Here is a 57,319-nt window from a genome sequence, read left to right as displayed (position 1 = left end):
GCCCGCGGTAGCTGCCGCCGTTGAGGATCGCTTGGGCGAGGTTCGCCATGTCGCTCGCCGTGCTGAACACGCCGGCGTGCCCGGCGACGCCGCCCAGCGACCAGGCGTTCTCGTCGTGCACGCTGCCGCGCACCATCCCGCGCGGCGGGTTCGCCTCGAACTCCGTCGCGGCGATCCGGCCCAGCTTCGCCGCGGGCGGGTTGTAACCGGTGTCGGCCATGCCCAGCGGCGCGGTGATCCGGTCGTGGACGACCTTGTCGAGGGACTGCCCGGTCATCTTCTCGACGATGAAGCCGAGCGTCAGCAGGTTGATGTCCGAGTAGAGGTACGTCGTGCCCGGCTTGTTCTTCAGCGGGCTGTCGAGCACGGCCTGCCGCCGCGACGGGATGTCCGGGTAACCCGCCCACAGCGACGGGATCGGGTCGGCGTCGAACCCGGAGACGTGCGTGAGCAGCATCTTGACCGTGATGGCGGCCTTGTCGCCGGTGGCGAACTCCGGGAAGAACCGGCTGACCGGGGTGTCGATGGTGAGCTGCCCGCGTTCGACCAGCTGGAGCACGGCGATCGAGGTGAACAGCTTCGAGATCGACGCCATGTCGAAGATGGTGTCGTTCCGCATCGGGACCTGCTGGTCGGCGGGCAGTTCGGTGCCCTTGGCGTCGGCGTACCGCAGCGCGCCGCCGACGGCGTACCGGTCGACGACCACGCCGTCGTGCGCGAGCAGGCCGACCGCGCCGGAGAAGTGCGGGTGCCCGGTGGCGTCCGGCTTCGTCCAGCTCGCCAGGAAGTCCTCGGCCGCCCGGATCGGCGCGGGGTCCAGGTTGACGTCCTGCGGCCGGCCGTCGCGCAGCGTCGTCCACGGCGGGGCGAACCCGTGCTGTGGCCGGTCGAAGCGGCCTGCCGCCGGATCGTGGCTGGTGATGGCGCCGGCTCCCGAAGTCAACGTGGTCAGCGCGACCAGCACTCCGGTGGCCGCGACGAGGACCTTCCTAGCACGCATGAGTCTCCCCCTCAGCGGTAGAGCAGGTAGCGGCGACGTTTCCGGTCGAACTCGGCCAGCTCGGCCCGCCAGGCCCCGGTGACCTCGTCGACGCCCGCGCCGGCGTCGACCATGGTCCGGAGCCGGTCGGACCCGGAGAGCTTGTCGATGTAGTTGTCGGGGCGCCAGGCGAAGACGTCCGGGTGCAGCGCCTTCGCCGTGACGAGCATGGCGACCGCGGTCCGGATCGCGTCGAAGGCCCGCGGGTCCTCGACGCTCACCTGCACGCCCCCGCACGTCTGGTTGACGAACTTGCTGAACGTCGGGACGAAGTAGGTCTCGCGGAACCGGGCGCCGGGCAGGGCCAGGTCCTCGAGCTTCTCGCGCCAGCGCCAGTCGAGCCCGGGCGCGCCGATGATCTCGAACGGCCGGGTCGTGCCGCGGCCCTCGGAGAACACCGTGCCTTCGAACATCCCGGTGCCGGGGTAGACGAGTGCCGTGTCCGGCGTCGGCATGTTCGGGCTCGGCAGCACCCAGTTCAGCCCGGTGCGCGCGAAGAGCGTGTCGCGCTGCCAGCCGCGCACCTGGACGACGTCGAGCTTCACGCCTTCGCCCGGCAGGAACTCTCCGGCGAAGAAGCGGGCGAGCTCGCCGACGGTCATGCCGTGCTGCTGGGCGATCGGCTGCCGCCCGATCCCGGAGGCGAACTTCGGGTCGAGCACCGGCCCGGCCGCGCGGCCGCCGAGCGGATTCGGCCGGTCGAGCACGACGAGGGCGGCGTCGACCTTCGCGGCCGCCACCATCGCGGTGTAGAGCGACCAGATGTAGGTGTAGAAGCGCGCGCCGACGTCGGCGATGTCGAACACGACCGTGTCGACGCCTGCCTTGGTGAACAGCGAAGCGAGCTTCGTCGCGTCGACGCCGTACGCGTCGTACACCGGAACGCCGGTGCGAGGGTCGGTGTAGTCGCCCTCGGACCCGCCGGCCTGCGCGCTGCCGCGGAAGCCGTGCTCGGGCCCGAAGGCCGCGACCGGCTTGACGCCGGCCGCGACCATCGAGTCGACGATGTGGTCGCCGTTCAGCAGGACGCCGGTCGGGTTGGACAGGACGCCGAGCTTGCGGCCCCGGAAGGGCCGCCAGCCCTGCGCGGCCAGCTGCTCCGCGCCGGTGACGACGTGCCGTTCGGCCGGCCCGGCCTGTCCCGGCTGTCCGGGCTGCTCCGGTTGTCCGGGCTGGGCGCCGGCGACGGCTGAGCCGCCCGAGAGCGCCGGGACGGTGAGCGCGCTCGCGCCGAGGAAGTGGCGTCGGCTGAGGTTCACCAGGTCAGCCCGTGGCCGAACGGGTACTTCACGGTCTTCAGGTCGGCTCCCGCCGGGATGTCGACCGGCAGCTTCCCGACCGGTTTCGTCTCGCCGAGGATCACCTTGGCCAGCGCCTCCAGGGTGGGCGTGATGTAGCCGTAGGTGGCCAGCCAGGTCTTCACCGTGGTCGGGTAACCGGCGTCGTAGGGGATCTGCGCGGCGACCGCGACGACCGGCTTGCCGGCGGCCTGGAGGGCGTCGAGCAGCTTCGTCTGCCGGGGGAAGGCGCCGATGTTGTTGGTCAGCACGACGACCAGGTCGGCTGTCCCGGCGTTGGCGACGGCCTGGGCGATCTGGGCGTCGGTCGGCGCCTGGCCGGTCGGGTAGGCCGTCGCGGCCGTGCCGTGGGCGGTCAGCTTCTGCGCGAGGGACGCCGTCGTGGTGACGCCCCAGCCGGTGACGAGCGCGGTCGCGGGCTTCTGCGTCAGCGGCAGGACACCGGCGTCGTTCGCGATGGCCGTGATGCCGCGGTCGGCGATGTCCTGCGCGGTCTTGAGGCTCGACGGGACGCCGACGGTCTTCATCACCCGGTTCGGGTCGACGAACGGCGAGAACAGGATGCCGCGCTCGAACTTCAGCTTCAGCACGCGCAGCACGCTCTGGTCGATCCGCCACATCGGGATGTCGCCGGACCTGACGGCGGCGAGGACCGAGTTGATCGCGACGTCGAGGTGCACCGGCATGAGCAGCTGGTCGACGCCGGCCTTCAGCGCGAGGACCGGGATCTCGGCGTCGCTGTGCATCTCCCGCACGCCCTGCATCTCGAGGGAGTCGGTGATGACGACGCCGTTGTAGCCGAGTTCGCCCCGCAGCTTGCCGGTGACGATCGGCTTCGACAGCGTCGCGGGCTCCAGCGACGGGTCGAGGCTCGGGAACTGGATGTGCGCGGTCATGATCGAGTCGATGCCGGCCTTGATGGCGGCCTTGAACGGCGGCACGTCGATGTCGCGCCACGCCTGCTCGGTGCGGTCGATCCGCGGCAGGCCGGTGTGGCTGTCGGTGGCGGCGTCGCCGTGGCCGGGGAAGTGCTTGGCCGTGGCCGCGACGGTCTTCGTCGGCAGGCCGGAGTCCTGGTAGCCCTTGACCTCGGCGGCGACGAACTGGCTCGCGAGGCCGGGCTGCCCGGCGAACGAGCGCACCCCGATGACCGGGTTGGCGGGGTTCGAGTTGACGTCGGAGTCGGGCGCGAAGTCCTGGTTGATGCCGACGGCCCGCAGTTCGTGCCCGAGGATCGTGGCGGCCTTCGTCGCGCGGTTCGCGTCCCGCCCGGCCGAGATGGCCATGGAGTTCGGGAACTCGGTGGCCGGCGCGCCCATCCGGGTCACGGTGCCACCTTCCTGGTCGGCCGCGATCTGCAGCGGGATGTGCGCCCCGCTGCTGACGGCGGCCTTCTGCAGGCCGTTCGACAGCTTGGCGACCTGCACGGGGTCGTCGAAGTTGTCGCGGGTGTCGTTGTTGAAGTAGATGACACCGCCGAGGTGGTACTTCTCGATCACCTGAGCGGGGGTGTCGACGCCGAAGTCGGTCTGGTTCTTCGGGTTGACCTCGTCGGCGGTCTTGCCGTTCACCCAGGTGACGAACAGCTGCCCGACCTTCTGTTCGAGCGTCAGCCCGCGCAGCGCCTGCGTCGCCGCGGCTTCCGCGCTCACCGCGGGCGAACTCGCCGCGGTCGCAACACCCACACCGGTGAGGGCGAGCACCCCCGCGACGGGCAGGGCGAGCGCATGGAACCTCCGATTTCGGGTCGTCACGACCAGCCTCCCAGAAGTAGCGGGCGCCGGTCGGGACGTCAGAAGTCCACTCGGAGGCGCCAGTATCGGGAAGCTACTCACCGAATCCGGCGATGTCCATCGACCGACCGCACGAACGGTCCAGTCGTACCCGGATCGGTAAGAAAGCGCCCCCACGCTGCGGCCGAACGAGTGACGAGCCGAGTTCCGCCCTCAATCACGTGAGTGACGCCCCCAGTCACGCGAGTCCCGCCCCGCCGCACACGTGATGCCCCGCCAGTCACGCATGATGCCCCGCGGATCACGCGAGGTGCGCGTCCCGGCGCAGCGGAATGCCCCCGAATAGACGAGGCGGCGCCCGTAGCCATAGGCCACGGGCGCCGCCTGCAAAGCGCGAACTTCTCGGGCGACCAAGCGTGCAACTCTGGTCGTACCTACATGGACTCGGCGTGTGGCGTCCCACTACGCAGTCCCTAGACGACGAGCCTCCCGCGGCGCGCTGCGCGTGGGTACCCGGAGTCCGCGCACGGAGGTTTGCCGGGGTGGAACAGGCTTCTCTTCTACCTGCTCCCTGGCCGACCGAACGTCCGCACCTACTTTCTACGCCGTGAGCCCGGTCACTTCAAGTGCGCGGACGGGTGCACCGGTACAGAGGCTGGATCGGGTGACACCGGCACCCTGCGCGACGGACAATTCGGGGCTGGGCCAAGCAAAGGGGCAGGCGTAGGGCTGTGTGGGTGGCGGCTGTGCGGCTATCGGGACCGACGGCGACGGCTGAGGCCGTACCAGGTCGCGCCGGCGGCCACCGCGCCCACGCCGAGCGCCACGATTCCGGCCGATCGGGCCGGCAGCCGGGTGCGCAGCGACATCGGCCGCTCGAAGGCCAGGATCGGCCAGCCGCGGTCGAGGGCCTCGCGCCGCAGGAGCTTGTCCGGGTTGACCGCGTGCGGGTGCCCGACGACCTCGAGCAGCGGGATGTCGGTGCTCGAATCCGTGTACGCGAAGCACTCGGCGAGGTCGTAGCCGTGCGTGGCGGCGAGCTGCTTCGCGGCGACGGCCTTGTTCGCGCCGTAGCAGTAGAAGTCGACTTCGCCGGAGTAGCGGCCGTCGACGATCTGCATCCGCGTGGCGACGCTCCGGTTCGCGCCGAGCATCTCCGCGACCGGCGCGACGACCTCCTCGCCGGTCGCCGACAGCACGATCACGTCGTGGCCGTCCGCGCGGTGGCGCGCGATCAGCTCCGCCGCCTCGGCGTACACGAGCGGATCGACGACGTCGTGCAGCGTCTCGCGGACGATCGCGGAAACCTGCGCGACGTCCCAGCCGGCGCACAGCGCGGAAACCTCGGCGCGCAGGCGCTCGGTCTTGTTCTCGTCGGCGCCGGCGAGTGAGAACACCAGTTGCGCGTACGCACTGCGCAATGCGGCGCGACGGTTGATCAATCCTTCTTTCAGCAAAGGCTTGCTGAACGCCAGCGCGCTCGACGAAGCGATGATCGTCTTGTCCAGGTCGAAGAACGCGGCCACCGCGTGCTCCGGGCCCGGCTTCCGGATGCGCGACGGCGCGCTGCTCGGTTCGGCCACCTGCCCAGGATAGGAGCTTGATCGACGTACGTCCCGTTGATCCACCACGCGCGCGTCGCGGCGGCGGAAAATCCATGACAGGCAGGCACTTCGGGCGCGCTGTGCCGTTACCGAACTGTGTGCCTCGCCCGGTGCGCGAACCGGCGCTCGGCGGAGTTACAGTGAGGGAGTCCGGTGTCCAACCGGGCCGGTTCAGTCCGACCCCCCGGGGCTGAACCCACGGCGGCCCCCGTCCCTCCCCCCTGGCGGGGGCCGCCCTCTTACCTTCCGTTTGCCTTCACCGGTTTTCTTTCCGCGGCCGATTCCGGCGCGCCGGATCTTCTTGCCTTCTCCTTACCTTCGGCGATTTCCGTCATCGGCCGGACGCCGGTCGTGAGCGAAGCCGTATGCGGATATCCGGGCGCATTTCCGCCGCAGGTGCGTCACGTGCGGGCGCGATCCTGCCACCGCCCACCGACAGAACCGGCCCGCGAGCGGGTCCCCGGGCGCAAGTTGTCCACAACACCCCGGTTGTCCACAGCCGGCCACCCACCCCGTTGTGCCACCGAAGCCCCACCCGCGACGGTGGAACCCGGGCCACCCACGGCCCGCACCGACGACGGGGGAGGAACGCATGACGGGGGAACGACCACTGGTGGTCGCCGCGGACGAAACCGTGCTCGACGAGATACTGCGCGTGGCGGCGGTCGCGGGCTGCGAACTCGACCGGGCACCGGATCTGACCGCGGCCCGCGGGCACTGGGCCAGGGCGCCACTGGTGGTGCTCGACGAAGAAGCCGCGCGGCTGGCCCCCGTGCTGCCCCGGCGTGGCGGGGTCGTCCTGGTCTGCAAAGGCAGCCCGGGCCAGGCGACGTGGGAGCACGCGTTCCGCTGCGGCGTCGAGCGCGTGATCTCGTTGCCGGACGAGGAGGCCGATCTCGCCGGCACGTTCGCCGACGTCGTCGAGACACCGGCGGAGGAAGCCGGCCTGGTGCTCGGCGTGATCGGTGGCCGGGGCGGCGCGGGGGCATCCGTCTTCGCCGCGGCACTGGCGCTGGCGGCCGACCGCGGCCCGGGCGGCGCCCTGCTGGTGGACTGCGACCCCCTCGGCGGCGGCCTGGATGTGTTGCTGGGCCTGGAAAAGGCCCCGGGACCACGCTGGCCAGACGTCCGGTTGAGCGGCCGCATCTCGGTGTCATCGCTCGCGGCGGTCCTGCCACGCCGAAGGCATAGCGGCGGCAGTCTCCCGGTGCTGGCGTGCGGCAAGGAGGACGAAGGCCCGGCGGTCGAGTCGCTGTCGGCGGTCGTGTCCGCGGGCCGCCGCACGGGCCGCACGGTGGTGTGCGACCTGCCCCGCACCCTCGGCGGCGCGGCCGCGGAAGCGGTTGCGGTGGCCGACCTGGTGGTCCTGGTGGTCCCGACGGAGGTCAGGGCATGCCTGGCGGCAAAGGAGGTCCTGCACCGGCTGTCGGACCTGACGGCCCGCCTCGGCGTGGTCGCGTGTGGACGGTCGCGGGTAGGAGCAGCAGCAGCCCGCACGGCGGCTCTCCTCGGCCCACCCCTGCTGGCGACGATGCGCCCGGAGCGCGGCCTGGCAGCGGAGGTGGAGCGCGGCGAGTTCCCGGCCAAGCCATCGGGCCCCCTGACAACGGCGGCGGCCAAGGTCCTGACGGCAGCTCGCCGCGAAGCCCGGACGGCGTCCCGATGACGGCCCCCGCCGACCTCCGCCGGCCGAGCCGCCCGGTCAGCGTGGGCGAGCTCCTGCTCCCAGCGGTCCTGCACCTGACAACCCGAGGCCCCCAGAGCGCGAGAACCTTCTCGACGTTGCTGGCATCCTCGCCCGCCTCCGGCAGTCCGGCTGCGGCGCAACCCACCGCCGGACCCGTGTCGCCGCCCGAGCCGGCCCCGCCCCGGATCTCTTCCCCGTCGAGCGGCAACCCACGGCACCCGCGTGCGGGCACCCGTGTCACGGCCGGCCCGACCCCGAATCCGATCCAGGCGGTGAGCTCATGACGACCGAATTCGTGGACCGCGTCCGCAACCGCCTCGCCGGCGACCGCGGTCAGTCCGAGCCGGCCCACGCCGACGATGCCGCCCCGGCGAGCCCGGCGGAGGCACCGACCCAGCTCCCTTTCTCCGCGAGCGGCAACCCATGGCACCCGCGTGCGGGCACCCGTGTCACGGCCGGCGCGACCCCGAATCCGATCCAGGCGGTGAGCTCATGACGACCGAATTCGTGGACCGCGTCCGCAACCGCCTCGCCGGCGACCGTCGCCAGGCCGACCCGATCGCCGTCGCCACCGCGGTCCGCGCCGAAGGAGGCGGCGTCCTCGGCCACGACGCCGCGCTCGACGCGGCCCGCCAAGCCCGCGACGAGTTCGTCGGCCCCGGCCCGCTGGCCCCGCTCCTCGACGACCCGGCGACCACCGACGTGCTCGTCACCGGCCCGGACGAGGTCTGGACGGACGGCCCGGCCGGCCTCAAGCGCACCGGCATCCACTTCGACGGCGAGGAATCCGTCCGCCGGCTGGCCCAGCGCCTCGCCCTCGTGGCGGGCCGGCGCCTCGACGACGCCCAGCCGTACGTGGACGGCTGGCTGCCCGGCTCCGGCCCCCACGGCCGCATCCGCCTGCACGCCGTCCTCCCACCGATCGCGTCCGGCGGCACGTGCTTGTCCCTCCGCATCCTGCGCCCGGCGACGCACGACCTCACCACCCTCGGCGAACTGGGCGCGTTCGACGCCGACGGCGCGAAACTCCTACGCACGGTCGTTTCGCGGCGGATGGCGTTCCTCGTCACCGGCGGCACGGGCGCGGGCAAGACCACTCTCCTGGCGGCCCTGCTGGGCGCGGTCGACCCGGGCGAGCGGATCGTCTGCGTCGAGGACGCCGGCGAGCTCCGCCCCGCGCACCCGCAGTTCGTCAGCCTGGTCGCCCGTCCGGCCAATGTGGAGGGTGCGGGCGCGGTCGGCCTGCCCGAGCTCGTGCGCCAGGCGCTGCGCATGCGCCCGGACCGGCTGGTGGTCGGCGAGGTCCGCGGCGCCGAGGTCGGCGCCCTGCTCACGGCGCTCAACACCGGCCACGACGGCGGCGCGTGCACGGTCCACGCCAATTCCCCGGCCGAGGTACCGGCCCGCATCGAGGCACTGGCCGCGCTCGGCGGCCTCGGCCGCGACGCGGTGCACAGCCAGCTGGTCGCCGCGATCCGCGTGGTGCTGCACATGCGGCGCGAACCAGGCGGCCGCCGGCGCCTCGCCGAAGTCGGCGTGCTGCGCACCGAACGCGGCCGCGCCCGAGTCGTACCGGTGTGGCGCGCGGGCCGCTGGACGGTCGATCGCCACCTCTTCGCCACAGCATCCCTTTGCTGATCAACGGTTTCCCCGAAACGAAAGGAGGCAGCGATGATCACCCCGTGGGTGCCGCTGTGCGCGGGAGCGGCCCTGGCCTGCTGGCCGGCAGCGCCGACCCGCCTCCAGGCCGCGATCGAGCAACCGGCGACCATCCGGATGCCCGGCGTGTGGCGCACCATCCGCTGGCTGCTCCCGGCCGCCCTCGCCGGACTGCTCGCCGGCCCCGGCGGCGCGATCGCGGCCGGCGTGCTGACGCTGGCGTGGAGCCAGGAGTGGCGAGCCCACCGCCGAGCCACGGCGGACCTGGCGATGGCGGCACACACGGCAACGGCGTTGCGGACGATGGTGGCCGAGCTCCGATCCGGAGCCCACCCGATAACGGCAGCGGAAGCAGCGGCCGACGCGGTTCCCCCGATCGCGGCCGACCTCCAAGCACTGGCAACGGCGGCCCGCCTCGACACCGAGCTGAGCACCCCAGCCTTCCCGCAGCTGGCAGCGGCGTGGAAGCTGGGCAACCGCCACGGCCTCCCCATGGCCGACGTCCTGGACGCAACCCGCCGCGACGCCGAAGCAGCCCTGACCTTCGCGCGCCGCGCCCGGGCAAAGCTGGCAGGCCCGCAAGCAAGCGCGGCAGTCCTCACCGCCCTCCCGCTCCTGTGCGTGCTGCTGGGCCAAGCCATGGGCGCGGCCCCGCTCCCGGTACTGGCAGGCACCACACCCGGCCAGCTCCTGCTGGTCGCGGGAAGCACCCTGCTCTGGGCAGGCACGGCCTGGTGCCGGGCCCTCACCGGACGGGCACGGATCCGATGAACGCGACCGCCCTCCTCCTGCTCGCCGGAGCTCTGCTCAGCTGGCCGGACAGCGCCATCGCGCGGCGCTTCGCCTGGCTGACCGGCATGCAGGAACCCGACCCCACTCGCAAGCGGCACAGCGCCATCCCATACATCGCGGCCGCGCTGGGTGGCGCCTCAGCCGCAGTCCTGATCGGTGGAATCACCGGCGCAGTGTCGGGCGCGGCCCTGACCGCGACCGGCTGGTGGGCGATCCGCCGGACCCGCCGCCCGCGACCACCGGTCCTGGACATCGCCGCCAGGCTGCGGCTGGCAGGAACGCTCGACCTCCTCGCCGCCTGCCTGCGCGCGGGGCTGCCGGTGCCGTCGGCGCTCGACGCCGTGGCCGGCACCGCGCCCGCCCCAGCGGATGCGGCGCTGAACTCGACCGCCGGGCTGCTCGCCCTCGGCTCCCGGCAGGACGAGGCATGGGCGCCGGTGCGAGCGATCCAGGGCCTCGGTGAGCTGGCGGCCGCGGCGATCCGGACGTCCCGCTCGGGCGCGGCCTTCGCCGCGGCTGCCGGCGACCTCGCCGGACGTGTCCGTGACGAGCTGGCCACGGAGGCGGAGGAGCGCGCCGAGCGGGCCGGTGTGGCGCTGGCCCTGCCGGTCGGCCTGTGTTTCCTGCCCGCCTTCTTCTGCCTGGGCGTGCTGCCGGTCGTCCTCGGCCTGGCCGGACGGCTCGGCCCGCTCTTCTGACCCCAAGACTGAAGGGAACCCCCATGCGTACGTTCCGCCGCCGACCCCGGTCGGACGACGGCTCCACGACGGTCGAGTACGCCATCGTCACCGTGGCTGTCGCGGCCTTCGCTGCCGTCCTCTACACCCTGCTCACCGGAGACTCGGTCGTCTCGTGGCTGACGAGCCTGGTCATGAAGGCGTTGTCGGTGCCGTCATGAGCCGCCGGGACGAAGGCTCGGTGACCGTCGAGGCAGCACTCGGCCTGGCCGGCCTGACGGTGGTGACCGTGCTGCTGATCGCGGGCCTCACGGCGCTGACAGGCCAGCTGCGCTGCACCGACGCGGCCCGCGAAGCCGCGCGCCTGCTGGCCAGAGGCCAACCCCACGAGGCCGCGGCGGCGGTCCACCAGATCGCCCCACCGGGCGCGGACCTGACGTTCGAGCACGTCGGCGACACCATCGCGGTGAAGGTGACGGCCCGCCCCGCGGGCGGCCTCCTCCCGGCGGTGCACCTGAACGGCACGGCCTACGCGGTGGCCGAGCCAGGCACGGAGACGGCGAATGCCCCGGGCTGACCGGCGGCCACCGGCACACGGACCCGACAGCGGAGTGGCCACGATCTGGACAGCGCTGTCAGTAACGGCACTGGCCGGAGTAGCGGTCCTGGCGTGCTGGCTGGCCGCGGCCGTCATCGCCCGCCACCGAGCCGAGTCGGCCGCCGACCTGGCAGCCCTCGCGGCGGCCTCCCACGCGGCGGAAGGCCCGACCGGAGCATGCGAACGCGCAAGGTGGGTGACGACCCAGATGGGAGTGACGCTCCTGACCTGCCGATGGCAGCAGCTGGACGCCCTGGTCGAGGTCGAGGCACCCAGTCCCGGGCTCGTCGGCCTGCCCCGCTTGTCCGCTCGTGCCCGCGCCGGCCCCGCAGGCTGACCGAGCTGTGGCCGCCCGGCCGCCGTCGCCGTTCGAGGTTCGTCGTGACCGGGGCGGCGCCCGGCGGCACCGGCGAGCGGACGCCGACCGGTCGGTATGCGGCGATGACCGGCTGATCCGCCGGGCCGGGCGATGAGCGGCCGATTGTCACGGGCAGCGGTCGTTGGTGCACGGCGAGCGGTCGAATCGGCTGCTCACCTGGGCCGAAGGGCGGCCTCCCGGCCGCTGACCGCGGCCGCGAAGGGCCGTCGGTCCTGGGCTTTTGCACGACGAACGGTCCGTGTGTGGTCGCCGTTTACCGTTCAGGCGCGCCCGGGGCTTCGGTCGGGCGGTATGGATCACTGGGCGTTCATCGCCCCGTAACCACCGGTTGTCGCGCGGGGGTTCCGGGCAATGTGCAACTTGCCGTTAAGTGAGATGTGCGACACCACGACCGGGTTCAGCGGGGTCGCGGCGAACCGGAACTTGAAGGCAGGAAAGACAATGTTGGACGCGAATTGGCCGGACAGCTGGCGCGGCGCCTTCCGCATCGAACTGCGGGCGGAGGCGATCGGCCTCGCTTGGCGCGGCTGGCCGGTGCTCCCGGGCGTCAACCCCGCTCCGCTCACCGACGGCGACGACCTCACCTGGCGCCGTCCCGTTCCGGCCAGCGCCGCCTGGCGTGAGCAGCTGGGCACCCACGCCCACGAGGTCGCCACCTGGTTCTCCGACCGCACGCACAGCCTGCTCGTCGCCACCGGCACCGTGCTCGACGCCATCGAGGTCGACGACGAACTCGGCAAGCGCGCCTGCCGGCTCCTCCGCGCCCTCGGCCACCCCGCGCCGATCATCGCGCTGCCGAACGGCCGCTGGCTGTTCCTCACCACCGTCGCCGACAGCATCCCGGCCGAGCTGGCCGAGCGTGCCGCCATCCAGTGGCACGGCAAGGACAGCTACATCCCGCTGCCGCCTTCGCCGTTCCAGCACGGTGTCGTGCACTGGCGCGTCAAGCCCGAGGTGTGCGGCTGGCAGCTGCCGGACGCCGCCGAGGTGCACGACGTCCTCGTGCGGGCCCTGGCCGGCGAGCGCGCCCCGCAGCTGGTCCAGACCAGCGCGGCCTGACCCACCCGAACCACCGCCGACGGCCGGTCCCAGCCCGGCCAGGGCGGAGCAGGACACAACTCCATGAACCACCAGGTGGCCGTCCTAGGCGCCGTGTTGACGCAACGCCCCGAGCACGGTGTCCAGAACAGCCACTGCCCCCGCCTTGTCCAGCGGATCGTTGCCGTTCCCGCACTTCGGCGACTGAACGCAGGACGGGCACCCCGTCGGGCACTCGCAGGAGACGATCGCCTCCCGCGTTGCGGCCAGCCACGGGACAATCGCGGCATAACCGCGTTCGGCAAATCCCGCACCCCCGGGATGCCCGTCATGCACGAACACCGTCGCCTCCCCGGTGTCTTCGTGCCACGCGGTACTCACCCCGCCGATGTCCCACCGGTCGCACGTAGCGAACAGCGGTAGCAGGCCGATCGCCGCGTGCTCGGCGGCATGCAGGGCACCGGGGACCCGTGCCGGAACCAATCCGGCACCCCCCGGTGTCCTGCCACCCTCGTGAGCGGGCCCCCGACCGCTCGCCAGGGACTCCTCCCCGGTCCCCACCGGCCCCGCAGCTTCGGTCCCCACCCGATGGCCCCCGGTCCCCGCCTCGCCATCACCCGAAACGCCGGAGCCGCCCGCAGCAGCGGAGCGGCTCGCGGCAGCAGCACGGGCCGAGCTCCCGGCCGCCGCCGAGGAGCTGGCCGCAGCCGAGGAACTGGCGACCGCAGTGAAGTGGCTCGCGGCTGCAGCCTCGGTCGAGTCGCCAGCCGTCGTTGCGGATTCGCCCGCGGCGCCGGCGTCCGCCGCGGAACCGAACGTGCCGTCGGAACCGAACGTGCCACCCGCAGCGTCAGCGCCGCCCGCAGCCGCAGAGCTGCTAGCAGCGGCGGAGCTGTCCGCACCTCCGGACTCGCTCGAACCACCAACATCCCGCGAACCGCCCCGTCGACCCCTCCCGGCATCGGCAGCCGGGCCGAGCAGCTCAGCGGACACCGTGTACCAGACCGCTCGCGTGTGCAGGCTCTGCTCCGGCAGGTCGAGCGGCGTGTGGTCCAGCACCTCTCCGGACGGCCGCCGCCGTAAATAGCCCACCACCTGCGACGTCACCGCCACCTCGCCGAGGCAGACGCTCACCCCGCCGTAGTTCTGCTTCTCCTGGGTGCTCAGCACCGAGATGTCCACGACCTCGCGCGGCGTCGTCGTCCAGTCCGGGTTCTCCGCGTGCACCAGGGCCAGCCCCGTTTCCAGGTCCAGCTCGTCGACGACGTACGACGACCCCTGGTGCAGGTACACCGCGCCCGGGTGCACCGCGAAGCAGGCCGAACCCGGGTCGACCGTGCCGAGCATCCTCCCCGAGTCCGACTCGACCACCGCGATCTGCTCGCCGCCCGTGCCGCGGATGCCGACTTCGGCGTGCGGCCGGTCCGGGGAAGTCCAGTACCAGCCGCTCGACCGGCGTCGCAGCAGCTTCTGCTCCGCCAGCTCGGCCAGCACCTCCTGGGCCGCCGCGCCGCCGAACACCTCCAGCTCGGGCACCGTCAGCGGCAGCTCGGCCACCGCGCACGCCAGCTGCGGCGCGAGCACGTACGGGTTCGTGGGATCCAGCACCGCCGTCTCGACGGGCCGGGAGAGCAGCGCCGCCGGGTGGTGCACCAGGTACGTGTCCAGCGGGTCGTCCCGGGCGACGAACACCACCAGCGCCGAGTCACCCGACCGGCCCGCCCGCCCGGCCTGCTGCCAGAACGACGCGAGCGTGCCCGGGTAGCCGGCCAGCACCACCGCGTCCAGGCCCGCGATGTCGACGCCGAGCTCCAGCGCGTTCGTCGTCGCGACCCCCAGCAGCCGCCCCGACAACAACGCCGCTTCGAGCGCGCGACGCTCCTCCGGCAGATAGCCGGACCGGTACGCCGCAACGGTTTCCGCCAGTGCTGGGTCCACTTCGGACAGTATGCGACGCGCGCCCAGCGCGGCCAGCTCCGCGCCTCGCCGCGACCGGATGAAGGCCAGTGACCGCGCGCCTTCCAGAACCAGGTCGGCGAGGATCCGCGACGCCTCCGCGCCGGCCGGCCGGCGGACCGGCGCGCCGTTCTCCCCGGTCAGCTCCTCCAGCAGCGGCGGCTCCCACAACGCCACCGTCCGGGCTCCGCGCGGCGACGCGTCCTCCGTCACCGCCACGCACGAGACGCCCGTCAGCCGCGAAGCGAACGAAGCCGGCGAAGCCGTCGTCGCCGAAGCGAGCACGAACACCGGCGAAGCGCCGTAGTGCTCCGCCACCCGCCGCAGCCGGCGAAGCAGCAACGCGACGTGCGAGCCGAAGACGCCGCGATAGCTGTGGCACTCGTCCACCACGACGTACTTCAGCCGCCGGAAGAACGTCGCCCACCGGCCGTGCGCCGAGAGGATCCCGCGGTGCAGCATGTCCGGGTTCGTGAACACCCAGTTGGCGTGCGCGCGCACCCAGTCGCGCTCCGCCATCGGCGTGTCACCGTCGAACGACGCCGCTCGCACTCCCGGCGCGTCCAAAGAGGACACGGACCGCAGCTGGTCCGCGCCCAGCGCCTTGGTCGGCGACAGGTACAGCGCGTTCGCCTTCTCGCCCGCGGCCAGCCGGGAGAGCACCGGCAGCTGGTACGCCAGCGACTTGCCCGACGCCGTCCCGGTCGAGATCACGACGTGCCGGCCCTCGTACGCGTGCGAAGCTGCCTCGGCCTGGTGAGCCCACGGAGCCGAAACGCCGCAGTCACGCAGCGCAGCGACAACCGCCGGATCCGCCCACGACGGCCACTCTGCGTAGCGCGCGGCGCGACCCGGCAAGTCCGCGACGTGCGTGACCGGATGCTCGCGCGACGGGATGCCGGCGGTCACCCGCCTCAGCAGCCGCTGCCCCCGTGATTCGTCCACCCGCCGAGCTTGGCACAGGGGTCCGACAGTTCCGCCCGTCCCCAGCTGCGCCAACGGATCGGCACCAGAGTGATCGTTCAAGTGAGGAGGCTCACAAGGTAACGGAATGTACCGTCCCCGGGACGGCGTGAAGGCGCTGGTTGCGGTACCAATACACTCCCGCAATCCACACCCCTCTGTGGTGAGCGTCATGTGAGACGTGCATTGCTGCCCGGCTAGCGTGTCGCTCGGTACAGGGTCCATGCCAGCGCCGGCCGTGTCGAACCCTCGGCTCGTCGACGTTGGCGATCGGCGACGTCTCCTGGAGGACGAATGTCACGGCAGTTCCTCGCGGAGGGCGGGTCCATCACGCTCTCCGGAGGTGGCTACACGATTGTCGGTGTAGTCGCCGTGGTCGCGCTTGCCGCACTCGTCATCGGCTACGTCCTGCTCAAGGAGGTGCTGGCCGCAGGCCAGGGCACCGCCAAGATGCAGGACATCGCCAAGGCGGTGCAGGAAGGCGCGGCTGCATACCTCAAGCGGCAACGGAACACCCTCGCCATTTTCGGCGTGATCGTGTTTCTCTTGCTCTTCGCACTTCCCGCCGACGACTGGAACGAGAAGATCGGCCGTTCGATCTTCTTCCTGGTCGGTGCGGCGTTCTCGTTCGCGATCGGTTACCTCGGCATGTGGCTGGCCACGCAGGCGAACCTGCGCGTGGCCGCCGCGTCGCGCGAGGAAGGCGGCCGCGAGATCGCGATGCGCGTGGCGTTCCGCACCGGTGGTGTGGTCGGCATGATCACCGTCGGTCTCGGCCTCTTCGGTGCCGCGGTCGTCGTGCTGGTCTACACCGGCCAGGCGCCCAAGGTGCTGGAGGGCTTCGGGTTCGGTGCCGCGCTGATCGCGATGTTCATGCGTGTCGGCGGCGGTATCTTCACCAAGGCCGCCGACGTCGGCGCGGACCTGGTCGGCAAGGTCGAGCAGGGCATCCCGGAGGACGACCCCCGCAACGCCGCGACCATCGCGGACAACGTGGGTGACAACGTCGGTGACTGTGCCGGCATGGCCGCCGACCTCTTCGAGTCCTACGCCGTCATGCTCGTCGCCGCCCTGATCCTCGGCAGCACCGCCTTCGGCGTGCACGGCCTGATCTTCCCGCTGATCGTGCCGGCCATCGGCGTGATCACCGCGGTGATCGGTGTCTACATCACGAAGGCGCGCGCGGGCGAAGGCGGCCTCGTCACGATCAACCGCTCGTTCTACATCTCCGCGGTCATCTCCGCCGTCCTGTCGGCGATCGCGGCGTTCGTGTACCTGCCGAGCAGCTTCTCCGACTTCGGCGCGGGCTACGAGAACGCGGGCAACCCGGCGGTCATCGCGACCATCGCGGTGATCATCGGCATCGTGCTCGCCGCGGTCATCCTGAAGCTGACCGGCTACTACACCGGCACCGAGTACAAGCCGGTCAAGGACGTCGCGCAGACGTCGGAGACCGGCGGCGCGACCGTCATCCTCTCCGGCATCTCGGTCGGCTTCGAGTCCGCGGTGTACACCGCGCTGGTGATCGGTGCGGCCGTGTTCGGCGCGTACCTGCTCGGCGGCGGTGTCGCGCTGTTCGCCGTGGCGCTGGCCGGTACCGGTCTGCTGACCACCGTCGGCGTCATCGTCGCGATGGACACCTTCGGCCCGGTCTCGGACAACGCGCAGGGCATCGCCGAGATGTCGGGCGACGTCGACGAGAAGGCCGCGCAGATCCTCACCGAGCTGGACGCGGTCGGCAACACGACCAAGGCCATCACCAAGGGCATCGCGATCGCCACGGCGGTCCTCGCCGCGACGGCGCTGTTCGGCTCCTACTCCGACGCGATCACGAAGACGCTGTCGGGCATGGGCACCGGTGTGGTCACCGGCATGGATGCGGCCAAGTCGTTCGTCAACCAGGTCGTCAGCCCGAACACGCTCGTCGGCGTGATCATCGGTGCGGCCGTGGTGTTCATGTTCTCGGGTCTCGCCGTCAACGCGGTTTCCCGCGCGGCCGGCGCGGTCGTCTACGAGGTCCGTCGCCAGTTCCGCGACATCCCGGGCATCATGGAAGGCACCACCCGCCCCGAGTACGGCAAGGTCGTCGACATCGTCACGCGCGACTCGCTGCGTGAGCTGACGACGCCGGGTCTGCTGGCGGTCTTCGCCCCGATCGCGGTCGGTTTCGGCTTGGGCACCGGCGCGCTCGCCGGCTACCTGGCCGGCGCGATCGCCTGCGGCACCCTGATGGCGATCTTCCTCGCCAACTCCGGTGGCGCGTGGGACAACGCGAAGAAGCTGGTCGAAGACGGCAACCACGGCGGCAAGGGTTCGGCCGCGCACGAGGCCACCATCATCGGTGACACCGTGGGTGACCCGTTCAAGGACACCGCCGGCCCGGCGATCAACCCGCTGATCAAGGTCATGAACCTGGTCTCCGTGCTGATCGCGCCGGCCGTCGTGCAGTTCTCGATCGGCCCGGACGAGAACACCGCGGTGCGCATCATCATCTCGCTGGTGGCGGTCGCCATCATCGTGGCGGCGATCGTGGTCTCGAAGCGGCGGGGGACGGTCCTTTCCGACACCCCGGCCGAGATCCAGGCCTGAGTTCCAGGGTGCCCCCGGGCCCGGCGCGCGGCGACGCGTGCCGGGCCCGGGGTTTGCCATCCCAGAAAGGCCCGGCGACTTGCGAAGCACTACCGAGTCGGTACCGTCGGGCCTGCCGGGGCGTCGTCGGGCGGGAGGTACGCGAGTGCGGCAGCGGTCGACCGTTTTCGCCGCTCTCACCACGATGATCGCCATCGGTCTCACCGGGTGCGGGCAGCCGGCCACGGAGCCGCCGCCGGACCCGGATCCACCGGTCACGACCGTCGTTCCCCACGCCGATCCCGCGGCGGACTGGGCGGCCGGTTACTGCGACGCCGTGACGCACCTGGTCCGCACCCTCGCGGAGCTGCCTGCCGTCGATCCGAGCACGCCGCAGAAGGCGTCCCGGACATCCAGCGATCTGCTTTCCTCCGTCGTCGGCGGGCTCGACCAGAGCCTGGCCGGGCTGAACGCGCTCGGCGCGCCGCCGGTGCCGTCGGCGGACGCCGGCCGCAAGGACGTCATCCGGCAGTTCGCCGAGATCCGCGCCCAGGCCGAGAACGCGCGTCAGCGCATCGAGACGGGCCGCGGCGACGCACCGGCGACGAAGGCGGCTCTGGGCGAGGCCAAGGCCGCGCTCGACCGCATCGACGCGCTCGACTACCTCAAGGGCCTCAAGGACGTCCCGGCTCTCGCGGCGGCGGGACAGCGCGCCCCGGCGTGCCGGCGGCTGGATCAACCGGCCGGCTGAAGATCCCCGCGAGACCTGCCGTCGATCGAACTTGTGTTCTAGTATAGCGCGGTGGATCGGACGATCTCGCTCTTCTCCGCCGAGGCCAGCGGGCCGGGCCTGGGCGACCTGGCCGGCCTGTTGTGCTGCCACGGCCAGATCACCGGCTTCGGGCGCACCGCCGCCCGGCTGTCGGTGGTCGTCGAAGAGCCGTGGCGGGCGCACGTCCTGGTGCGCGAGTTCCGCCGCCGCGGCGCGGACGCCCAGGTGTCGAAGGCCGACTGCGGCCGTCCACAGGTGCGCACGTCGTTCCGGGTCGACCTGCTGCCGCTGGCGCTGCGGTGGCTGCGTGAGGGCTGCGCGGGCCCGGCCGAGGACGACTCGGGCAAGGCGGTGCCGCCGGGGTTCCGGCTGAGCGGCGCAATGCTGCGGATGTGGGCGCTGGCCAGCGGCCGCCCCGGCACGCAGGGTTATCTGCTGGGCGTCGATCCGCTCGCCCCCGGCATGCACGAGCGGCTGGTCGAGGCGCTGACGCCGTTGGGCGTGGTGGCGAAGCTGACCGGCCCGAAGGCGGACGCGCCGGCGGTCAAGGTCACCGGGAAACGCCGGCTGGAGGCACTGCTGGAGCTGATCGGGGAGCCACCACCGGGCGCCGAAGCGGCGTGGCCGGGCGCGGCGGCGCCGCAACCGGTCCCGCACCCGGAGGCCGTGACGAGCACGGCCTGACCGGGTGCGAGCGCCGCGTCAGGGCCGGGGCAGCGTGCAGCCGGCCTGGGTGAGCGCGATTTCGTTGGCCGCGGTGAGGCAGGCCGGGATGCCGTAGGTCTCCTGGCCGTAGTTCGTCTTGTAGTGCACCGTGACGTTGCCGGCCTGGTCGACCTCGCACGGGTTGTTCTCCGTGCAGCGTTCGCCGTCTTCGTTGCCGGTGTTGTTCACGCCGACGACCTTGCCGCCGGAGACGATCGGCGAGCCGGAGGTGCCGCCGATGGTCTGGCAGGCGGAGGTGTAGCGGATCGAGTCCTTCCAGGTCCAGCTGCCCTCTTTCAGCCGGTAGACGAACCCGTCGATGTTGCAGGAGTAGATGCGCTTCCAGTAGCCGGAGACGACGTCGATCGCCGCGCCCGCCGCCGGGTGCGCGTTCGACAGCTCGAGCGGCGAGATCCCGTAGCTGGCCTTGATCTGCGCGTAGGTGGTGGTGAGCTGGTAGAGCGACACGTCGGTGTCGGTCATCGTGCCGTAGACGATCTTCTTGGCGCGCAGGGTGGCCTTGTTGCTGCCGCTGGCGGTGAGCAGCGTGAACGTCCGGCTGGAGGCGCGGTTGGTGATCACCTCGCCCGGCCCCGGGAAACCGGTTTCGAGGCAGTGCCCGTTGGACATCACGAGCGCGGGCGCGGTGTCGGGCGTCGCGGCCGGCTTGACCACCGACCCGGAGCAGTTGGACAGGGCCACGGTGCCGGCGAAGTTCGCCGCGGCCGCGTTCGCCGGAGTGCCACCCAGCAATACTGTGGCGGTCGCAGCGGTGAACAGGGCGCCGAGCAGGCGTCGGGTCATGGCAGGTCCTTTCGGCTGGACGGGGAAACCAGTGAAGCGGTCACATCCCTGCGCCCACCACCGTCGAACGGAGGGTATCCGGACGGTCACGCGCTAGGCTGCGCGGGACGTGGCCGAAATCACGTGGCAGGTACGTTGGGGAAACATCGCCGAGGTCAACGGCGATGCGCTGGGCACAGGACCGGCGGCGTGTTGGGCCACCTCCGCGCCGTCCGGGCCGGAACAGCGTGCACACTGGCAGGTCGAGACACGGGCCCTGGCAGGGACGTGGTGCAGTCCCGCGGCGGCGGGGCGAGATGAGCGGAGAGCAGGACAGCGTGGCAGGAGCACGGACCAAGAAGAACGGAGCCTCGGCGGACAACGGCGCCGGGCACCGGCGGCTGGTCATCGTCGAGTCGCCGACGAAGGCCCGCAAGATCGCGCCCTACCTCGGCGGCGGTTACGTCGTCGAGTCCTCCGTCGGGCACATCCGCGACCTGCCGCGCGGTGCCGCCGACGTGCCCGCCCAGTACAAGGGCGAGGCGTGGGCGCGGCTCGGCGTCGACGTCGACAACGGCTTCAAGGCCCTCTACGTGGTCACCCCGGACAAGAAGTCCAAGGTCACCGAGCTGAAGAGCCTGTTGAAGGACGTCGACGAGCTCTACCTCGCCACGGACCCCGACCGCGAGGGCGAGGCCATCGCGTGGCACCTCCTCGAGACGCTGAAGCCGAAGGTCCCGGTCCGCCGGATGGTCTTCCACGAGGTCACCGAGCAGGCCATCCGCGCGGCCGCCGACTCGACGCGTGAGCTGGACGCCGACCTCGTCGACGCGCAGGAGACCCGCCGCATCCTCGACCGCCTCTACGGCTACGAGGTCTCGCCGGTGCTGTGGAAGAAGGTCATGCCGAAGCTCTCGGCGGGCCGCGTGCAGTCGGTGGCGACCCGGATCGTGGTCGAGCGGGAGCGCGAGCGGATGCGCTTCACCTCGGCGTCGTACTGGGACATCTCGGCGACCATGGACGCCGGCGAGGAAGCTTCGCCGCGGAACTTTCCTGCGCGGCTCGTCGCCGTCGACGGCGCCCGCCTGGCCACCGGCCGCGACTTCGGTTCGGACGGGCAGCTCAAGTCCTCGAACAACGAGATCCGCGTACTGGCCGAGGCCGACGCGCGGCGCTTGGCCGACGCGCTGAAGCAGCGTGACTTCAAGGTCGCGAGCGTCGAAGAGAAGCCGTACACGCGCAAGCCGTACGCGCCCTTCATGACCTCGACGCTGCAGCAGGAGGCGGGCCGCAAGATGCGCTTCACCTCGGAGCGCACCATGCGGATCGCGCAGAAGCTGTACGAAAACGGCTACATCACTTATATGCGTACCGACTCCACGACGCTGTCGGAGTCGGCGATCTCGGCCGCGCGCAGCCAGGCCACGCAGCTGTACGGCAAGGAGTACGTTTCGCCGTCGCCGCGCCAGTACACGCGCAAGGTCAAGAACGCGCAGGAGGCCCACGAGGCGATCCGGCCGTCGGGCGAGGTCTTCCGCACGCCGGGCCAGGTCGCGGGCGAGCTGGACACCGACGAGTTCCGGCTCTACGAGATGATCTGGCAGCGCACGATCGCGTCGCAGATGGCGGACGCCAAGGGCACGACGATGTCCGTGCGGATCGTCGGCAACGCGACTTCGGGCGAGGAGTGCACCTTCGCCGCTTCGGGCCGCACGATCACCTTCGCGGGCTTCCTGAAGGCGTACGTCGAAGCGGTCGACACCGAGACCGGTGGCGAGGCCGACGACAAGCAGAGCCGCCTGCCGGTACTGGAGAAGGACCAGGCGCTGACCGCGGCCGAGCTGAGCCCGGACGGCCACACCACGTCGCCGCCGGCCCGGTACTCCGAGCCGAGCCTGGTCAGCAAGCTGGAAGAGCTGGGCATCGGCCGCCCGTCGACGTACGCGTCGATCATCAAGACCATCCAGGACCGCGGGTACGTCTGGAAGAAGGGCTCCGCGCTCGTTCCGTCGTGGGTCGCGTTCGCCGTGATCGGCCTGATGGAACGGCACTTCGAGCGGCTCGTCGACTACGACTTCACCGCCGGCATGGAGGACGAGCTCGACCGCATCGCGGCCGGTGACGAGCAGCGCGCGCAGTGGCTGTCGAAGTTCTACTTCGGCGGCGACATGGGCGTCGACGGCTCGATCGGCCGCCTGGGCGGGCTGAAGAAGCTGGTCGAGGGCAGCGTCGAGGACATCGACGCGCGCGAGATCAACTCGATCCCGCTGTTCAGCGACGAGAACGGGCACACCGTCGTGGTCCGCGTCGGCCGCTACGGGCCGTACCTGGAGCGCGAGGTCGACGGGAATTCGCAACGCGCGAACCTGCCGGAGGACCTGCCGCCGGACGAGCTCACGCAGGAGATCGCGGAGAAGCTGTTCGCGACCCCGCAGGAGGGCCGCACACTGGGCACCGACCCGGTCAGCGGGCACGAGATCGTCGCGAAGGAAGGCCGCTTCGGGCCGTACGTGACCGAAGTGCTGCCCGAGATCGAGATCCCCGAGGACGCCACCGCCGCGCAGAAGAAGGCCGCGAAGGCGAAGGCGCCGAAGCCGCGTACGGGCTCGCTGTTCAAGTCGATGGACATCGAGACGATCACGCTGGATGACGCGTTGAAGCTGCTCTCGCTGCCGCGCGTGGTCGGCAAGGACCCGGAGTCCGGCGACGAGATCACCGCGCAGAACGGGCGCTACGGGCCGTACCTGAAGAAGGGCACGGACTCGCGTTCGCTCTCGACCGAGGACCAGCTCTTCTCGATCACCCTCGAAGAAGCCCTGAAGATTTACTCGGAGCCGAAGCAGCGAGGCCGGTCCGCGACGGCGAAGCCGCCGCTCAAGGAGCTCGGCGAGGACCCGGTGTCGAAGAAGCCGATGGTGGTCAAGGACGGCCGGTTCGGCCCGTACGTGACCGACGGCGAGTACAACGCGACGCTGCGGAAGGGCGACGAGATCGAGTCGCTGACCGCGGAACGGGCGTCCGAGCTGCTGGCGGAGAAGCGGGCCAAGGGCCCGGCGCCGAAGCGGAAGGCGCCGGCGCGCAAGCCGGCTTCCACGACGGCGAAGACGGTCAAGGCGGGCACGACCAAGAAGGCGGCCGCCGCGAAGACGACCACGGCCAAGCGCTCCGGCTCGACGGCGACGAAGGCCAAGTAGGTCCACGTTTCGAAGGCCTCCCCGCCGGCTGGTGGGGAAGCCTTCGTCGTGACACCTTCGAGTGACACCTCGAACGGATGTTCGGGAAATTGTCGGTGGTCCCGGGTTCCATGAACGCGTGACCAAAACACCACGCACCGTGCACACGGTGACCACCAAGATCCTGAAGCCGGTCCGGGCGGCGGCCGCCGGCAGTTCCACCGCCCTGGACCTGATGGAGTCGCTGCCCGGCTTCGCCGGCAGCGGCGGCGTCTGCGGCGTGGCCGTCGCCATGTCCGGCGAGTCGTGGACTTCGGCGTTCTTCGACGACCGGATCACCTTCGGCATCGCCGGGGAAGGCATGCGCCTGTTCGGGGCTTCGCCGGGCTCGGTCGCGGAGCTGCTGCGCCCGGCGCTGGCTCGCCTGGAGCCGCTCTCGCCGGCGCCCGGCGAAGGCCTGTACCTCGACGCCGACGAGCGCGGGGTGCTCGAGCCGGAGCAGGAGTGTCTGGTCCTCGACCTGATGGACGACCTGCGGCGGCCCCGGCTCGGCACGGTCCAGGTCGACGTCGCCCGTGACGGCGAGCCGCGGCGGTGGGAGCTGCTGGCGTTCGTCGACGACGATCGCGGCCGTCACCTGGCGGCCCTGAGCAGACCCCGGGGCGGCCACCGCCGGTTCTGGTGGCTGCCCGGGACCGTGGAGCGGCTCGCGGAGTTCGTCGAGGGGCGGGTGCCGGACCATGGCTGAGCCGCTCGCCGACCGCTCACCGAACGATCTCACCCGCTCGAACATATGTGCGAGAAATTGTCGGTGCCAGGGTGTTCAATCTAGGGGTGAGCAACACAGTCGCCGTCTTCGACGTCATCGACGAGGTCATCGCCCCGCTGTCGGCCGAGGTGCCGGAGCGGCCCTCGGTGATGGAGTTCTACGACCCGGAGTTCGAGATCCCGCCGGTGCTGGCGGACACCGGACCCCTGCCGGGCCGGCGCTTCTCGCCGCCCGCGCGGAGCCTCGCGGACGAGGTGGAGCAGTACACGCGGTTCGTCGCCGGGATGGCCGCGATCGGCCTCGCGCCGGGTGGCGAGGTCACCGCGGAAGCCGTCGGGCTGTACCGGGCGCTGCGCGGCGGCTTCATCCGCGGCGTCGTCACCGGGGTCTTCCCGGCCAGGGCCAAGCCGTGGGAGGTGCGGTTCTTCGGCGACGAGGACTACACCACGGTCCTGCACAAGCTGGGCAACCGCGCGCGGCTGCGGTCGGGCTTCCTCAGCGAGCTGCCGGGCTGGGTGTTCGACGGCCTGCCCGACCGGCCGCCGGGCCCGGGCGAGCACCTGCGCATCGAAACGGACGAGCGCGGGCTGATCCCGCGCCGGTGCGAGCGGGCGGTGGAGCTGATCCGGGAGTGCGCGGCCCGGCCGCGGCTGGGCACGGTGCTGGTCGACCTCGCGGTGCGCAACGCGATCCTGGCCGAGTACCCGCACGGCGCGTTCGGGCTGGTGGACAACGACCTGGGCCGGTACCAGTTCAGCGCCGCGGTGGCCCGGAACGGGCGCTGGACGGTGACGTGGGGTCCGGCGTCGCGGACAACGGCCGAGCAGTGGATCGTCGAGGCGGTGCAGAGCCATGCGTGAGGAGGTGGCGGTGCGGACGACCGCCGGGGAGGGCGTGGACCGGGTGGTCGCGGCGGCGCCGAGAGACCTGACGGTGCGCGAGGCGATCCTCGAGGCCGCCGAGCTCAACAACGGCGTCCCGGAGCAGCGGCAGCCGGCAGCGGATCCGGGCGAGAGGCGGCGGCATGGCTGAACGCGGCATGGCTGAACGCACGGCGGCGCGAGAGCTGCTCGAGCTGGCGGCCGGCCCGGTGCTGGCGGCGATGCCGGACCGCGAGCCGGTCGACCGGCTGTACAACCCGGACGTCAGCGACGACGACATCCTGGTGCACGGCCCGGTGTCGGACGATCCGGCGGACCTGGTGGCGGAGGTCGAGCGCCACGTGGCGTGGGCCGCGTGGATCGACGGCACACCGTTCGGCGAGGCAGGCGAGCTCAACGAGCTCGGCTTCGAGGTGGTGTCGCTGATGCTGCGCGGTTCGGTCCGGGCGGCGCTGTGCGGGGTGTTCGACGAAGGACCGGAGATGGCGGACATCCGGTGCTACGCCGACGGCGAGCGAGCGTTCATGATGGGCTCCCTCCCCGGCCGCACGGCGATCCACCTCGCCGACTTCGACGAGCTGCCGGAGATGCTGGTGGCGGAGCTGCCGGAGGTCCCGTTCGGCGAGTCTCCGCGCGCGATCTGGGTCTCGGTGGACGACGACGGCCTGGTCCACGACGGCCAGGACGACGACGTGGGCGCGATGCGCGAGCTCCTGGCCCGCCCGAGATCGGGCACGGCGGTCCTGGACATGCTGGCCTTCGGCGGCCTGTGCGCGGAGTTCCCGGACCACGGATTCGTCCTGGTGGACACGGACCTGGGCCGCTTCGCCCTGGCGGCCCTGGACCGCGGCGACGGCCGCCGCCAGCTGGTCCTCAGCCCGTTCAGCCGCGGCATGCTCCGCGACTGGTGCCGCAAGATGATCGACCTCGGACAGGAGGAGATGCCCTGAGCAGAAGGCGGCGGGGGTGAGCGGAGGGGGCGGGAGGGAGGGGAGGGGGGAGGGGGAGGGCCCGGCGGGGATGTGCGCGGCTGGCCCGGCTCGGTTAAGCCCGGCGCGACCGGCTCCCGCCGCTGCCCACAGTGGCGGCCGGCGCACCGGCGCCGACCCGGGCAACCCAAGCTCGCGCCGCCGCCGCCCAAGCGGCCACCGGCTCCGCCGCAACTCCCCCGGGGACCCCGGCCGAACCCCACCCGCATCCCTCCAGCCAGCCCCATGCGCAAGCCGAGCGCGACCCGTCAACTGGCCACCCGCGGCCAGCGCCTGGCCACCCACCATCCACCGCCACTGTGATCGGTCTCACTACGATCCGTCACCATTGGCGGTCGACCGGGCCACCGGCGGACTGGACACTGCAGGGGGTTCGGGCGTGCGCTTGCGCTGCGTGACGGACCCTCCACTGGAGACAGAGCCATTGGGCGGATGCGTTATCCGCCAGCGTCGCTACCCTGGAAAGGCGAGGACATTCAGTAGTGAGGTGGTCACCATGAGCGCGAACGGTGAGGCTCCCTTCTTCAATGCCCCCGAGCTCACTCAGCGCGACGGCACTCTGTCCGAAGCACCTGCCGAGATGTTCGCGGATCCGGTCTCCGGGCTGGTCACGGCGGCTCCCGAGCCGCGCGCCGCGGTGGCGAATGGCCACGAGGCCGCCGCCGTTCCGGTGGCGGGGCCGGTGCAGCCCGACGAAGAAGCCGTGCGGCGGATGGTCGAGGAAACGCTTCGCGAAGACAGGGACGCCGGTGTGAAAACCCCGGCGGCGATCCCGCCGGCGGGCACCCTCGGTGAACCCGGCGCGCCGCCGATGGGGTTGCTGCCCCGGCAGCGCAACCGGCAGCGCAGCACCTGGCCGTCCCGGCCGCCGCAGATCATGCGGCCCGTGCGGCAGGATCCGCTGGCCGAGGACGATGTCGATGACGTCGATGTCGTGCCCGTCAAGCGGCGGAGGCTGCCGCGGGTGCCGTCGGTCACGATGCCGGCCTTCAACCGGCCGTCGTCGAGTGCGGCAGGTGTCATGCTCGCCGTCGCGTTGCTGATCGTGTTCGGTTTCGTCGCCATCGAGATGGTGTCCAGCCTGGTCAGCAGTGTGACGGGGCTGTTCGACTAGCGTCCCTCCGCTGGTCACCACCTGCCCCGCACCACGGGGGCGTGCCGCGCGCCAGGGCCCGATCGGGCTACCCTGACTTCACGGTCGGGCTCTCGCGCGAGGGCGTCCGGGACCGCGGTGACTAGTGGGGTGGGGCGTATCAGCGAGGGCGTGCGATCGGTACCCGGGGCCGGCCCGGGTGCGTCGTCGGGCGCCGAGGCGTCCACGATCAACCGGGTCCGGCGGGTACTGGCGATCAAACCTTTCCGGCGGCTCTGGGGCGTCACGTACCTGTGCAGCGTGGCCGACTGGCTGAACATCCTGGCCCTCACCGGCCTGGCCACGAAGCTGACGGACAACTACTTCGCGCAGAACTTCGCCTTCGTCGGCGTCGTGCTGACCGGCCTGGCGCCGGGGCTGCTGTTCGCGCCCGTGGGCGGGCTGCTCGCGGACCGGTTCGACCGCCGCAAGGTCATGGTCGTCTCCGACCTGCTGCGCTGTGGTTTCCTGCTGTCCATCGCCTTCGTCAGCGCGCCGTGGTGGTTGCTCGTCGGCAACTTCCTCGTCGGCAGCGCGGCGAGCATGTGGATCCCGTCGAAAGAGGCGGCGGTCCCGAACCTGCTCCGCCGGCCCGACCAGGTCGAGACGGCCAACCAGCTCGGCATGGTGATGACCTACGGCCTCGCCGTCGTCACCGCGGCCGGCGCGAACGCGATCCTCACCGGCATCAACACGAACTTCCTCCACGTCCCCGGCGAAGACACCAGCCTCCGCATCGCGAAGCTGGTCGTCGTCATCACCGCCCTGCTCTACCTGGCCAGCGCGATCCTCATCGCCACCCGGATTCCCGAGCTTTCACTGCGCAACGTCCACGCGCTGCCGGAGCAGAAGGTCAAGCAGGCCGACGAGGAAAAGCTCGGCATCGGCACGATGATCGCCGACGGCTTCCGGTTCATCCGCACCACGCCGCTCGTGCGCGGGCTGCTGGTCGGGGCGTTCGGCGCGTTCGCCGCCGGCGGCGCCGTGATCGGCTCGGCCAAGCCGTACTCCTCCAGCCTCGGGGCCGGTGACTCGGCGTTCAGCCTCCTCGTGCTGGCCGTCTTCGTCGGCCTCGCCGCCGGGATGGCGTTCGCGCCCAAGCTCTCCCGGCGGCTCCCGCACGACCGGCTGTTCGGCGTCTCCATCATCGCGGCCGGGCTCTCGCTCGCGTTGGTGGCGCTCTCGCCTCACCTGTCGGTCTCGCTCGTCACCGTCGTCCTGGTCGGATTCTGGGCGGGGACGGCGTTCCTCACCGGTGTCACGATCATCGGCTCGCGGGTCGAGGACGCCATCCGCGGCCGGATCAACGCGATCTACCAGCTGATGATGAAGCTCGTGCTGTTCGGCACCACGGTCACCGTCCCGGTGCTGGTCGGTGTCCTGGGGACGCGCACCTTCAACGTCTGGGGGGGCAAGGTCTCGGTCGACGGCACCCGGCCGATCATGTTCGCCGGTGCCGTGATCGCGCTGGTCGCCGGGCTCTTCGCCTACCGGCAGATGGACGACAAGCGCACCGAGCCGATCCTCTCCGACCTGCGCAACGCGCTGCGCCGCACGCCGCGGCGCGTCAACGGCTTCCTCATCGCCGTCGAGGGCACCACCGCGATCAACACCGCGATCCAGGCCGTCAACCTCGCCGACTGGCTGCGCGGCGGCACCCGGCCGGTCGTCGTCGCCGCCGACCCGGCGCTCGACGACCACCGGCTCGCCGCGCTCGTCTCCGGCGCCTCGCTCACCGGGGCGCGGGCCCAGGCGCTGGCCGCCGCCGCGGTGCGGGCCGACATCGTGGAGCGGCACGTCCAGCCGGCGCTCGACGCCGGTTCGGTGGTCGTCATGGAGCGGTTCGTCGACTCGCCGCTGGCGCACCTGTCCGCCGTCGCCGGGCTCGACAGCGACGAGCTCGAAGGCCTCGCCGACTGGGCGACCGGCCGGCTGCGCCCGGACCTGACCGTCCTGCTGGACGCCGCCCCGAGCGGCGCGCCGCGCGACAAGTCGTCCGCGATGAACGACCAGTGGCGCGTCCAGCACCTGCTCACCGAGATGGCCGCGGCCGACCCGGATCGCTACGTCGTGATCGACGCCGACGGCACCGACGTCGAGGTCGCTGAGCGCATCCGCACCGCGCTGCGCGCCGTGTTCGTCGGCCGCCTGGCCGCGCTGGCGCCGACGACGGAGAAGCCGGTCACGCTGCCGATGGAGACCCTGCCCGTCGAGACCCCGGAAGAGCCTCGCGTGGAGGCGAAGTGACGACGATCGAACGCATCGGCGTCTGGAACCAGCTGGTCGGCCAAGAGCCCGCAGTCGAGACGCTGAGCGCGGCCGCGTCGGCCGCCGCCAAGATCGTCGCGGGCGAGCCCGCGCCGCCGGGCGCGATGACGCACGCCTGGCTGCTCACCGGCCCGCCCGGCTCGGGCCGCTCGGTGGCCGCCCGGACCTTCGCCGCGGCCCTGCAGTGCAGCACCGGCACGGGCTGCGACGCCTGCCCCGGCTGCCACACGACGATGGCGGGCACGCACGCCGACGTCCGGCTGGTGGTCCCGGAAGGACTGTCCATTTCGGTCGCCGAGATGCGCGCGCTGGTGCAGGCCGCCGCGCGCCGCCCGACGACCGGCAACTGGCAGGTCGTGATCATCGAGGACGCCGACCGGCTCACCGAAGGCGCGTCGAACGCCCTGCTGAAGGCCGTCGAAGAGCCGCCGGACCGCACGGTGTTCCTGCTCTGCGCGCCCTCGGACCACCCCGAGGACGTCTCGGTGACGATCCGCTCGCGCTGCCGCCTGGTGTCGCTGCGGACGCCGCCCCCGGAGGCGATTGCCGACGTGCTCATGCGCCGCGACGGCGTCGACGCCGAACGCGCGCAGTGGGCCGCTTCGGTGTGCGGCGGCCACGTCGGCCGCGCACGCCGCCTCGCCACCGACGAGGCCGCGCGGCAGCGCCGGGCCACCGTGCTGCGGATCCCGCTCGGCCTCCGCCGGATGGGCGACGTCTTCACGTGCGCTGACCAGCTGATCAGCGCGGCCGAGGCGGACGCGGGCGAGGCCAGCAAGGCCCGCGACGAGGACGAGCGCAACGAGCTGCGGACCGCGATGGGCGGCGACGGCATCGGCAAGGGCGTGGCGGGCGCCAAGCGCGCCGCCGAAGCCGCGGTCAAGCAGCTTGAGAAGAAGCAGAAGTCCCGCGCGACACGCACCCAGCGCGACACGCTCGACCTGGCCCTGGTCGACCTCGCGGCCTTCTACCGCGACGTCCTGGTGACGACGACGCGCTCCGGCGCGACGCTCAACCACCCGGACCACGCCGACCAGATCCACGAGGCGGCCTCGTCGTGGACGCCGGAGTCGACGCTCCGCCGGCTTGAAGCGGTGCTGGAATGCCGCGAAGCGATCGAGCTGAACGTGAAGCCCCGCATCGCCGTCGAGGCGATGGTCATGACGCTTCGCCAAGGCTGAACCGCCGAACGCAAAGGAACCCGCCAGGCGCACCTGACGGGTTCCTTCACACCCCTCGGGTCACTCGCGCGGACGCGGCGAGGGCTTGAACGGCTTCTCCTCGGCAATGACGGCCAGCGGGCGCCGCCGCGTGCCCGGCATCGCGGCCACCATGACCACGCCGAGCAGCAGCATCGCCGTGCCCGTCCAGAACAGCGGCACAGTGTCGTACGCGCCACCGGTGTAGGCGAGGTTCTTTACCGGCCCCTTCGGCGCTTCACCGCCCGCGGGCGGCGGCGTCGACGTCGTCCCGCAGACCACGCCGCCGGTGGGCGCGTACGCCCGGGCGATCTGCTCACCGAGCGACAGCTGGGCCAGCGACGACGGCAGGTTCTTCGCCTGGTCGTCCGGCAGCAGGCTCTTGAGCTTGGTCGTCGGCAGCAGCTGCAGGTCGAACATCCGCGCCGACGCGCCCAGCTGGAACCCCTTGAACGGCGTGGTCATGTTCGCCGACTTCTGGTCCAGCCCGGCGATGCTCAGCCGCAGCACGCCGAGGTCGAGCACGGTGCCCGCGGTGGTGCCGACCTGCTGGACCTGCCCCGCCGCCGTGGCGAGCAGCCCGCCGACCACGGGGATGTCCTTGACGGCGCCGAACTGGTCGCTCAGCGGCTTCAGCGGCAACCCGATCGGGATGTCCTTCGTCGGGTGCGCCGCGTCGAGGGTGTACAGCACCTTGCCGCCGGCCTCGATGGTCAGCACCGGCGCGGTGTACTCGACCTTCGACGTCTTCGCGTCGCCAGTGGAGGTCACCTTCAGCGTCGGCTGGCTGGCCACCTTGACGCTCAGCGCCAGCGGCGTGCCCTTGAGGATCTCGATGTCCGCGGCTTGCAGCGTCGACGTCGACTGCACGGCCTTGGTCTTCGAGCCCGGGATGTCGACCAGCGTGACCTGCGACCGCGACGACAGCGTGTTCGGCAGGCTCAGCAGCGACCCGGTGCCGTCCGCGGCGGTCTGCCCGCCGCCCTGCAGCAGGCCACCGAGGCTCTGCAGGCCCTTGGTCAGGTCGAACCCGCTGGCCAGCGAGTTGGGGTCGAGCTTCGGCTTCAGCGCGTCCAGCCCGAGGTTCGGCATCGACGGCACGACGTTCAGCAGCGACAGGCTGGCCACCGACGTGCTGGCGTCGGCGATCGTGTCGACGCACGGCCCGAGCGTCTGGCTCCACCGAGCGTGGGCGCTCCCGTTGAGCAGACCCACGTTGAGCAGCGGGTTCGACGGCGCGTTCAGGCCACCGCTGATCGGCTGCGGGTTGTCGGGCAGGGCGGTCTGCACGACGCTGCCGGGCGTCTGCGGCGCGTTCCCGCCCACGGACAGCCCGAACGGCGACGCCTGCGCGATGGCCTTCTCATAGCTCAGGTAGGCATCCGAGTTCGCCGACGCGCTCGACAGGCCCATCCCGGCCTCGAGCGCCGACTGCTTCGGCAGCGTCTGCCCGAACCCCGGCAGAATGGTGCTGGTCGGCACGGCGTTGGGCAGCAACCGGACGATCCCGAGCGCGGTCCCGGCATCCCCGACGGCCTGCCCGAGCGGCTGCGGCCCGATCGGCGCAGAGATGGGCGCCTGCCCCGGATTCGCCGGCTGCGGAATCGGCGTCGTCGGATAGGTCGGATCCGCGTGCGCGGGCGCCGAGCTGAACAGGAGCAACGCCGCAGCCGCCGGCAGCGCAACCGAACGGGGCAGTCTTCGCCGCATGTGCCAGAGCCTCCAGATAGGTCGACCGGGGAGTGAGACCGACGTCATAGGGCCCTAACGACGGTCCCCCCGAAAAGTGACGCGCACGGCCTCCGCTACACTTGCTCCTGTCGCCAGCGCGAGCCGGAGACATGCCGCCTTAGCTCAGTCGGCCAGAGCGATTCACTCGTAATGAATAGGTCAGGGGTTCGATTCCCCTAGGCGGCTCAACAAGGTTGTCGGCCCCTGCCCCTCTAGGGCAGGGGCCTTTTTCTTGTCTCGCGTATCTTCGGGCCTCCGCCCCACACCCCGTCCGGGGCTCTGCCCCGGCCCCCGTCGTGGTCGCCTTGGGTGCGGATTTGTTCCGCGGAACCACTCGTCCGGGTCAGGTCCAGACGCCATCGGACAGCGAAGGGCCCCCAGGCTGATGCCGGGGGCCCTTCGCTGGTGTGGGACTTACTTCGGGGCCGTCACCTTGACCACCGTGGCCTTGGCGTCGCCGCGGGGGGTTCGGTAGGTGATTTCGTCGCCTGCCTTCGCTCCTACCAGGGCCAGGCCCAGGGGGCTGTCCGACGTGATCGCGTCCGCGTCCTCGCCTGGGACCGTCACCACCTGGAACGTCTCTTCGTCGCCGTCGGCGAAGCGGAGGGAGACCATTGTTCCGTCCGGGAGCTGGCTGTTGCCGTAGCCGCCGTGCTCCATCTTGGCCGCCAGGTCGGCGATCTGGCGGTCCAGGCGGGCCGCGGCCTCTGCGCGGTCGATCACGTCCGCCTGGTCCGCCGCGTCGCCGGTGCGTTCCTGCTCGCCGGGCTGCGGCGCGAGGGCTTCCCGCTGCGCGCGCAAGTTCGCGATTTCCTTCTCCAGCTGGCTGCGGGCAGCCGGGCTGAGCCCCTTGTCCCCTGAGATCACCATGCCGGGCATTGTCCGCTGCGCGGAGCGGGGTGGCCAATCCGGTTTTTCACCCGAACGCCACGCACAGGACGTCTGCCCTAGGATTTCGGGGCTGCCGTCCAGGAAGAAGGTAACGAGAATCACCGTGAGCGCAGTCCCCGGCCGCAGCGAGCGGCTCTCGCCGAACCAGCTGGCCAAGCAGGAGCAGATCGTCGAAGCCGCCCGCGTCGTGCTCGCCCGCGACGGCCTCGCGGGGTGCACCGTCCGTGCCATCGCCGACGCCGGCCCGCTCACCAAGAGCGCGATCCACTACTATTTCGCCGACATCGACGTCCTCATCGACCGGGCCATGGCCGCGCACATCACCGCCTTCGCCGCCGGCCTGCGCGAGGTCGCCGCGAAGCACGACGAACCCCGCGAGCGGCTCTTCGCCGTCCTCGAGGAGTACCTGAGCGTCTTCGCCGCGAACCCGAACGCCGCCTTCCTCTGGTTCGAGTACTGGATCGCCGCCGGCCGCGCGCAGCACCCGCAGGCCATCGACGTCATGCTCACGTCGCTCACCGAGCTGCTCGCCGAGCTCCTCGCCCCGCTCGACGTCGACGACCCGCGGGCGCGCGCCCGGGCGCTGCTGTCCTACCTGCTGGGCACGGTCGTCCAGCAGCGGGTGCGCCCTCGGCCGTTCGCCACGCTGCGTGCCGACATCGAGGCGCTCTGTTTCGCGAACTACGGGTAGCAACCGCCAATAGATCCGTACTGCTCCTGATTGCGCCGTACGTCCGGCTCCGGCCAAGGTCGAGGGACCCCCGAGAGCAGGAGATGTGATGCGCACACGAACGTGCATGGCAGCGGCCGCGGCCGTCCTCTTGGTGCTCACCACCGGCGGCTGGGCCGGTGCCGCCCAGCCCGGCGGACCGCAGGTCTACGAGATCACCGGCGCCGCCACCGCTCAGCAGCGCACCGAGGTCGCGCGGACCGGCGCGGACATCCTCGACGCCGAAGGCGCGACGACCACGGTCATCGCCAACCCCGGCGAAGCGGCCCAGCTGCGCGAGCTCGGCTTCGGCGTCAAGTCCCTCGGCCAGGTGAACCGGCCGCAGGGCACGGCGACCGTCGAGGACTTCCCGGCCGGCTACACCGGCTACCACACCTACGCCGAGACGCAGACCGAGCTGCAGAAGACCGTCGCGAACTACCCGACGCTGGCGAAGCTCGGCAGCGCCGGCACGTCCTACGAGGGCCGCGCCCTGTCGCTCATCAAGATCAGCGACAACGTCGGCACCGACGAGAACGAACCCGAGGTCCTCTTCACCTGCAACCAGCACGCGCGCGAGCACCTCACCACCGAGATGTGCCTCCACATCGTCCAGCGGCTGACCAGCGGGTACGCCACGGACAGCGCGATCAAGCGGCTCGTCGACAGCACCGAGATCTGGGTGATCCCCAGCGTCAACCCGGACGGCTCCGAGTACGACATCTCCGGCGGCACGTTCCACAGCTGGCGCAAGAACCGCCAGGGCCCCGGCACCGACACCAACCGCAACTGGGGCTACAAGTGGGGCTGCTGCGGCGGCTCCTCAGGCTCGACGTCCAGCGAGACCTACCGCGGCACGGCGGCGTTCTCCGCGCCCGAGACCCGGGCCGTCTCGAACTGGGTGAACTCACGGGTGGTCGGCGGCGTCCAGCAGATCAAGACGCACATCGACTTCCACACCTACTCCGAGCTGGTGCTCTGGCCCTTCGGCTACACCTACGCCGACACCGCGCCCGGCATGACCGCGGCCGAGGCGCAGAAGTTCCAGACGCTCGGCAAGCAGATGGCCGCCACGAACGGCTACACGCCGGAGCAGTCCAGCGACCTCTACATCACCGACGGCAGCGTCAACGACTGGATGTGGGCGACGCACAAGATCTGGAGCTTCACCTTCGAGATGTACCCGAAGGGCAGCAGCCCGGGCTTCTACCCGCGCGACACCCAGATCGTGCCGCAGACGACCCGCAACGACCAGGCCGTCGACATCCTGATCAACGCCGCGATCACCGGTTGACCCCCAGCGACCGGCCGCGGCCTGCGAACGGCCCCCTTTCCCGCTCGGCCGGGGAAGGGGGTCCGCGCGGTCTAGGGTGCGGGCATGCCTCTGTTCTCGTTCGAAGGGCTCAGCCCGCAGGTCCACCCGGACGCCTGGATCGCGCCCACCGCCACCCTCATCGGCGACGTCGTCGTCGAGAAGGACGCCTCGGTCTGGTTCGGCGCGGTGATCCGGGCCGACTTCGGCCGGATCGTCATCCGTGAGGGCGCCAACATCCAGGACAACTCGGTGATCCACGTCAACGACGGCGTCTGCGAAGTGGGCAAGAACGTCACCGTGGGCCACCAGTGCCTGGTGCACGACTGCACGATCGGGGAGCAGGCGCTGATCGGCAACGGCTCGACGGTGCTCGACAAGGCGAAGATCGGCGCACGCGCGCTGGTCGCGGCCGGCGCGACCGTCACGCCCGCGACGGAGGTGCCCGACGAGGTCATCGCGATGGGCAGCCCGGCGAAGAAGTTCGTCCCGCTGACCGACTCGGCGCGGATGTGGGTCGAGCACAACGCGGCGATCTACCAGGAACTGGCGCGCCGGCACCGCGCGGGCACCAAACCGGTTTGACCCTCCAGTAACTGGAGACTCTAGCTTCGGGGCATGGCTCCGAAGAAACTCACCCACCAGGTCACGCTCGAGCTCGCCGCGGGCAACGCCCCGGTCGTCGACCTCGGCAAGATGCTGGGCCAGACCGGGATCAACCTCGTCGAGGTCAAGAAGGCCTACGACGCGGCGACGGCGGGGCAGCGCGGCGACATCGTCCCGGTCGTCGTCTCGGTGTTCGAGGACCGCTCGTTCGCGCTCCGGCTCAAGACGCCCCCGACGTCGTTCCTCATCAAGAAGGCATTGGGGGACAAGGGTTCTTCGCGGCCGGGGCACGAGGTCGCGGGCAAGCTCACGCGGGAGCAGCTGCGCGCGATCGCCGAGCGCAAGCTGCCGGACCTCAACACCGCCGACGTCGAGGCGGCGATGCGCACGATCGCGGGCACGGCCCGTTCGATGGGTGTCGTGGTCGTGGACTGAGGTGCGCAAACACGCGATCGTGCCGCCGTTCCGCGCGCTGGATCCCGAGCTCGGTGTGGCGGAACGGTTGCTGCGGCAGGGAAATCCGCAGCTGACCGGGATCGTCTCGCAGCTTCCCGACGAACACGCGGCCGCGCGCCGCCTCAACGCCGTGCTCGCGGCGGCGGGGGCGCGGCCGCGCCTGGTCGGCACGGGCACGGCGTGGCGGATCGTCTACGTGACGCCGTATGCGGACTCCGGCGAGCTGGCCGCGGGTGCCGCGGGCCTGGCGGAACTGGTGACGGTCGGCGGCTGGCGGCGGGTCAAGCGCTGCGCGACCTGCGCACGGCCGTTCTGCGACCGCACCGCGGGCTGCACCCGCAAGTGGTGCGCTGAACATCGCGTACATCGCCCTTCGAGCGTCGTGGACTAGGCTTTCCCCCGCAGCAGCGACTGGCGCCATCGAGGTGGAGCACCACCGGGAAGCGACGACGAGGCCGGCACCGCGCGCCTGGGTGAAGGCCACTCCAGAGCCGGAGTACGCCATGACACACCAGCCGAAACTGAACGCGCTCGCCGGCGCCGACCCCGCCATCGCCGGGCTCGTCGAGGACGAAGCCAAGCGCCAGCACGACAAGATCCGCCTGATCGCGTCGGAGAACTACGTCTCGCAGGCCGTGCTCGAAGCGACCGGCAGCGTCCTCACCAACAAGTACTCCGAGGGGTACCCGGGCAAGCGCTACTACGAGGGCCAGCAGTTCATCGACCAGGTCGAGCAGCTGGCCATCGACCGCGCGAAGGCGGTGTTCGGCGCCGACCACGCGAATGTCCAGCCGTACTCCGGGTCGCCGGCGAACCTGGCCGCGTACCTGGCGCTCGCCCAGCCGGGTGACACCGTGCTCGGCATGGCGCTGCCGGACGGCGGCCACCTCACGCACGGCTGGGGCGTGTCCGCCACCGGCAAGTGGTTCACCCCGATCCGGTACGGCGTCGCCAAGGAGACCGGCCGCATCGACCTCGACCAGGTGCGCGACCTGGCCCGCCAGCACCGGCCGAAGCTGATCTTCGCCGGCGGCACGGCGATCCCGCGCACGATCGACTTCCCGGCGTTCGCCGAGATCGCACGCGAGGTCGGCGCGGTGCTCGTCGCCGACATCGCGCACATCGCGGGGCTGGTCGCGGGCGGCGCCCACCCGTCGCCGGTCGGGCACGCGCAGGTCATCACGACGACGACGCACAAGACCCTGCGCGGTCCGCGCGGCGCGATGATCCTGTCCGACGCCGAGCACGCGAAGGCGGTCGACAAGGCGGTGTTCCCGGGGCTGCAGGGTGGTCCGCACGACCACACGACCGCGGCGATCGCCGTCGCGCTGAACGAGGCGCAGCAGCCGTCGTTCAGCGACTACGCGCACACGATCGTCGCGAACGCCCGCGCGCTGGCCGACGCGCTGCTGGCCTGCGGTTACGACCTGGTGTCCGGCGGCACCGACAACCACCTGCTGCTGATCGACCTGACGAACAAGGGTGTCGCGGGCAAGCCCGCCGCGCAGGCCCTCGATCGCGCGGGCATCGAGCTGAACTACAACACGGTGCCGTTCGACCCGCGCAAGCCGTTCGACCCGTCCGGCATCCGGCTCGGCACGCCCGCCATCACGACCCGCGGTCTCCGGCCGGAGCACCAGGTCCAGGTGGCGGAGTGGATCGACCGCACGATCACCGCGGTGGCCGCCGGCGAGGAAGCCGTGCTGGACACGATCGCCGCCGAGATCCGCGAGTTCCTGACCCCGTTCCCCATCCCGGGCTACTCCGCCTGACCCCGTCCTCGAAGGCGGCACTTTCACGTGAAAGTGCCGCCTTTGGCGTGCCTGGGGGCGGGAGACCGGGGTCACAGGAAATTTGATTGCACGATACAAGCGTCTCGGGGAATACTTGGCTCAGGCAAGTAGTTGAGCGGTACAAGCAACTACGCGAAGGCGTTCCGAGGGAGACCACCATGAGCGACACCACCACGGCGGAGGGAGCAGCCGCTACGAAAGGCAAGCTGACCCACCGCCAGATCCTGACCGTCCTGTCCGGGCTGATGCTCGGCATGTTCCTCGCCGCGCTCGACCAGACCATCGTGTCGAGCTCGATGCGCACCATCGCCGACGAGCTCCACGGCCTGTCGCTGCAGGCCTGGGCGACCACGGCGTACCTGATCACCGCGACCCTGTCGACGCCGCTGTACGGCAAGCTGTCCGACCTCTACGGCCGCAAGCCCATGTACCTGACGGCGATCTCGCTGTTCCTGGTCGGCTCGCTGGCCAGCGGCATGGCGACGTCGATGTACGAGCTCGCCGCGTTCCGCGCCTTCCAGGGCCTCGGCGCCGGTGGCCTGATGTCGCTGGCACTAGCGATCATCACCGACATCACCGCGCCGCGTGAGCGCAGCAAGTACCAGGGCTACTTCATGGCCGTCTTCGGCATCTCGAGCGTCGCCGGGCCGGTCGTCGGCGGCTTCTTCGCCGGCATCGACACCTTCGCGGGCATCACCGGCTGGCGCTGGGTCTTCCTCGTCAACGTCCCGATCGCGCTGGCCGCGCTGGTCGTCGTCACCAAGGTGCTGAACCTCCCGCACACCCGCGTGGACCAGAAGGTCGACTACTGGGGTGCCGTCGCGCTGGCCACCGGGCTGGTGCCGCTGCTGATCGTCGCCGAGCAGGGCCGCGAGTGGGGCTGGGGTTCCGCCGCCTCGATCGCCATGTACGTCGTCGGCGGGCTGGGCGTGGCCGCGTTCGTCTGGATCGAACGCCGGATGGGCGACGCCGCCCTGCTGCCGCTGCGGCTGTTCAAGCGGCCGGTGTTCCGGATGGCCACGCTGGTCACCGTCGTGCAGGGTGCCGGGATGTTCGGCGCGATGATGTCGCTGCCGCTGTACCTGCAGATCGTCAAGGGTGCGACGCCGACCCAGGCCGGCCTGCAGATGCTCCCGCTGACCCTGGGCATCATGGTCGCCAGCCTGACCAGCGGCCGGATCATCGCGGCCACCGGCCGGTACAAGATGTTCGCGGTGGCCGGGATCGGCCTGATGGCGGCGGCGCTGTTCGCGCTGTCGACGATCACCGTCGACACCTCGCTCGCGCTGGTCATGGTGATCGCCTTCGTGATCGGCCTCGGCCTCGGCGCTTCGATGCAGACGCTGGTGCTGGCCGCGACCAACGACGTCCGCCCGCAGGACATCGGCGTCGCCACCTCGGCGGCGACGTTCTTCCGGCAGATCGGCGGCACGGCGGGCACCGCGGTGTTCCTGTCCATCCTGTTCGGCACGGTCGGCGACCGGATCGCGAACGCCATCCGCTCGGCGATGACCACGCCGGCCTACACGGCGGCGCTGGCGCAGCACCCGGAGTTCGCGAAGCAGATGCAGGGCGGTCTCGACGTCAACGACACGTCGTTCCTGTCGACGCTCGACCCGACGCTGGCCCGGCCGATCCTGCAGGGCTTCGCCGAGTCGATGAGCACGGTGTTCCTGGTCGGCGGGATCGTGCTGACCGTCGGCTTCGCGCTGGTGTGGTTCCTCAAGGAGAAGCCGCTGTCGGACAAGTCGGCGATGGAGCAGCGCGCGGAAGCCGAGGCGGACGCCGCTCCGGCCCTCGCCCTGGCGCACTGACCGCATGAAAAGGCCCCCTCGGAAAGCTCCGAGGGGGCCTTTTTCCTGGGCTCAGTGGCCGCCGTTGGCTTCTTCCTTGGCCAGGCGGTCGGTCTCGCGCTCGTACGAGCGGGCGATCTCGTTCTCGGCCTCGGCGCGGCCGACCCAGGAGGAGCCTTCGACGCTCTTGCCGGGCTCGAGGTCCTTGTAGACCTCGAAGAAGTGCTGGATCTCCAGCTTGTGGAACTCGTTCAGGTGGTGGATGTCGCGCAGGTGCTCCAGGCGCGGGTCGTTCGTCGGGACCGCGAGGACCTTGTCGTCCGGGCCCTTCTCGTCGGTCATCCGGAACATGCCGATCGCGCGGCAGCGGATCAGGCAGCCCGGGAACGTCGGCTCCTGCACGAGGACGAGCACGTCGAGCGGGTCGCCGTCCTGGCCGAGGGTGTCGTCGATGAAGCCGTAGTCGGCCGGGTACTGCGTGGCCGTGAACAGGGTCCGGTCCAGTTTGATGCGGCCGGTCTTGTGGTCGACCTCGTACTTGTTGCGCTCCCCTTTGGGGATTTCGATCGTGACGTCGAACTCCACGCCTGTCCTCGCTGCTTCTTCAGATCCCAGGGCGTGCCCACGCGTCGCGGGCGGCAACCTTCATGACTGTCTTGACGTCTCCTAGTGTGGACTACGCCGCGGGGCGGGGCCGCATCGATGTCGGCCACGCGGCATGTGAGCTTGGCCCCTTCCGGGGCAGGTGAGAAGGAGTGGTGGGTGCCGGAAAACGACCAGCCGATGTGGCCTTCGTCGGACGAAGACCGCTCGTCGTCCGGCGCGCGGGAGACCACTCCGATGTCGCTGCCCGACCCGCCGGAGAGCAGCGGGGACCGCGCCGAGGTGCCCAAGGTCACAGGCAGCGAGGCGCCGAAGGGCTCGTGGTTCGCGCCGAACGTGCCGCCCGAGCCGATCCCGGGACTGAACGTGCCCGCCGAGGAGCCCCCGCCCCCGCCGGCCCCGACCCCGGCCAAGCAGGACCTGGCCGACCGGCTCGGCAGCCGCGAGCCGAAGCAGCCGGCGAAGCCCGCCGAAGAGGGCACCGAGTACATCCGGGTCGAGCAGCCGAAGCCGGCCGCGGAGAGCACCCAGTTCATCGAGGTGAAGCAGCCGACGCCGATCGTGCCGGTCGAGCGCGACGTCTGGCCCCGCGAGCAGCAGGACCGCCCGGAGGAACCGCAGCAGCAGTGGCGCGAAGAGCTGCAGCACTGGCGTGAGGAGCAGCAGCGCCGTGAGGAGCAGCTGAACCGCCGCGAAGAACCCCAGCAGCAGCGTGCCGAGGCCCAGCAGCAGCGGGGGGAAGCGCAGCAGCAGCAGCGCCCCGAGGCCCAGCAGCAGCGTGCCGACGCGCCCTGGAGCCAGCAGATCGAGCTGCGCGAGGACCGGGCAGGCGACCGGCCGGCCGAGCCGGGCGACCGCCGTCCCGCGCTGCCTCCGGAGCCGCCGCGCGGGGTCGTGCCCTCGGCGTCCGCCGGCACGCTGGCCCGGCCGCAGCGGATCGAACCGGACGGGCAGCGGTTCGACGCCGAGGCGACCGTCGGGATCGAGCGGCCCACCCAGTTCCCCGGCGTCTTCCAGCAGCAGCCCCAGCTCCGCAACGACCCGCCGCGGACCGAGCCGCCCGCCGAACCCCCGCCCCCGCCCGCGGCCGAGGCGCCGTCCGGCGAGGAGCCGCCGAAGAAGCGGCGCAAGGGCAAGCTGATCGCGCTGGTCGTGGTCGTCCTCCTGGTGCTGGCCGGCGGCGGGGTCGCCGCCGCGATGCCGAAGGTGGCGAACCGGCTGGCCCTGCCGTGGGCGCCGAACGCGCCCAAGGGCGACTCGCCGTCGCCGTCCGCGGCGACGCGCCAGCTGGAGGGCCCGGTCACCTCGGGCACGGCGCCGAGCGCCAACGGCATCAAGTCCGCGCTCGCCTCGGCGGCCGGGAACGGCGCGCTCGGGCAGCTCACCGGCAGCGTGGTCGACCCGGTCACGGGGACCACGCTCTGGGACCACAGCTCGTCGACGCCGGTGACGCCGGCGTCGACGACGAAGGTGCTCACCTCCGCGGCCGCACTGCTGTCGCTGGACCACGACCTGCGCCTGTCGACCAAGATCGTGCAGGGCACGGACCCGGGCACGGTGATCCTGGTCGGCGGCGGCGACACGACGCTCACCAACCTGCCCCTGGGCACCGACTCGCCGCTGTACCCCGGTGGCGCGCACGTCGACGACCTCGTCGCGCAGGTCAAGAAGGCGGTGCCGGGCGTCAAGAAGGTGCAGGTCGACCTGACGCTGTTCAAGGGGGCGACGACCGCGCCGGGCTGGGAAGCCGGTGACGCGCCGTCGACGTACGCGACGCAGATGTCGCCCGTGATGGCCGACGGCGGCCGCATCAACCCCAAGGACAACAACTCGCAGCGCACGGCGAACGCGGGCAGCGCGCTCGCCCAGTCGATCGCCTCGAAGCTGGGTGCCTCGGCGGGCGGCCAGGCCACCGCGCCCAAGGACGGGAAGGTGGTCGCCGAGGTCAAGTCGGCCCCGCTGACCGAGCTGGTGTCCGACCTGATGGAGCTGTCCGACGACGTCCTCGCCGAGGCGGTCGCCCGGCAGGTCGCGCTCGCGAACGGCGAGGAAGCGAGCTACGCCGGCGGCGCCAAGGCGACCATCAAGGTGCTGAAGGACCACGGTTTCGACGTCACCGGCGTCGTGCTCTCCGACGGCAGCGGCATCTCGTCGCAGAACCGCATCCCGGCGCGGCTGCTGACCCAGCTGCTGGCGGCCGCGGCGGCGCCGGAGGGCAAGAACCCGGGTACCGCGAAGCTGCGCCCGGTGCTGGCGGGCCTGCCGGTGGCCGGCGGTTCGGGCACGCTCGCGGACAAGCGGTTCGACACGGCCGCGTCGCAGGCCGGCCGCGGCTGGGTGCGGGCCAAGACGGGCACGCTCACCGGCGTGAACACCCTGGCCGGGCTGGTCCTCGACCAGGACGGCCGGGTGCTGGTGTTCGCGTTCATGTCCAACGGCTCCGACACCGAACCCGGCCGCGACGCGATCGACGCCCTCGCCACGAGCCTCCGCAAGTGCGGCTGCTCGTAGCGGAGCCGAACCGTACGAAGATCGTGGCCGGAAACCCCCGCCGGGCAGGTAGCGTCGGAAGGGTGAGTCAGGAAACACAGACCCGGCCCATGGTCGACTGGGCGATCGCCGCGCAGACCGGCGCGCTGCTCGTGCGCGGTGGTCCGCAGGTTCCGCGCGAAGAGGCCGAAGAGGCCGTCACGGACCTGCGTGAGCTGACCGTTGAAGCCGAGGGGCACGTGCGCGGCCTGACGAACCTGGGGCTGGACCTGCCGCTGCTGCCCGGCGAGGTCGTCGACCGCCCCGGCTGGGTCCGGTCGGCCGCGGCCGGGCTGGACGCGCTGACCGGGCGGGCGCTGCCGCAGCAGGGCGGGCCGCTCGGGCCGATCCTGGCCGGCGGCGCCGGCGTGCAGACCGGGCTGGTGCTGGCCTTCCTCGCCAGCCGCGTGCTCGGCCAGTACGACCCCTTCGGCGGCCCGGACGGCGAAGGCCGGCTGCTGCTGGTAGCGCCGAACGTCGTCGCCGCCGAGCGGGCGATGGGCGTGTCCGGCCACGACTTCCGGCTCTGGGTCTGCCTGCACGAGTGCACCCACCGGCTCCAGTTCACCGCGGTGCGGTGGCTGCGCGACTACTTCGCCGACGAGGTCGAGCGGCTCGTCTCCGGCCTCGCGGGCGGCGGCACGGACAGCCTGTCCGACCTGGTCGGCCGGCTGCCCGACGCGATCAAGCAGGGCCCGAAGCTGAACCTCGTCGAGCTGCTCCAGTCGCCGAAGGAGCGCGCGGTCTTCGACCGGTTGCTGGCGCTGTCGACGCTGCTGGAGGGGCACGCCGACTACGTGATGGACGCCGTCGGGCCGCAGGTCGTGCCGAGCGTCGACACGATCCGCGCGCGGTTCACCGCCCGGCGCAAGGGCGGTGGCGTCTTCGACCGGCTGCTGCGCGCGCTGCTCGGCGTCGACGCGAAGATCCGTCAGTACGAAGAAGGCGCGAAGTTCACGAAGTACGTCGTGGACGCCGTCGGCATGGACGGCTTCAACGCCGTCTGGCGGTCGCCGAACACCCTGCCGTCGCGCGCCGAGATCGCCGATCCCGCGGCGTGGGTCCGGCGTCTGCACGGATGACCGGGCCGGCAGTCGCGGCGGTCCGCCGGGCCGTGCGCGGCTTCCTGGCGGCGGTCGAAGCCCCGCCCGAGCTGTGCGTCGCGGTCTCCGGTGGCGCGGACTCGCTCGCGCTGGCCGAGGCCGCCGCGTACGTCGGGCACCACCGCGGGCACCGCGTCCGGGCGCTCGTCGTCGACCACGGCCTGCAGGAGGGCTCGGCGAAGATCGCGCTCGACGCGGCCGCCGCCGCGAAGTCGCTCGGCGTCGACGAAGCCGAGGTGCGCCGGGCCGACGTGACCGGCCCGGGCGGCCCGGAAGCCGCCGCGCGCAAGGCCCGCTACCGGACGCTGGCCGGGCACGAGCTCGTCCTGCTCGGCCACACCCTGGACGACCAGGCCGAAACGGTCCTGCTCGGGCTCGGCCGCGGCTCCGGCCCGCGCAGCATGGCCGGGATGCGCCCGCACGACCCGCCGTGGGGACGGCCGCTGCTCGGCATCCCGCGGGCCACCACCCGGGCCGCGTGCGCCGAGCTCGGCGTCGAGCCGTGGGACGACCCGCACAACGCCGAACCGCGGTTCACGCGCGTCCGGCTGCGCACCGAAGTCCTGCCGCTCCTGGAAGACGTCCTCAACGGCGGAGTGGCCGCCGCGCTCGCCCGCACGGCGGCGCAGCTGCGCGAAGACAATGAGGCGCTGGACACAGTGGCGGACATGATCTTCACCCGCGCGGGCGGTGCCGAAGGGCTGGATGCCGGCGTCCTCGAGGGCGAGCCGCCGGCACTGCGGCGGCGGGTTCTTCGCAGGTGGCTGCTGCAATCGGGTGTGCGCGAGCTCACCGACGCGCACCTCCGGGCGGTCGACGACCTCGTCGCCCGGTGGCGTGGACAGGGCGGTGTCTGGTTGCCCGGCAACTTGGAGGCGAGCCGGTGCCATGGCAGGCTCTGCCTCACCTCCCAACCCACCACACGAGGGGAATGACCCGTGTACGAGGGCGAAATCGCCTCCGTGCTCGTCACCGAGCAGCAGATCAAGGACAAGATCGCGGAGCTGGCGGAGCAGATCGCCGCCGACTACCCGGCCAACGGGCAGGGCGAACTCCTGCTGGTGGGCGTCCTGAAGGGCGCGGTCATGTTCATGACCGACTTCGCCCGCGCGCTGCCGCTGCCGACGCAGCTGGAATTCATGGCCGTCTCCTCGTACGGCTCGGCGACCTCGTCGTCCGGTGTCGTGCGCATCCTCAAGGACCTCGACCGCGACATCGCGGGCCGGGACGTGCTGATCGTCGAAGACATCGTCGACTCCGGCCTGACGCTGTCGTGGCTGCTGAAGAACCTCGCCAGCCGCAACCCCGCGTCGCTCGAGGTCGTTTCGCTGCTGCGCAAGCCGGAAGCGGTGAAGGTGGACGTGCCGGTGAAGTACATCGGCTTCGACATCCCCAACGAGTTCGTCGTCGGCTACGGCCTCGACTACGCCGAGCGGTACCGGGACCTGCCCTACATCGGCACCCTGGACCCGAAGGTCTACACGACGTAGTCAGCCGGGGGAGTTCACCGACCGTTCACCGCAACCACCGGATTTTCGGAACCCCGGCGGCACCGATTGCGTCATAGGCTCTGATCACGTGCGTTAACCTATGCGAAGACCAGTCGTGCCCGCGGTGAACCGGGTCGGGGGAACGGGAGAGAGTGCAGATGGGGAACAGCAGCACTGCCGACGCGAACGCCTTCAAGGCCGCGGCCGCGGCGGGCCAGGTCGGGATCGACCCCGACGCCGCGCAGACCGTGCTGAACAAGATCCGCACCGGCAAGGACGCCGTCGAGGCCCTCCTCGCGGGCGCGGGCGCGCTCGCCCAGCCGCCGAAGCTCGGTGACAACCCGGTCGGCCACGCGATGGCCGCGAAGTTCGTGCAGCGCGCGGACGGCGGGGGCGACTCCTACGCCGCCGCGCTGCAGAACCTGCTCGACCAGTACTCCGCCGCCGAGGAGGGCATCGTCACGGCGATGTCCCGGTACCACGAGATCGACCAGGCCGCGGCCGACCCGTTCCGTAACGCCTGAGTCCAGAGGGGAACTCGTAGTCATGGCTCCGAACCACACCGACCAGCCGGCGGCGACCACTCCGGGCTCCGCTGCTCAGGGTTCGCTGGTCCCGCTCGGCGACAACTCGGCCTCGCAGAACATCGTCGACAACGCCCGCGGCAGCGCCGGCGGCTTCGACATGGGCAGCGACCGCGCGATCGCCAACCCGCCGAACTGGAACGCGCAGGAAAGCCAGCAGCTCTACGCCGGCGCGGTCAACAACAACGACCCCGGCACGGCCGAGGCGACCGGGCACGCCTGGGCGCACCACGGCAGTGAGCTGAAGCAGGCGTCCGACCACCTGTACAACGCGATCGCCGAGCTGGGCAACGCCTGGGTCGGCAAGGGCGCCGCGGGTGCGCAGGGCGCGCTGGTGTCCATCGCGAACTCCGGTTCGCAGGCCTCCGACGCCGCGCACACGATGTCGGACCGGCTCGCCCGCCAGGCCGCGGCGGCCGCCGAGGTCAAGAAGATGCCTGCCCCGAAGGACTTCGACCCCAAGCAGGCCATGGCGGCTGCGCTGGCGGGCGGCCCGGCGGCGCTGATCGCCGACCAGAAGGCGCAGTCCGACGCGGCCAACGACGTCAAGGCGCAGCAGGTCGCGTTCTTCAACGCCTACACGCAGGCGATGAAGGAGGTCGACAACTCGACCCCGAGCTTCGGCCCGGAGTCGCTCGGCATGCAGCCGACGGCGTCGCACAACTCCATCTCGTTCAACGCGGTGAACAGCGTCGGCAGCACCGGCCAGGTCGACGCCCTGCCCGGCGCGGGCGACGCGATCTTCGCCTCCGGCGGCGCGGGCTTCGGTGGTCACGGCGGCGCGTTCGGCGCGCAGCACGCCGCGGTCGCCGGCCCGAACGGCGTCGGCGCGCACGGCGGCGTCCCGGGTGCCGCGGGCTTCGGCCAGGACGCGGCGGCGCTCGGCAGCGACGCGGCAGGCGGCTCGGTCACCGGGGCCGGAGCGGCCACCGGCGCGGGCACTGTCGGCTCGGGCAGCGCCCAGCCCGGCGGCAGCAACCCGCTCGCCAAGATCGGCATGGGCCTCGGCATCGGCGGCGCGGCCGGCGGCCTCGGCGCGCTGGCGACGCGGGCGCTGGGCTCCGGCAGCAAGTCCGGCGCGAAGGCCGAGAACGACACGAAGCTGGCGTCGGCCGAGGGCCAGAGCGCCGCTTCGGCGCAGGGGCCGCAGCAGGGCGTCGTCTCGCCGGCGGGCACCATCGGCGGCCAGACCCCGCCGCCGATGAACCCGGGCATGGGCGGCATGGCTCCGCACGGTGCCCAGGGCCAGCAGGACGAGGAGCACACGCACGCGTCCTTCCTCATCGAGGCGGACCCGGACGAGGCCTTCGGCGCGAACCAGGCGACCCCGCCGCCGGTCATCGGCGCGTGGTCCGAGGCCGACGAAGACCGCTGATCCGTTCGGGCCGGGCACGCCTGCGGTGTGCCCGGCCCGGTTCCTGCTGGGGGTGGCTCGATGCCGAACGCTGAGCTGCTCACCCCGGTCGAGGTGGACTTCCTGTGGGAGTCCGCGGGGCTGGGCGAGCTGCCGTACCCGTTCAAGATCCGTTCGCACGGCGCGACCGTCGACGAGCGGGCGCTGCTGCGCCGCCGCACGCTGGAGGGGCTCACCGCGCGCGGCCTCGCCGACGGCCGCGGCCGGCCGGAGCCGCACATCGAGGACTGGTTCGGCGTGCTGGCGACCCCGGAACTGAGCCTGGACGCCGTCCAGCTGATCGCCCCGGACGCCGAGCCGCTGCTGTCGGCCGCCGGCGTGCTGGGCGGCCAGGGCCTGCTGGCCGTGCAGGACACGCGCGGCCTGCACCTGCAGCCGTGCCCGGCCGACGGGCTCGCGAGCGCGATCGTCTCGCTGCTGCCCGGTGCCCCGCGCGGGAGCGAGAAGTCGCTCACCGTGCCGCTGGAGCAGCTGGTCGGCGCGCACGGCGTCGACTTCATGCAGCGCCGCGGCAACGGCGACGAGCGCGCTTCGGCCGACGAAGACCGCAAGGCGCTGGCCCGGCTGCACGCCCAGCCGCGGCTGCGCGGCGGCCAGATCGGCGCCAACGCCCGCACCCGGCTGGGCGGGCGCACCCGGTCCCCAGTCCTGAGCTGGTTCGACACCGAGACCGGCCGCTACTTCACCCAGGCCACCCGCGGCCGCGACGGCCGGGACTGGATCACGATCGCCCCTGCCGACGCCGCGACGCTGCGCCACCGCCTCGGCGAGATGCTGGCGGGCGTCGCGACGACCAGCACGGTCTGACACCCGGCTTCTCCGGACGTGCCCAGCTCGCCACCGGACCGGCCCGGTTTTGTCGGGGGTGCGGGCTACGCTGAGCAAGAGTCCGATCCGGGAGAGTAATGATGCAAGAGTTCTTCTCGCCACTGGCGTTCGACTTCCTCTGGGAGTCGGCGCGCGTCGGGGAGCTGCCGTACCCGCTGATCGTTCGGTCGCACGGCGCGACCGAAGACGAGCGCGTCTCGCTGCGTCACCGCACCGATGTCGAGCTGAAGGCGCGGGGCATCCGCGACCCGCGCGGCAGGCTCGCGCCGCCAATCGAGGACGCCCTGCACCTGCTGGCCTTCGCTCCGCTGACCATCGACGCGCTGCACATCCCGCAGTTCGAGGCCCCGACCGTCGGCCTGCTCGCGGCGGCCGACGACACTCAGGGCGTGCTCGCGATCCAGGACGCCGACGGCATCTGGCTGCGGGACGTCCCGCCGGACGGCCTGGTCTCGGCCGTCATCGGGATCCTGCCCGCCGGGCCGCGCGGCAGCGAGGCGTCGGTCACACTTCCGCTGGACGAGGCCCTGCGCACCGCGCCGATCCGGGTGCCGGCGTCCCTGCCGTCCGGGCCGGACGAGGAAGACGGCAAACGGCGCGGCCGGGCCCGGCGAGCGCCGCTGAGCGAACGCCTCGCCGTCGATCCGCGCGAGGCCTACGGCCGGATCGCCGGGCAGCCCCGGCAGCGGGGCGGTCAGCTGGCCGCGAACAGCCGTTCGCAGGTCGGGGCCCGGCAGCGGTCCCGCGTGCTGGGCTGGTTCGACACCGCGACCGGGCGTTACCTGAGCCTTTCCCGCGCGGGCACGGACGGGCGCGAGTGGGTCACCGTGGCGCCGGCGGACCCGAAGACGCTGCGCAGCAGGCTGGGCGAGATGGTGAGCAGTGTGTCCGACGGCACGCGCTAGCGTGGCCCGGGAACCCAGGGGCGGTATCGCCCGTTGACCTGCGAGAGGCTCACAGGGGATGAACGCGGCAGCGGGCGGTACCCTGATGGGCAGGTGTCCAGGCACCACGGGTTGTCAAGATCGTGATGGCGGGTATCACAGGAGCCGCCCAACCAGGGAGGGTCGAGGCCACCAGGGCCGAGTCGTATGAACCGGAAGAGCGTGCTCAGGAACCCACTGCTGTGGATCGTCGCGGGGTTGCTGGCGTTGTTCGCGTACAACACGATCTTCGACAGTGATCGTGGGTACACCCAGGCACCCATCTCGGTGGCGAACTCCCAGATCACCTCGAACAACGTCAAGGAAGCCAGCCTCGAGGACAAGGAACAGCAGCTCAAGCTGCTGCTGACCAAGCCCATCGACGTCGACGGCCAGCAGGTCACCCAGATCATTTCGCAGTACCCCTCGGACGCCACCCGCCCGATCTACGACTCGTTGATCGCGGCGAAGAACGGCGGCCAGCCGATCAAGTTCACCACCAAGGTGACCCAGCAGGGCGTGCTGACGCAGATCCTCATCTTCGCCATCCCGCTCGCCCTCGTGCTGGGCCTGCTGATGTGGATGATGAACAACGCGCAGGGCGGCGGCAACCGCGTCCTCAACTTCGGCAAGTCCAAGGCCAAGCAGCTGAACAAGGACATGCCCAAGACGACCTTCGGGGACGTCGCGGGTGCCGACGAGGCCGTCGAAGAGCTGTACGAGATCAAGGACTTCCTGCAGAACCCGGCGCGATATCAAGCGCTCGGCGCGAAGATCCCGAAGGGCGTGCTGCTCTACGGGCCGCCCGGTACCGGTAAGACGCTGCTCGCGCGGGCCGTGGCCGGCGAGGCGGGTGTGCCGTTCTACACGATCTCCGGCTCGGACTTCGTCGAGATGTTCGTCGGTGTCGGTGCGTCGCGTGTCCGTGACCTGTTCGAACAGGCCAAGCAGAACGCGCCGTGCATCATCTTCGTCGACGAGATCGACGCGGTCGGCCGCCAGCGCGGCGCCGGCCTCGGCGGCGGGCACGACGAGCGCGAGCAGACCCTGAACCAGCTGCTCGTCGAGATGGACGGCTTCGACGCCCGCGGCGGCATCATCCTGATCGCGGCCACCAACCGGCCCGACATCCTCGACCCGGCGCTGCTGCGTCCGGGCCGGTTCGACCGGCAGATCCCGGTGTCCGCGCCCGACCTGCGCGGCCGCAAGGCGATCCTCGAGGTGCACGCCAAGGGCAAGCCGATCGCCCAGGGCACGGACCTGACCAGCCTGGCCAAGCGCACGGTCGGCATGTCCGGCGCGGACCTGGCGAACGTCCTCAACGAGGCCGCGCTGCTCACCGCCCGCCAGAACGGGCACGTGATCACCGACGTGGCGCTGGAGGAGTCGGTCGACCGCGTCGTCGGCGGCCCAGCGCGCAAGAGCCGGATCATCTCCGAGAAGGAGAAGAAGATCACGGCCTACCACGAGGGCGGGCACGCGCTCGCCGCGTGGGCGATGCCGGACATCGAACCGGTCTACAAGCTGACGATCCTGCCGCGCGGCCGCACGGGCGGGCACGCGCTGCTCGTCCCCGAGGACGACAAGGACCTGATGACCCGCTCCGAGATGATCGGGCGGTTGGTCTTCGCGATGGGCGGCCGCACGGCGGAGGAGCTCGTCTTCCACGAGCCCACCACCGGCGCGTCGTCGGACATCGAGCAGGCGACGAAGATCGCCCGCGCGATGGTCACCGAGTACGGCATGAGCGCCCGGCTCGGCGCGGTCAAGTACGGCCAGGAGCAGGGCGACCCGTTCCTCGGCCGCTCGGCGGGCCGGCAGGCGGACTACTCGCTGGAAGTGGCGCACGAGATCGACGAGGAGGTGCGCAAGCTCATCGAGACGGCGCACACCGAGGCGTGGCACGTGCTCAACACCTACCGCGACGTGCTCGACGAGCTGGTCATCGAGCTTCTGGAGAAGGAGACGCTGACCCGCAAGGACCTGGAGCGGATCTTCGCGACGGTCGAGAAGCGCCCGCACATCACCGTGTTCAACGAGTTCGGTGAGCGGACGCCGTCGGACAAGCCGCCGATCAAGACCCCCGGCGAGCTGGCGATGGAGCGCGGCGAGCCGTGGCCCCCGCCGGAGAAGGAGAAGCCGGTCCTGAAGCCGGAGCCGACCCCGGTCGGCACCGCCCAGGGCGCGGGCGACCTGCCCGGTGGCCCCCCGTACCCCTCTCCGGTGGACCCGAACGCGAACCCGTACGCCCCGCCGGGCGCCTACCCGAACGGCGGCCGTCCCTACGGCGGCCCGAACGGCGGCCCCAACGGAACGGCGCACTGGCCGCAGACCTACGGCAGCGGCCAGCAGCAGCCGGGCAGCTATCCCGGCGGCCCGGCCGGCCAGAGCGGCCCGCCGAACTACGGTGCCCCTCCGGGCTGGACGCCCGCGACCTCGCCGGGCGGTCAGCCGGGCCAGTCGTGGCGGCCCGGTGGTGAAGAACGCCCTCGTGAGCACGGCTGGTTCGCCGATCAGGCGGGCAACCAGCAGAACGAGGGAGAACGACGTGACGTGGATGGACCCGAAAAGTCCCAGTGACGCCATCCGCCCGGTCTTCGACCAGGACCGGGCGGAGAAGGCGATCCGCGAGCTCCTCTTGGCCTGCGGCGAAGACCCGGAGCGGGACGGTCTCAAGGAGACCCCCGCCCGGGTGGCCCGCGCGTACCGCGAGATGTTCGCAGGGCTCTACACCGAGCCGGACGCGGTGCTGGACCGCACCTTCGACGAGTCCCACGAAGAGCTGGTGCTGGTCACGGACATCCCGATGTTCAGCCAGTGTGAACACCATCTGGTGCCCTTCCACGGCGTCGCGCACGTCGGGTACATCCCGAACGCCGCCGGGAAGGTCACCGGGCTCTCGAAGCTCGCCCGGCTCGTCGACCTCTACGCCAAGCGCCCCCAGGTCCAGGAGCGTCTGACCTCCCAGGTCGCCGACGCCATCGTGCGCAAGCTCGAACCCCGCGGCGTGATCGTCGTCATCGAGGCCGAGCACCTCTGCATGGCCATGCGCGGGATCCGCAAGCCCGGCGCGCGCACGACAACCTCCGCGGTGCGGGGGCAGCTGAAGAACTCGCCGTCGTCGCGGGCGGAGGCGCTCGACCTGATCAGGGCGCGCCGGTGAGCGTGGGGCTTCCCGCTCCCGGCCGGTGCGTCGTGATGGGCGTGCTGAACGTGACGCCGGATTCCTTTTCGGACGGTGGGCGGTACCTCGGGGTCGACCAGGCGCTGGAGCACGCCCGTGCGATGTGGGCGCGTGGGGCCGACCTGATCGACGTCGGTGGTGAGTCGACGCGGCCGGGGGCGGCCCGGGTGGACGCCGAAACCGAACTGCGGCGCATCCTGCCCGTCATCCGGACGCTCGCCGGCGAAGGTATCCAGCTTTCGGTCGACACCACCCGGGCCACCGTCGCCGCCGCGGCGCTCGATGCCGGGGCGCGGGTGATCAACGACGTCTCCGGTGGGCTGGCCGATCCCGCCATGGCGCGCGTCGCGGCCGAGGCCGGGGTGCCGTGGGTGCTGATGCACTGGCGCGGGCACAGCAAGGACATGCAGGCGCTGGCGAAGTACGAAGATGTCGTGGCGGACGTCCGCGCCGAGCTGCTGTCCAGAGTGGACGAAGCGCTGGCGGCCGGGGTCGCCGAGAGCGCGATCGTGCTGGATCCCGGGCTCGGTTTCGCGAAGAACGCCGAGCACGACTGGGCGTTGCTGCGTGGGCTCGATTCGCTGCTGTCGCTGGGGTTCCCGGTGCTCGTCGGGGCCTCTCGAAAACGGTTCCTCGGCCGTCTGCTGTCCGAAAAGGACGGGACGCCACGGCCGCCGGACGGCCGGGAGGACGCCACGGCCGCGATCTCCGCGCTCGCCGCGGCGGCCGGGGCCTGGGGCGTGCGGGTGCACGAGGTCGGGGCTTCGCTCGACGCGGTCGCGGTGGCTGCCGCTTGGTGGAAGGGTTCGCCGGATGTCTGACCGGATCACGCTGACCGGCCTGCGCGTGTTCGGGCGCCACGGGGTGTTCGAGCATGAGAAGCGCGACGGCCAGGAGTTCGTCGTCGACATCACGGTGTGGCTCGACCTCGGGCCGGCCGCGGAGTCGGACGACCTGACGAAGACGCTGCACTACGGCGAGCTGGCCCAGCTGGCGGCGGGGATCGTCGCGGGCGAGCCGTACGACCTCATCGAGAGCGTCGCGGGCAAGATCGCCGACGAGGTCATGCGCGACGAGCGCTTGAGCGGGGTCGAAGTGACGGTGCACAAGCCGTCGGCACCGATCGCGCTGACGTTCGACGACGTCGCCGTCACGGTCCGGCGCGACCGGTGAGCCGTGCCGTCCTTTCGCTCGGGTCCAACCTGGGCGACCGGCTGGGCTTCCTGAAGCTGGCGCTGGACGCGGTGCGGCCGGCGCTGGTCGCGGTGTCGAGCGTCTACGAGACGAAGGCATGGGGCGTCGAGGACCAGCCGGACTTCCTCAACGCGGTCTGCATCGTCGACGACCCGGCACGCGACCACTGGGCGTGGCTGCGCACGGGCCAGGCGGCGGAGCAGGCGGCGGGCCGCGTCCGCGAGCTGCGCTGGGGCCCGCGCACCCTGGACGTCGACGTGGTCACGGTGGACGGCGTGACCTCCGCCGACCCCGAGCTGCTGCTGCCGCACCCGGGAACACCGGACCGCGCGAGCGTGCTGGTGCCCTGGGTGGAGATCGACCCGGCCGCGGTCCTGCCGGGCCACGGCCCGATCGCGGAGCTGCTGACCGCCCGCCCGGCGGACGAGGTGGCCACGGTCCGCCGGACGAACCTCGAGCTGCGCTGACGCCAGGCCCAGTCGGCAGCCCGGCCCGGCGACGTTCCACTTCGGACATCGGGTCGGTGATGCCCGCTTCGGCCCACGACGCGGCCGCGCGTCTTCGCCAACCTGCTGCGGGCCGCGCACGGCCAGGTGTTCGCCATCCTCGCGCAGCTGCCGCCCGGACCGGACCCTGTGGACAACCGGCTGTCCGGCCGGACCCTGTGGACAACCCGCCTGCGCAGGCCCGGAATTGTCAGCCCTCGCGAGTAACGTTGAAACCGGGGGTCCCCCAGAGCCGGGGGTCGGAAAGGTGACTCATCGGGGAATGAGGGGTGACCGTTACCCCTCACCCCCGATTCGTCGCCGAGTGGGCGTTTCCGTGCGGTCAGCCGCGCAAGGCCGCGATCATGAAACCGACCGCGGGCTGGGTGGTCGCGACCGGTGGCCAGTCGTTGATGATCGCCAGCAGCTGCCAGTGGCGCTCGGCGCGCGGGTCGCCGCTGGCGGCGAACCGGTCCGCCAGCTCGCGGCGGAACTCCGCCGAGCCCGCGTCCTGGTCCGGTCGCGCGGAGGCGACCGCGATCTCCGCCGCAAGCGCTTGCCCCCGCTCCGACGTCGGGTTTTCCTCGGCATCGACAGCCTCCTGGGCGCGTGCCACCCACTCGTTCCAGTGTGTTCGCCAGGCCTCCGCCGGCTGCTCGAACTCGCCGTCCTTGATCTGCTGGGCCTGCGTTTCGCTCATGCGGCGGATCAGGGTGCGGAAGTCCGGGTCCTGGACCAGCTCGGCGAACTCGATCCAGGCCTCGAGCTGCTCGGGGGACGGGTCGTCCGGCAGCTCCGGCTTCCCCGAGCGCATCCGGCGGTAGAAGTCCTGGTCGATGTCGAGCCCGGCGACCATCTCGTCCCAGAACTCGTCGACCAGCCGCTTGCGCTCCTCGTCGGACATCGACGCGAGTCGGTTCATCAGGTTCACTTCCTCCAGCTCCGAGTTGCGTTTGGCCACCGCACGCAGCACCGCCCGGCGCAGCCGCAGCCGCCGGATCTGCTCGTCGAGGGCCTCGACGTGCCGGGTCGCCAGCTCGCCGACCGTCGCTGACTGCGTCAAGGCAGCCGAGACGTCGGCGAGGCCGAGGCCCAGCTCGCGCAGGGTGCGCACCAGCTCCAGTCGGGCCATTGCCGCCGCGTCGTAGAGCCGGTAGCCGGCGTCCGTCCGGTCGGTCGGGGGCAGCAGGCCCTCGTCCGAGTAGAACCGGATGGTCTTGACCGGCAGGCCGGTCCGGCGGGCCAGCTCGCCGATGGTGAAGGTTGCGGTGGTACCCACAAGACGCATGGTGAACTCTCCAGTCGGGGGAGAGTCAACTCTGCCACGGTACGGTTGAGGCATGCACTTCACCCGGCCCCGTGATCTGGTGGTCGCCGGGCTGCTCGGCCTGGGCCTCGGCTACCTGCTCTTCCAGGTCGCCTACGGCTCGCTGCCGCAGCTGCCGCTGCTCGCCGGCATCACCTTCGCCGTGCTGGCCGTGATCGAGCTCGTGCTGGCGTTCTCCATCCGGTCGCGGATCAAGAGCGGCCGGCTCGTTGCCGCTATCGGGGTCGCCCGATCGGTGGCCCTCGCCAAGGCTTCGTCACTCGCCGGAGCGTTCATGGCGGGCGCCTGGCTGGCCGCGCTCGCCTATCTTTTTCCGCGACGTGACGAACTCGTCGCGGCGGTGCTCGACACCCGCGCCGCGGTGGTCGGCGCCGGATCCGCCGCAGCCCTGGTAGCAGCGGCTTTGTGGCTCGAACACTGCTGCCGGACCCCGCGTGACCACGATCGTGAGCCCACCCGCCGGACGACCGGTTAGCGCTGGAATCCCACCGCTCGCTGGACCGAGTAGGTCTCGTTCGGATTACGAGCAGGTACGGTGTCAGTCATGACCGGCGTGGGTGACGACTCGCGCGGCCGCCTCTTGGGCAGGCCGTGGCTCGTTGTCGGCTTTGTCCTCGCCATCGGAGCCACCCTCGCACTGGTGCTCAGCGACGACCTCCGCTATCTCCGGCTGGGGATCGTCGCGGCCCTCTGGGCCGCCCTGATCGGCGCTTTCCTCGCCGTGAAGTACCGCAAGCACGCGGCACAGAGCGAGGACGCGGTCGCCGAGGCGCAGGCTGTGTACGAACTGGAGCTGGAACGCGAGATCGCGGCCCGGCGCGAATTCGAGCTGGAGGTGGAGGCCGAGAACCGCACCGCGGCCGACTCCAAGGGCCGCGAGGAGCTGGAGGCGCTGCGCGCCGAGGTCTCCGCGCTGCGCGACAGCCTCCAGTCGCTGTTCGGCGGCGAGGTGCTGCTCGAACGCGTCGCGCTGACCGCGCAGGCGACCCGGATGCGGAAGCTCTCCGACGAGAACCGCATGATCCCCGACAACGCGCCGAAGAAGAAGCCGGCCCAGCTGATGGCCGGGAAGAAGCCGGTGGCCGAGGGCGGCGAGCGGCCGACCGAGCTGATCGACCGCGTCCTCGACGAGCGCCGCCGCAAGGCGTCGGGCGCGAAGCCCGCGAACGGCAAGGGCCTCGGCAAGGGCAACAAGGGCTTCGGTGGCAAGCCGGTCCCGAAGACGCCGGCGAACGTCTCGGTGCAGAGCACCCAGCAGATGGCCCGGCCGAAGCCGCTGAGCGAACGCCGTCCGCCGGTCCCGCCGGTCGACCCGGCGCTGAACGCCGCGCAGCGCGAGCTGAAGGCCGCCGAGCTGCGCGCCGAGGCGGCGCGCCGGCAGGCCGAGTCCCAGCCGATGCGGCTGCCGAAGCCGGACGAAGTGGCGAAGCAGCCCGAGCGCCGTCCGGAGGCCGCGGCCGAGCCGACGCGCCGGGACGTGCCGCGGGCCGCCGAGCCCAAGATCGAGGTCCGGCGCCCGCCGGAGCCCAAGACGGAGATCCGGCGCCCGCCGGAGCCCAAGACGGAGATCCGGCGCCCGCCGGAGCCGAAGACCGAGATCCGCCGTCCCGAGCCGCCGCCCGCGCGCCGCGCGGAGATGTCGCGGTCGGACATCCGGCCGGCCGAGGTGTCGCGCTCAGATATCCCGCGTGTGGAGATGTCG

Annotated in this window: 52 protein-coding genes and 1 tRNA gene (1 of these 53 running past the window's edge); 43 read left to right on the top strand and 10 right to left on the bottom strand. The window is 71.6% G+C overall.

Annotated elements, in window-relative coordinates; translation table 11 throughout:
- The 4 genes from AB0M93_RS29300 to AB0M93_RS29285 all read right to left on the bottom strand — a co-directional run.
- A protein-coding gene (locus tag AB0M93_RS29300) for a serine hydrolase domain-containing protein (RefSeq protein ID WP_364278778.1) crosses the window boundary here: on the bottom strand, nt 1–1,000 show its 5' portion. The gene continues 758 nt to the left of window position 1, outside the view; only the first 1,000 of its 1,758 coding nucleotides appear in the window; it begins with the start codon at nt 998–1,000; its stop codon lies beyond the left edge, outside the window.
- 11 nt (nt 1,001–1,011) lie between these two features.
- A complete protein-coding gene (locus tag AB0M93_RS29295) occupies nt 1,012–2,298 on the bottom strand; it encodes a DUF1343 domain-containing protein (RefSeq protein ID WP_364278775.1) in 1,287 nt (428 codons plus the stop codon).
- On the bottom strand, nt 2,295–4,040 hold the full coding sequence (locus AB0M93_RS29290; RefSeq protein ID WP_364278902.1) for a glycoside hydrolase family 3 protein: 1,746 nt from the start codon (nt 4,038–4,040) through the stop codon (nt 2,295–2,297). The genes AB0M93_RS29295 and AB0M93_RS29290 overlap by 4 nt, the downstream gene beginning before the upstream one ends.
- Before the next feature lie 782 nt (nt 4,041–4,822).
- Nucleotides 4,823–5,653 carry an HAD family hydrolase gene (locus AB0M93_RS29285; protein WP_364278772.1) on the bottom strand — a complete coding sequence of 277 codons (831 nt, stop codon included), beginning with the start codon at nt 5,651–5,653 and terminating at the stop codon, nt 4,823–4,825.
- 613 nt (nt 5,654–6,266) lie between these two features.
- Here AB0M93_RS29285 and ssd point away from each other — a divergent pair.
- From ssd to AB0M93_RS29240, 9 genes are all read left to right on the top strand, one after another.
- A complete protein-coding gene (gene ssd, locus AB0M93_RS29280) occupies nt 6,267–7,340 on the top strand; it encodes a septum site-determining protein Ssd (RefSeq protein ID WP_364278769.1) in 1,074 nt (357 codons plus the stop codon).
- Between the two features lie 301 nt (nt 7,341–7,641).
- Nucleotides 7,642–7,857, top strand: coding sequence for a hypothetical protein (locus AB0M93_RS29275; protein ID WP_364278766.1), 216 nt, complete (start codon nt 7,642–7,644; stop codon nt 7,855–7,857).
- Nucleotides 7,854–8,999 carry a TadA family conjugal transfer-associated ATPase gene (locus AB0M93_RS29270; RefSeq protein WP_364278763.1) on the top strand — a complete coding sequence of 382 codons (1,146 nt, stop codon included), beginning with the start codon at nt 7,854–7,856 and terminating at the stop codon, nt 8,997–8,999. The genes AB0M93_RS29275 and AB0M93_RS29270 overlap by 4 nt, the downstream gene beginning before the upstream one ends.
- Before the next feature lie 33 nt (nt 9,000–9,032).
- Nucleotides 9,033–9,791 carry a type II secretion system protein gene (locus AB0M93_RS29265; RefSeq protein WP_364278760.1) on the top strand — a complete coding sequence of 253 codons (759 nt, stop codon included), beginning with the start codon at nt 9,033–9,035 and terminating at the stop codon, nt 9,789–9,791.
- Nucleotides 9,788–10,510 (top strand): type II secretion system F family protein, encoded by a 723-nt coding sequence (locus tag AB0M93_RS29260; RefSeq protein WP_364278758.1) that lies wholly within the window; start codon nt 9,788–9,790, stop codon nt 10,508–10,510. The genes AB0M93_RS29265 and AB0M93_RS29260 overlap by 4 nt, the downstream gene beginning before the upstream one ends.
- 23 nt (nt 10,511–10,533) lie before the next feature.
- Nucleotides 10,534–10,710, top strand: a complete 177-nt coding sequence (locus AB0M93_RS29255; protein ID WP_364278755.1) for a DUF4244 domain-containing protein — start codon at nt 10,534–10,536, stop codon at nt 10,708–10,710.
- Between the two features lie 20 nt (nt 10,711–10,730).
- On the top strand, nt 10,731–11,066 hold the full coding sequence (locus tag AB0M93_RS29250; protein ID WP_364278900.1) for a TadE family type IV pilus minor pilin: 336 nt from the start codon (nt 10,731–10,733) through the stop codon (nt 11,064–11,066).
- Nucleotides 11,053–11,424 (top strand): Rv3654c family TadE-like protein, encoded by a 372-nt coding sequence (locus tag AB0M93_RS29245; protein WP_364278752.1) that lies wholly within the window; start codon nt 11,053–11,055, stop codon nt 11,422–11,424. Before AB0M93_RS29250 ends, AB0M93_RS29245 begins: the two co-directional genes overlap by 14 nt.
- Nucleotides 11,425–11,907: 483 nt before the next feature.
- Nucleotides 11,908–12,525 carry a bifunctional DNA primase/polymerase gene (locus AB0M93_RS29240; protein ID WP_364278749.1) on the top strand — a complete coding sequence of 206 codons (618 nt, stop codon included), beginning with the start codon at nt 11,908–11,910 and terminating at the stop codon, nt 12,523–12,525.
- 84 nt (nt 12,526–12,609) lie between these two features.
- Here AB0M93_RS29240 and AB0M93_RS29235 read toward each other — a convergent pair whose 3' ends face one another.
- Complete coding sequence (locus AB0M93_RS29235) at nt 12,610–15,369, bottom strand: DEAD/DEAH box helicase (protein WP_364278897.1); 2,760 nt, start codon at nt 15,367–15,369, stop codon at nt 12,610–12,612.
- A 348-nt stretch (nt 15,370–15,717) separates the two neighbouring features.
- Here AB0M93_RS29235 and AB0M93_RS29230 point away from each other — a divergent pair, with 348 nt between their 5' ends.
- The 3 genes from AB0M93_RS29230 (at nt 15,718) to AB0M93_RS29220 (ending at nt 19,447) form a co-directional block, all read left to right on the top strand.
- Nucleotides 15,718–18,012, top strand: a complete 2,295-nt coding sequence (locus AB0M93_RS29230) for a sodium-translocating pyrophosphatase (RefSeq protein WP_364278746.1) — start codon at nt 15,718–15,720, stop codon at nt 18,010–18,012.
- A gap of 145 nt (nt 18,013–18,157) precedes the next feature.
- Nucleotides 18,158–18,742, top strand: a complete 585-nt coding sequence (locus AB0M93_RS29225; RefSeq protein WP_364278743.1) for a hypothetical protein — start codon at nt 18,158–18,160, stop codon at nt 18,740–18,742.
- A gap of 51 nt (nt 18,743–18,793) precedes the next feature.
- On the top strand, nt 18,794–19,447 hold the full coding sequence (locus AB0M93_RS29220) for a hypothetical protein (RefSeq protein ID WP_364278740.1): 654 nt from the start codon (nt 18,794–18,796) through the stop codon (nt 19,445–19,447).
- An 18-nt stretch (nt 19,448–19,465) separates the two neighbouring features.
- Here the strand turns inward: AB0M93_RS29220 and AB0M93_RS29215 are convergent, their stop codons facing one another.
- The gene (locus AB0M93_RS29215; RefSeq protein WP_364278737.1) at nt 19,466–20,272 is read right to left on the bottom strand and encodes a serine protease; all 807 of its coding nucleotides are present in this window, start codon (nt 20,270–20,272) and stop codon (nt 19,466–19,468) included.
- A gap of 296 nt (nt 20,273–20,568) precedes the next feature.
- On the opposite strand from AB0M93_RS29215, the gene topA reads away from it, so the two are divergent.
- The 8 genes from topA (at nt 20,569) to AB0M93_RS29175 (ending at nt 30,644) form a co-directional block, all read left to right on the top strand.
- Entirely contained in the window at nt 20,569–23,445 is a 2,877-nt protein-coding gene (topA, locus tag AB0M93_RS29210) for a type I DNA topoisomerase (RefSeq protein WP_364278734.1), read from the top strand.
- A gap of 148 nt (nt 23,446–23,593) precedes the next feature.
- Entirely contained in the window at nt 23,594–24,172 is a 579-nt protein-coding gene (locus tag AB0M93_RS29205; RefSeq protein WP_364278731.1) for a hypothetical protein, read from the top strand.
- 86 nt (nt 24,173–24,258) lie between these two features.
- Complete coding sequence (locus tag AB0M93_RS29200) at nt 24,259–25,053, top strand: ESX secretion-associated protein EspG (protein WP_364278728.1); 795 nt, start codon at nt 24,259–24,261, stop codon at nt 25,051–25,053.
- Complete coding sequence (locus AB0M93_RS29195; protein WP_364278725.1) at nt 25,046–25,225, top strand: hypothetical protein; 180 nt, start codon at nt 25,046–25,048, stop codon at nt 25,223–25,225. Before AB0M93_RS29200 ends, AB0M93_RS29195 begins: the two co-directional genes overlap by 8 nt.
- The gene (locus AB0M93_RS29190) at nt 25,218–26,024 is read left to right on the top strand and encodes a hypothetical protein (protein ID WP_364278722.1); all 807 of its coding nucleotides are present in this window, start codon (nt 25,218–25,220) and stop codon (nt 26,022–26,024) included. Before AB0M93_RS29195 ends, AB0M93_RS29190 begins: the two co-directional genes overlap by 8 nt.
- Nucleotides 26,025–26,559: 535 nt before the next feature.
- Nucleotides 26,560–27,177 (top strand): hypothetical protein, encoded by a 618-nt coding sequence (locus tag AB0M93_RS29185; RefSeq protein ID WP_364278895.1) that lies wholly within the window; start codon nt 26,560–26,562, stop codon nt 27,175–27,177.
- A 150-nt stretch (nt 27,178–27,327) separates the two neighbouring features.
- Nucleotides 27,328–29,442: a dTMP kinase gene (locus AB0M93_RS29180; protein ID WP_364278719.1), complete on the top strand. Its 2,115-nt coding sequence runs from the start codon at nt 27,328–27,330 to the stop codon at nt 29,440–29,442.
- Complete coding sequence (locus tag AB0M93_RS29175; protein WP_364278716.1) at nt 29,439–30,644, top strand: DNA polymerase III subunit delta'; 1,206 nt, start codon at nt 29,439–29,441, stop codon at nt 30,642–30,644. The genes AB0M93_RS29180 and AB0M93_RS29175 overlap by 4 nt, the downstream gene beginning before the upstream one ends.
- A gap of 60 nt (nt 30,645–30,704) precedes the next feature.
- Here the strand turns inward: AB0M93_RS29175 and AB0M93_RS29170 are convergent, their stop codons facing one another.
- Nucleotides 30,705–32,372 (bottom strand): hypothetical protein, encoded by a 1,668-nt coding sequence (locus tag AB0M93_RS29170; protein WP_364278713.1) that lies wholly within the window; start codon nt 32,370–32,372, stop codon nt 30,705–30,707.
- A 133-nt stretch (nt 32,373–32,505) separates the two neighbouring features.
- Here AB0M93_RS29170 and AB0M93_RS29165 point away from each other — a divergent pair.
- Nucleotides 32,506–32,579, top strand: a tRNA-Thr gene (locus tag AB0M93_RS29165).
- 228 nt (nt 32,580–32,807) lie between these two features.
- Here AB0M93_RS29165 and AB0M93_RS29160 read toward each other — a convergent pair.
- Nucleotides 32,808–33,263 (bottom strand): GreA/GreB family elongation factor, encoded by a 456-nt coding sequence (locus AB0M93_RS29160; RefSeq protein WP_364278710.1) that lies wholly within the window; start codon nt 33,261–33,263, stop codon nt 32,808–32,810.
- A 124-nt stretch (nt 33,264–33,387) separates the two neighbouring features.
- Here AB0M93_RS29160 and AB0M93_RS29155 point away from each other — a divergent pair, with 124 nt between their 5' ends.
- The 7 genes from AB0M93_RS29155 (at nt 33,388) to AB0M93_RS29125 (ending at nt 39,974) form a co-directional block, all read left to right on the top strand.
- Nucleotides 33,388–33,975, top strand: coding sequence for a TetR family transcriptional regulator (locus AB0M93_RS29155; RefSeq protein ID WP_013230483.1), 588 nt, complete (start codon nt 33,388–33,390; stop codon nt 33,973–33,975).
- 106 nt (nt 33,976–34,081) lie between these two features.
- On the top strand, nt 34,082–35,287 hold the full coding sequence (locus tag AB0M93_RS29150; RefSeq protein ID WP_364278892.1) for a M14 family metallopeptidase: 1,206 nt from the start codon (nt 34,082–34,084) through the stop codon (nt 35,285–35,287).
- An 84-nt stretch (nt 35,288–35,371) separates the two neighbouring features.
- Complete coding sequence (locus AB0M93_RS29145; protein WP_364278707.1) at nt 35,372–35,890, top strand: gamma carbonic anhydrase family protein; 519 nt, start codon at nt 35,372–35,374, stop codon at nt 35,888–35,890.
- Nucleotides 35,891–35,923: 33 nt separating this feature from the next.
- The gene (gene rplK, locus AB0M93_RS29140) at nt 35,924–36,346 is read left to right on the top strand and encodes a 50S ribosomal protein L11 (protein ID WP_364278704.1); all 423 of its coding nucleotides are present in this window, start codon (nt 35,924–35,926) and stop codon (nt 36,344–36,346) included.
- 1 nt (nt 36,347) lies between these two features.
- Nucleotides 36,348–36,758: a hypothetical protein gene (locus AB0M93_RS29135; protein ID WP_364278701.1), complete on the top strand. Its 411-nt coding sequence runs from the start codon at nt 36,348–36,350 to the stop codon at nt 36,756–36,758.
- 112 nt (nt 36,759–36,870) lie between these two features.
- Complete coding sequence (gene glyA, locus AB0M93_RS29130) at nt 36,871–38,139, top strand: serine hydroxymethyltransferase (RefSeq protein WP_364278699.1); 1,269 nt, start codon at nt 36,871–36,873, stop codon at nt 38,137–38,139.
- 179 nt (nt 38,140–38,318) lie between these two features.
- Nucleotides 38,319–39,974, top strand: a complete 1,656-nt coding sequence (locus AB0M93_RS29125) for an MDR family MFS transporter (RefSeq protein WP_364278696.1) — start codon at nt 38,319–38,321, stop codon at nt 39,972–39,974.
- A 51-nt stretch (nt 39,975–40,025) separates the two neighbouring features.
- Here AB0M93_RS29125 and AB0M93_RS29120 read toward each other — a convergent pair whose 3' ends face one another.
- The gene (locus AB0M93_RS29120; RefSeq protein ID WP_004559896.1) at nt 40,026–40,538 is read right to left on the bottom strand and encodes an inorganic diphosphatase; all 513 of its coding nucleotides are present in this window, start codon (nt 40,536–40,538) and stop codon (nt 40,026–40,028) included.
- A gap of 177 nt (nt 40,539–40,715) precedes the next feature.
- Here AB0M93_RS29120 and dacB point away from each other — a divergent pair, with 177 nt between their 5' ends.
- From dacB to folK, 13 genes are all read left to right on the top strand, one after another.
- Nucleotides 40,716–43,067, top strand: coding sequence for a D-alanyl-D-alanine carboxypeptidase/D-alanyl-D-alanine-endopeptidase (dacB, locus tag AB0M93_RS29115; RefSeq protein WP_364278693.1), 2,352 nt, complete (start codon nt 40,716–40,718; stop codon nt 43,065–43,067).
- Nucleotides 43,068–43,156: 89 nt separating this feature from the next.
- Complete coding sequence (locus AB0M93_RS29110; protein ID WP_364278889.1) at nt 43,157–44,167, top strand: zinc-dependent metalloprotease; 1,011 nt, start codon at nt 43,157–43,159, stop codon at nt 44,165–44,167.
- On the top strand, nt 44,164–45,123 hold the full coding sequence (gene tilS / locus AB0M93_RS29105) for a tRNA lysidine(34) synthetase TilS (protein ID WP_364278690.1): 960 nt from the start codon (nt 44,164–44,166) through the stop codon (nt 45,121–45,123). The genes AB0M93_RS29110 and tilS overlap by 4 nt, the downstream gene beginning before the upstream one ends.
- A gap of 3 nt (nt 45,124–45,126) precedes the next feature.
- Nucleotides 45,127–45,678 carry a hypoxanthine phosphoribosyltransferase gene (gene hpt / locus AB0M93_RS29100; RefSeq protein WP_364278687.1) on the top strand — a complete coding sequence of 184 codons (552 nt, stop codon included), beginning with the start codon at nt 45,127–45,129 and terminating at the stop codon, nt 45,676–45,678.
- Nucleotides 45,679–45,836: 158 nt separating this feature from the next.
- On the top strand, nt 45,837–46,202 hold the full coding sequence (locus tag AB0M93_RS29095) for a hypothetical protein (RefSeq protein WP_364278685.1): 366 nt from the start codon (nt 45,837–45,839) through the stop codon (nt 46,200–46,202).
- Between the two features lie 22 nt (nt 46,203–46,224).
- Nucleotides 46,225–47,637: a hypothetical protein gene (locus AB0M93_RS29090; RefSeq protein ID WP_364278682.1), complete on the top strand. Its 1,413-nt coding sequence runs from the start codon at nt 46,225–46,227 to the stop codon at nt 47,635–47,637.
- 60 nt (nt 47,638–47,697) lie between these two features.
- Nucleotides 47,698–48,483, top strand: a complete 786-nt coding sequence (locus AB0M93_RS29085; RefSeq protein ID WP_364278679.1) for an ESX secretion-associated protein EspG — start codon at nt 47,698–47,700, stop codon at nt 48,481–48,483.
- A gap of 98 nt (nt 48,484–48,581) precedes the next feature.
- A complete protein-coding gene (locus tag AB0M93_RS29080; protein WP_364278676.1) occupies nt 48,582–49,409 on the top strand; it encodes an ESX secretion-associated protein EspG in 828 nt (275 codons plus the stop codon).
- Nucleotides 49,410–49,595: 186 nt separating this feature from the next.
- Nucleotides 49,596–52,007: an ATP-dependent zinc metalloprotease FtsH gene (ftsH, locus tag AB0M93_RS29075; protein WP_364278673.1), complete on the top strand. Its 2,412-nt coding sequence runs from the start codon at nt 49,596–49,598 to the stop codon at nt 52,005–52,007.
- Nucleotides 51,985–52,590 carry a GTP cyclohydrolase I FolE gene (gene folE / locus AB0M93_RS29070; RefSeq protein WP_364278886.1) on the top strand — a complete coding sequence of 202 codons (606 nt, stop codon included), beginning with the start codon at nt 51,985–51,987 and terminating at the stop codon, nt 52,588–52,590. The genes ftsH and folE overlap by 23 nt, the downstream gene beginning before the upstream one ends.
- Nucleotides 52,591–52,625: 35 nt before the next feature.
- On the top strand, nt 52,626–53,432 hold the full coding sequence (folP, locus tag AB0M93_RS29065) for a dihydropteroate synthase (RefSeq protein WP_364278883.1): 807 nt from the start codon (nt 52,626–52,628) through the stop codon (nt 53,430–53,432).
- Complete coding sequence (gene folB, locus AB0M93_RS29060) at nt 53,425–53,784, top strand: dihydroneopterin aldolase (protein WP_364278670.1); 360 nt, start codon at nt 53,425–53,427, stop codon at nt 53,782–53,784. The genes folP and folB overlap by 8 nt, the downstream gene beginning before the upstream one ends.
- Nucleotides 53,781–54,272, top strand: coding sequence for a 2-amino-4-hydroxy-6-hydroxymethyldihydropteridine diphosphokinase (folK, locus tag AB0M93_RS29055; protein ID WP_364278667.1), 492 nt, complete (start codon nt 53,781–53,783; stop codon nt 54,270–54,272). Before folB ends, folK begins: the two co-directional genes overlap by 4 nt.
- A gap of 361 nt (nt 54,273–54,633) precedes the next feature.
- On the opposite strand, the gene AB0M93_RS29050 is transcribed toward folK, so the two are convergent.
- Nucleotides 54,634–55,569, bottom strand: coding sequence for a MerR family transcriptional regulator (locus AB0M93_RS29050; protein ID WP_364278665.1), 936 nt, complete (start codon nt 55,567–55,569; stop codon nt 54,634–54,636).
- 61 nt (nt 55,570–55,630) lie between these two features.
- Here AB0M93_RS29050 and AB0M93_RS29045 point away from each other — a divergent pair, with 61 nt between their 5' ends.
- Both AB0M93_RS29045 and AB0M93_RS29040 read left to right on the top strand, forming a co-directional pair.
- Nucleotides 55,631–56,092, top strand: a complete 462-nt coding sequence (locus tag AB0M93_RS29045; protein ID WP_364278662.1) for a DUF3180 domain-containing protein — start codon at nt 55,631–55,633, stop codon at nt 56,090–56,092.
- 69 nt (nt 56,093–56,161) lie between these two features.
- Nucleotides 56,162–57,319, top strand: a 1,158-nt coding sequence (locus AB0M93_RS29040; RefSeq protein WP_364278660.1) for a DUF6779 domain-containing protein, incomplete at its 3' end; no start/stop codon positions are given.

Origin of the sequence: Amycolatopsis sp. NPDC051102, from assembly GCF_040682815.1 — a bacterium.
GTDB lineage: Bacteria > Actinomycetota > Actinomycetes > Mycobacteriales > Pseudonocardiaceae > Amycolatopsis.
This window is presented reverse-complemented; position numbering and strand designations above follow the sequence as displayed.

Excerpts from the sequence above, each read along its gene's own strand:
- ssd (WP_364278769.1), top strand. The coding sequence starts at position 6,267 with ATGACGGGGGAACGACCACTGGTGGTCGCCGCGGACGAAACCGTGCTC.
- AB0M93_RS29275 (WP_364278766.1), top strand. The coding sequence starts at position 7,642 with ATGACGACCGAATTCGTGGACCGCGTCCGCAACCGCCTCGCCGGCGAC.
- AB0M93_RS29270 (WP_364278763.1), top strand. The coding sequence starts at position 7,854 with ATGACGACCGAATTCGTGGACCGCGTCCGCAACCGCCTCGCCGGCGAC.
- AB0M93_RS29265 (WP_364278760.1), top strand. The coding sequence starts at position 9,033 with ATGATCACCCCGTGGGTGCCGCTGTGCGCGGGAGCGGCCCTGGCCTGC.
- AB0M93_RS29260 (WP_364278758.1), top strand. The coding sequence starts at position 9,788 with ATGAACGCGACCGCCCTCCTCCTGCTCGCCGGAGCTCTGCTCAGCTGG.
- AB0M93_RS29255 (WP_364278755.1), top strand. The coding sequence starts at position 10,534 with ATGCGTACGTTCCGCCGCCGACCCCGGTCGGACGACGGCTCCACGACG.
- AB0M93_RS29245 (WP_364278752.1), top strand. The coding sequence starts at position 11,053 with ATGCCCCGGGCTGACCGGCGGCCACCGGCACACGGACCCGACAGCGGA.
- AB0M93_RS29240 (WP_364278749.1), top strand. The coding sequence starts at position 11,908 with ATGTTGGACGCGAATTGGCCGGACAGCTGGCGCGGCGCCTTCCGCATC.
- AB0M93_RS29230 (WP_364278746.1), top strand. The coding sequence starts at position 15,718 with ATGTCACGGCAGTTCCTCGCGGAGGGCGGGTCCATCACGCTCTCCGGA.
- AB0M93_RS29215 (WP_364278737.1), bottom strand. The coding sequence starts at position 20,272 with ATGACCCGACGCCTGCTCGGCGCCCTGTTCACCGCTGCGACCGCCACA.
- topA (WP_364278734.1), top strand. The coding sequence starts at position 20,569 with ATGAGCGGAGAGCAGGACAGCGTGGCAGGAGCACGGACCAAGAAGAAC.
- AB0M93_RS29195 (WP_364278725.1), top strand. The coding sequence starts at position 25,046 with ATGCGTGAGGAGGTGGCGGTGCGGACGACCGCCGGGGAGGGCGTGGAC.
- AB0M93_RS29190 (WP_364278722.1), top strand. The coding sequence starts at position 25,218 with ATGGCTGAACGCGGCATGGCTGAACGCACGGCGGCGCGAGAGCTGCTC.
- AB0M93_RS29185 (WP_364278895.1), top strand. The coding sequence starts at position 26,560 with ATGAGCGCGAACGGTGAGGCTCCCTTCTTCAATGCCCCCGAGCTCACT.
- AB0M93_RS29170 (WP_364278713.1), bottom strand. The coding sequence starts at position 32,372 with ATGCGGCGAAGACTGCCCCGTTCGGTTGCGCTGCCGGCGGCTGCGGCG.
- AB0M93_RS29160 (WP_364278710.1), bottom strand. The coding sequence starts at position 33,263 with ATGGTGATCTCAGGGGACAAGGGGCTCAGCCCGGCTGCCCGCAGCCAG.
- AB0M93_RS29150 (WP_364278892.1), top strand. The coding sequence starts at position 34,082 with ATGGCAGCGGCCGCGGCCGTCCTCTTGGTGCTCACCACCGGCGGCTGG.
- AB0M93_RS29145 (WP_364278707.1), top strand. The coding sequence starts at position 35,372 with ATGCCTCTGTTCTCGTTCGAAGGGCTCAGCCCGCAGGTCCACCCGGAC.
- rplK (WP_364278704.1), top strand. The coding sequence starts at position 35,924 with ATGGCTCCGAAGAAACTCACCCACCAGGTCACGCTCGAGCTCGCCGCG.
- glyA (WP_364278699.1), top strand. The coding sequence starts at position 36,871 with ATGACACACCAGCCGAAACTGAACGCGCTCGCCGGCGCCGACCCCGCC.
- AB0M93_RS29125 (WP_364278696.1), top strand. The coding sequence starts at position 38,319 with ATGAGCGACACCACCACGGCGGAGGGAGCAGCCGCTACGAAAGGCAAG.
- AB0M93_RS29110 (WP_364278889.1), top strand. The coding sequence starts at position 43,157 with ATGGTCGACTGGGCGATCGCCGCGCAGACCGGCGCGCTGCTCGTGCGC.
- tilS (WP_364278690.1), top strand. The coding sequence starts at position 44,164 with ATGACCGGGCCGGCAGTCGCGGCGGTCCGCCGGGCCGTGCGCGGCTTC.
- AB0M93_RS29095 (WP_364278685.1), top strand. The coding sequence starts at position 45,837 with ATGGGGAACAGCAGCACTGCCGACGCGAACGCCTTCAAGGCCGCGGCC.
- AB0M93_RS29090 (WP_364278682.1), top strand. The coding sequence starts at position 46,225 with ATGGCTCCGAACCACACCGACCAGCCGGCGGCGACCACTCCGGGCTCC.
- AB0M93_RS29085 (WP_364278679.1), top strand. The coding sequence starts at position 47,698 with ATGCCGAACGCTGAGCTGCTCACCCCGGTCGAGGTGGACTTCCTGTGG.
- AB0M93_RS29080 (WP_364278676.1), top strand. The coding sequence starts at position 48,582 with ATGATGCAAGAGTTCTTCTCGCCACTGGCGTTCGACTTCCTCTGGGAG.
- ftsH (WP_364278673.1), top strand. The coding sequence starts at position 49,596 with ATGAACCGGAAGAGCGTGCTCAGGAACCCACTGCTGTGGATCGTCGCG.
- folE (WP_364278886.1), top strand. The coding sequence starts at position 51,985 with ATGGACCCGAAAAGTCCCAGTGACGCCATCCGCCCGGTCTTCGACCAG.
- folP (WP_364278883.1), top strand. The coding sequence starts at position 52,626 with ATGGGCGTGCTGAACGTGACGCCGGATTCCTTTTCGGACGGTGGGCGG.
- folB (WP_364278670.1), top strand. The coding sequence starts at position 53,425 with ATGTCTGACCGGATCACGCTGACCGGCCTGCGCGTGTTCGGGCGCCAC.
- AB0M93_RS29045 (WP_364278662.1), top strand. The coding sequence starts at position 55,631 with ATGCACTTCACCCGGCCCCGTGATCTGGTGGTCGCCGGGCTGCTCGGC.